The organism is Curtobacterium sp. MCLR17_055, from assembly GCF_003234305.1.
Taxonomy (GTDB): Bacteria; Actinomycetota; Actinomycetes; order Actinomycetales; family Microbacteriaceae; genus Curtobacterium; species Curtobacterium flaccumfaciens.
Window position 1 is genome coordinate 1 of sequence record NZ_QKSX01000010.1, and the last position, 57671, is coordinate 57671.

A 57671-nucleotide genomic window follows, 5' to 3' on the forward strand; every position below is an offset into this window, starting at 1 on the left:
GTGGGGAGGGGATCAGGCGGGTTCGGGGGCCGGGTGCGTGTGGAGCACCCGGACGGAGACCGCCGTCGGGTCGGTGTGGTCGAGTGCCGGCACGTCGCTGCCGGGCAGTGCTGCGGCCGCGGCACCGGTGGCGACGGCCTGTGCGAGACGCTGCTCGGGTGCGGCTCCGGCGACCTCGGCGAGCAGGTAGCCGGCGAGGGAGGAGTCCCCCGCTCCGACGGTCGACCGGGCGACGATCTTCGGTGCAGCGGCGGCGAACGCGCCCTCGTCGGAGACCAGCACGGCGCCGGCGCTGCCCAGGGTGAGCAGGACCGTGCCGACGTTCTTCCGCCGCAGCCGCTGGGCTCCGGCCACCGCGGCGTCGAGGTCGCGCTCGTACTCCTCGGGGTCGCCGCCGACGACCTCGGCGAGTTCCTCGGCGTTCGGCTTCACCAGGTCGATCCGTTCGCCGGACTGCAGCAGCGCGGTGAACGGCACCCCGGACGAGTCGACGGCAATCCGGACGTCGGCACCGTGGCGGGCACGGACGGCGCGAACGAGCACGGCGAGCGCGTCGTCGGGCAGACCGGGCGGCAGCGACCCGGCGACCACGACCCAGCGGGCGGCGGGGCCGGTGGCGGTCGCAGCGGCGGTGTCGGCGACCAGCGCGGCGAGGTCGTCGAGGCGGCCGGCGAGCGAGGGGCCGGGTTCGTTGAGCTTCGTCGTGGTGCCGGTCGGCTCGGTCACGGTGACGTTCGAGCGGAGGGGCGCCCCGATCGGCAGCGCGGCCGTCGGGATGCCGCGGGTGGCCAGGCCGAGCAGGACCGGGTCGAGCTCGTCGCCGGGCAGGACGGCGACGGTGTCCCCGCCGCTTGCGACGACCACGCGGGAGACGTTGACGCCCTTGCCGCCGGGTTCGGCGGTGGACCGGGTCGCACGCTGGACGGCGCCGCGCTGCAGTTCGCCGGCGAGCTCGATCGTGCGGTCGAGGGACGGGTTCGGGGTGACCGTGACGATGCGGGCGTTCATGCGACGACCACCTCGACGTCGGCGTCGGCGAGCGCACCGGCGAGGTCGGCCGGGGGCTGCACGTCGGTGACGAGCGTGTCGATCTCGTCCAGGCGCGCGAACCGCATCAGGGCCTCCACGCCGTGCTTGGCGGCGTCGGCGAGCACCACGGCCCGTCGGGCGGCGAGCACGTAGGCGCCCTTCACGGCGGCCTCGTACTCGTCCGGGGTGCTCAGGCCGAAGCCGGCGGACAGGCCGTTCGTGCCGATGAACGCCATGTCGGGCCGGAGCGCACCGATCTGCTCGACGGTGGCCGTGCCGACGGCGGCGCTCGTGACGCCACGCACGCGGCCGCCGAGCAGGTGCAGTTCGAGGTGCTCGCTGTGCTGCAGGGTCGCGGCGATCGGCACCGAGTTCGTGATGACGGTGATGGTCGAGCCGGCGACCTCGGGCTCCCAGCGGGCGAGCTCGGAGGCGACGGCGGCGCAGGTGGTGCCGGCGTCGAGGGCGATCGAGCCGGTGAAGGTCGGCGGCACCAGGCGCATCGCGGCGCGGGCGATTGCGGACTTCGCGGTGCCGTGCTGCCCCTCGCGCTCGGCGACGCTGAGTTCCACGACGCTCGAGCGGCCGACGGGGACCGCTCCCCCGTGCACCCGGCGCAGGACCCCGGCGGACTCGAGGGCGTCGAGGTCACGGCGAACGGTCTCGGTGGTGACGTCGAAGTGCTCGGCCAGACCGGCGACCGACACGCGACCGGCGGACTGCAGCTCGGCGGCGATGGCGGTGTGCCGCTCGGTTGCGTACATGCCCGAACTCCTTCGTTCCGTTGGGTTTCGAGCACTGTACGTCTGAAACCCACAAGAACGCAACCGTTCCGACATGCAACCAACACGTCCACAGGTGCCGGCCGTCCGAGCGCTACCCCTTCACGGCACCCGCAGTCATCCCGCTGACCAGCCGGCGCTGCACGATGAGGAAGAACACCACGACCGGGATCGAGAACAGCACGCTCGCCGCCATCAGCCCACCGAAGTCCGTGCCCTTGTTCGTCGAGAACCCGGCGAGCCAGACCGGCAGCGTGTACATCCCCTGGTCCTTGAGCATCACGTACGCGATCAGGTAGTCGTTCCACGCCGCGATGAACGCGAACACGCTCGTGGCGATGACCCCGGGCATGACGAGCGGGAACAGCACGCTCCACAGGATCCGGAACGTGCCGGCGCCGTCCACCTTCGCGGCCTCTTCGATCTCGACGGGGACGGCCACGAAGAAGCCGCGCATCACCCAGATCGAGAACGGCAGCACGCTCGCCACGTACGCCAGGATCAGCCCGACGTAGCTGTTCAGCAGCCCCAGGGTCTGGAACGACAGGAACAGCGGGATGAGCAGTGCGCCCGAGGGGATCATCTGCACGAACAGGATCGCGACCAGGATCGCCCGCCGACCCCGGAACCGGAACCGCGACAGTGCCGCCGACGCCAGGAACCCGACGACGATCGACAGCAGCACGGCCGCCACCACGACGATGGTGGAGTTGCGCAGGTAGACCAGGAAGCCCTCCTGCGTGAGCGCCCGCGTGAAGTTGTCGAGCGTCGGGTGCAGCGGCGCCCAGATCGGGGTCATCGTGGTGACCTCGTCGGCGGGCTTGAAGGCCGTGTTCACCATCCAGTAGATCGGGAACACCCAGACCAGGCAGAACACCACGGCGATGGTGTTCGCGACGATGCGCGGCTTGCGTTTGCGCACCCGCACGGGGCCCGGCGCGGAGACGCTGCCCGCACGGGGCGCCGTTCTCGAGACGGTCACAGGTCCTCCTCACCGCTGCGGACGAGCCGGCGGATGTAGTAGCTGGTGAGCACCCCGAGGATCAGGGTCGAGATCACGGCGATCGCCGCGCCCTGCCCGTAGGCGTTGGACACGAACGACTGCACGAAGGTCCAGATGCCGAGGGTCAGCGTGGCCTCCTCCGGTCCGCCGCGGGTGAGCAGCCAGATCTGGTTGAAGACGTTGAAGTCCCAGATCACCGACAGGATCGACACGAGCAGCAGCGTCGGCGCGAGTGCCGGCAGCGTGATCGCGCGGTACATCGTCCACACCGATGCCCCGTCGAGCGCACCGGCCTCGTAGTACTCCGGCGCGATCTGGGACTGCGCGGCGTACAGCGTCAGCGCCACGAACGGCACGGCCTGCCAGATGACGAGCGTCAGCACGATCGTGTACGCCTGCCCCGGATGCGAGGCCCAGTTGTCCTGCGTGTGGTCGCCGAACACCCGCAGCTGCGTGATGAGCCAGTTGAGCACGCCGTAGAACGGCTGGAAGAGCCACTGCCAGACCAGGCTCGAGGCCACGTTCGGCATCGCCCAGGCCAGCACGAGCACGACGCTGACGACCGTGCGCATCGTGACCCCGAGACGGGTGAGCAGCTGTGCCACCCCCATGCCGATGACGATCGTGCCGAGGACCATCGCGCCCGTCACGAGCACGGTGCGCAGGATGACCGGCCAGAACGACGCGTCGGTCAGGACGTCCGTGTAGTTCGTCAGCCCGGTGAACCCGGCCTGCCCGGTGAAGATCGCCCGCAGCCCGTAGTCCTGGAACGAGATGACGACGAGCCGGACGAGCGGGTAGACGACGAGGGCCAGGAGCAGCAGTGCCGCCGGGGCCAGCAGGACGAGCGGCGCCCGCGACCCGACCGGCGACCGACGACCCGTGCCCCGCCCGCCTCGACGGGAACTCCGCGACGGACCCTGAACCGGCCCGCCATCCCGCCCGCCGGTGACCGGCGCGGACGGCTCCGCGTCGGTCACCGGCTCCGCAGTGGACGTCATCGCCTACGGCTGCGCGTTCAGCGCGGTCGTGAGGTGCTTCGAGAAGCCCTCGGCGGCCTGCTCCGGCGACTTCCGACCGGTGGCGACGTCGGCGAACATCGACTGGAACGAGGCGTCACCCTCGATGGTGGCCCAGCCCGGGGTGGCCGGGGTCGGTCGGCTCGTACCGGCCGCCTCGAAGTACGGCTTGTGCAGCTCGTCGACGTCGCCGGCGACCGCGTCGAGCAGCTCGGTGGAGTTCGGCTCCCAGCCGTCGACCCCGAACACCTGGTCCTGCTGGAACTCCTTCGAGGTCAGGATCTTCAGGTAGTACAGCGCGAGCTCCTGGTTCTTCGCCTTGGCCGGGATCCCCAGGTCGGAGCCGCCGAGGAACACCGGCTGCGTCTTCCCCGCCGTGGACGACGGCATCGGGAACGTGCCGATGCGGTCGGTGAGCTCCGGCTTCGCCGTGGTGATCGAGCCGATCTCCCAGGCGGACCCGAGGAACGCCGAGGTGTTGCCCTGTGCGAAGACGTCGCTCTGCGAGGGCTTGTCGGTGTTGATGTCCTGCGTGGACTTCGCCGAGTACGCGTTCTGGAAGTCCTTCCAGGCGGTCAGCCCCTTGACCGCGTCCGCGGAGTCGAGCGTGCCGGTCCACTTGCCTCCCTTGTCCGTGGCGATCTCGCCGCCAGCGTCCCAGACCCACTGCAGCCCGCCGTACCAGTACTGCCCGGGCATGTAGAAGGCGGAGAAGTCACTGGCCGGGTTGGCGGCCTTGACCTTGTCGAGGTCGGCGGTGAGCTCGTCGTAGGTGGTCGGCACGTCGGTCACGCCGGCGTCCTTCCAGACCTTCTTGTCGTAGACCACGGCCCGGTTGCCGGCGAACAGCGGTGCCCCGTAGAGCTTGCCGTCGACGGTGGCGGGGCCCTCGAGCCCGGTGAGCCAGGTCTGGCCGTCCTTGAGCTCGTCGCGGTACGGCGTCAGGTCGGTCAACCCGCCGGCGGCCGCGTAGACCGGCACCTGGGTGTTGCCGAGGTCGACCACGTCGGGGGCGTCGCTCTGCGCGAGCGCCGTGGTGAGCTTGGTGGTGATCCCGTCCCACTGCTGGGTCTGGATCTTCACCTTCGCCCCGGTGTCGGCGGTGAACTGCTTGCCGGCGGCGTCGAGCACCTTGTCGCTCAGGTCGCCGTTCATCATCCAGACGGTGATGGTCTTGCCCGTGCCATCGGGTGTGCCGATGGACTTCGTGCCGCCGTCGGAAGCGGCGTTGCTCCCGGCGGAGCACCCGGTGAGGGCGAGCGCGCCTGCGAGGGCGAGCGCACCGAGTGCGGCGAAACGCGTTCGTGTCACGATGACTCCCTTGGTCCGACCTTTATGAAAGGACGTTGCGTATTCGCAATAGAAGACCCTGCACGGCCCCTTGTCAACCGTTGGATCGGTCCCTGTGACCGCTTTCGATCCGCGTGTTTCCGGGGCATCACGGATGTCGAACAGATCGACGCAGATGCTTGACCAGGTGGTCATGACCAGGCATGATCTGCGACTCGCGTCCGGCGTGGGGAAGCGACCGCCTGGAGGCCCGGTGCCGGTCCGCCGGACCGGCACCGGGCCTCCCGTGCGCGCGTCCACCGCACGCGTCAGACGGCCGCCAGGGCGGACGTCGGCGGGATCCGCGCCGCGCGTGCCGCCGGGTAGAGCCCGGAGACCCCGCCGATGACGACCGTGGCACCGAGTCCCCCGACGACGGCCCACACCGGCAGTGCGACGGGCCAGCCCTGCGTGACGGCGAAGACGACCGTCACCGCGACGCCGAGCACGACGCCGGCCAGCCCGCCGAGGAACGACAGCAGCAACGACTCGACCAGGAACTGGTCGCGGATGCTCCGACGACGGGCCCCCAGCGCACGACGGACGCCCACCTCGGCGCGGCGTTCCAGGACGGTGATCACCATCGTGTTCGCCACCCCGATGCCCCCGACGAGCAGCGCCACCCCGCCGATGCCGACCAGCAGCCCGGTGAAGGAGTCGTCCGTGGCGTCCTTCGCGGCCAACGCGTCCGACGGCCGTGTCACGCCGACGTCCTGCGGTGCCCCGGGTCGGACCGCACCGGCGAGCAGGTCCCTCGACCGTTCGACGTGCGCCGGGTCGACGCGCGTGTAGACCGCGGTCGGGGCCCCGTCGAAGCCCAGCTGCCCGGCGAACCCGCGGGGCACGAACACCCGCGAGTCGAGGTCCTCGGCGAGCGCGACGGGGTGGAGCACCCCGACCACCTGCACCCACCGCCCGCCGATCCAGACCCGGCTGTCCGGATGCAGGTCCTCCATGCCGAGGACCGCGGCCGCCCGTGCCCCCAGCACGACCTGCGGCGGCGCCCCGGCGGCGTCGTCGATCCACCGCCCGGCTGCGAGCTGCCCGCCGAGGACCCGTGGCACGTCGCCCCACGCGGCGAGCACCCCGAGGCCCTTCGTCTCGGGCGCCGGCACGCGGTCGTTCCGGTACACGCCGGTGTCCGGCACGGTGCCGACGGCGGCGGCCGACTCGACGTCGTCCTGCCGCAGCACCGACTCGAGTGCGGTGGACGGCAACGGGACCGGTTCGCCGAGGCCCTGCGCCTGGGTGAGGGTGAGCACGTTCGTGCCGAGGGTGTCGAGCACCTGGTCGACCTTCGCCTTGCTCGACGACGAGATCCCGACGACCGCGAGCATCGCCGCGATGCCGATCGCGATGCCCAGCGCCGACAGCACGACACGTCCGGGCCGGGTCCGCAGCCCGAAGACGCCGAGGCGGAGCAGGTCGACCGCGCCCACGGACCGACGCCGGCTCATCGGGTGACCTCGGGCTCGATCATGCCGTCGCGCATCCGGACCTGCCGGGGCAGCGACGCCGCCAGGTCGAGGTCGTGGGTGATGACCACGACCGTCGTGCCCGCCGCGTTGAGCTCGCGCAGGAGCTCGACGACCGCGGCACCGGACGCCGTGTCGAGCGCACCCGTCGGTTCGTCGGCGAGCAGGATCGTCGGGTCGCCGACGACGGCCCGCGCGATGGCGACGCGTTGGCGCTCCCCACCGGAGAGCTGGTGCGGTCGGTGGTCCACCCGGTGCGCCAGGCCCACTCGTCCCAAGGCCTCGACCGCCAGTCGGTGCCGCTCGCGCCGGGGCACGCCCTGGTAGAGCAGGCCGTCGGCGACGTTCTCGGTGGCGGTCGCGCCGGCCTGCAGGTGGAAGTGCTGGAAGACGAAGCCGATGTGGTCAGCACGGAGTCCGGACAGGGCGTCGTCGGACATCGTCGCGACGTCGTTGCCGGCGATCGTCACCGTGCCGGACGTGGGACGGTCGAGGGTCCCGACGACGTTGAGCATCGTCGACTTGCCCGACCCCGACGGGCCGACGACCGCGACGATTTCGCCGGCGGTGACCTCGAGCGACACCCCGCGCAGGGCTCCGACGTCGCCGTAGGTCTTCGTGACGTCACGGAGCGACAGGACGGAGTCGGATGGCAGCGCGGCGGCGGTGGGCCGCACGGCGGCGGATCGCAGCACGGCGGCGTTCATCCGGGCACCACCACGCGGTCGCCGGCGGCCAGGTCACCCGTGACCGCGATCCGTCCGTCCGCGCTGAAGCCGGGCTCGACCCGGACCCGCTCCGTCGTGCCGTCCCCCTGCACGACGTCGACGGCGTACCGGCTGCCGGCGCCCGCGACGAGTGCGGCGACCGGCACGGACAGGACGTCGTGCTCGGTGGTGCCCTTCGCATCGACCTGCGCGGAGGCTGCCGCGGGCAACGTGCGCTTCCCGGGGTCGAACGACACCGAGACGTCGACGGCCGTGCCGCCGTCCTCGCTCGTCGTCGGCTGCACGTCGACGACGGAACCGGGCATCGCCGCCCCGGCACCGTTCACCCGGACCTCGACGTCGGTGCCGACCGCGAGCCGTTCCGCGTCGCGCTGGGGCACGGTCGCCGTGACGACACGCCGGGTGCTCGTGACCTGCAGGACGTCGGCCGCCGCACCCGCGCCGGCACCAGCGCCACCGACACCCGCGCCCGCACCCGGTCCGCCGGCGATCCGCTCCCCGAGCCGACCGTCGACCGAGGCGACCCGGACCGCGCCGTCCACGAAGGCGACGTCGTCCGCCGTCAGCACCCCGGTCACCTCGTGTCCGCGGTCCTGCTGCCACTGCCGGACGGCTCGCTCGGTCCGTGGGCCGAACCGGTCGTCCACGGACACGTCGTACCCGAGCGCGGCCAGGTTCTCGTTGAGCTGCCGCACGTCGGCGCCCTGCAGCCCACGCTGAAGGTCCCGCCAGAGCGGTACCGTGCCGTACATCGCACGGACGTCCCGCTCGTCGACGGCGTACAGGGCCCCGTCGCGTTCGATGACGTCACCGGCGCGGGGCAGCCAGGTGATCGTGCCGGCGGCGGCACCTGGCACCCCCGTCGCCGCGCCGTACCCGAGCGTCCCGGCGAACACCTTCGAGTCGGTCAGGTCGCCGCGGGTGACCGTGGCGGTGGCTCCGGTCGACGCGGTCCCGCCGCGCGACCCGCTGCTGGCCGAGGCTCCCGGACCGCTCGGCACCGTGGCGAGGGCCCACGTCCCGGCCCCCGCGGCCACCGCCGCGACGAGGCACACCGACACGATCACCCGGCGACGGACGCGACGGTGGGTCACGACCCGGCTCCGCCCTGGACGGCCTCGAAGGCCGCGTCGGTGCAGGTGTGGGCGGCCTCGTCGAACGCCTCTTGGTCGTCGGGCTGGAACCGGTTCTGCGTCTCCTGGTCGTCCGGGAAGTCCGGGAACCCCTGCTCCCGCAGGCACTCCGCCGTCTTCCTCGCGATCTCCTCGCTGCCCGGCATCGGCTGCGCGGCCTGCGCGTCCCCGGCCGCTGCGGAGTCGTCGAGGCAGCCCGTGAGGTCCTCCTGGTACTGCTCGGGATCGACGCCGTCGGGTGCGCTGAGCTGCATCGACCCGCCCCCGGTGCCGGGGTCGGGCATGTCGTAGCCGCGGTCGCGCATGCACTCGGCGAGGGCGACGCCGGGTGCCGCCCCACCGGACGCCGTCGTCGTGTCGGCGTCCGGTGACGCGTCCGAGCAGCCGACCAGGAACAGGGGCAGCAGGACGACGGCAGCGGCCGCGCTCATCAGGGACCGGGTGCGCCGGGTGGTCGTCTTCGTGGTGTGGTTCATGCCTCCAGCACACCGGAACGGCTGTTTCGCCCCGCGTGCACGTCGGGTTGCACCGACGAAACACGGACCCGCACGAGCAGCCCGCCGATCGGCCGTGCGGTGATCGACAGTCGCCACCCGTGCGCGTGCACGATCGCGGCCACGATCGACAGCCCGAGACCGCTGTGCTGGCCGCGTGCGTCGTCCGTCCCACCGCGGCGGAACGGTTCGACGAGCAGCTCCGCCTCGTCCGCCGCGACCACCGGCCCACCGTTCTCGACGACGAACCCGTCCGGCTCCGTGGTCACCAGGACGGTGCCGCCGGGTTCGTTGTACTCGACGGCGTTGCCGACCAGGTTGCCGAGCAGCTGCCGCAGCAGCGTCGGCTCCCCCGGGACGACCAGGCCGGGAGGCCCGGTGCGGCACTCGTGGGTCAGCGTCACCCCCGCCTCGGCCGCGTCCCGGGCCGCCCCCGCGACGACCTCGGCGGTCACCTCGTCGAGATCGACGGCGCGCGTCGCGCCCGCCAGGCCACGATCGGCCTCGGCGAGCACGAGCAACGACTCGACCAACCGCTCGGTGCGGCGGTTCTGCTCCAGCAGCTCCGCCCGGACCGCTCGGACCTCCGCGGGGTCGGCGTCGTCGTGCAGGCCGATCTGCACCGCCGCGCGCTGCACCGCGAGGGGCGTCCGGAGTTCGTGGGACGCCTGGGCGACGAACCGGCGCTGGCTCTCGAACGCGGTCTCCAGGCGGGCCAGCAGGTCGTCGATGGTGCGCGAGAGCCGCCGGAGCTCGTCGTCGGGACCGTCCAGCGCGATGCGCTCGTGCAGGTTCGACGCCGAGATGCGGTTCGTGGTCGCGGTGATCCGGTCGATGGGCCGGAGGACCCGGCGGCTGACGAGCCAGCCGATGCCCCCGGCCGCGAGCCCGGCACCCGCGATCCCGATCGCGGACCACTGCCACTGCTGCACGGTCACGAGCCGGATCACCGCCACCGCACCGTCGTCGTCGGTTCCGTCGACCTCGATCGGCGCCGGAGCGGTCGTGGCGCCCTGCGATCCGGACGGCGGGCGCTGCACGGCCGCGGTGTCGAGGCCGGCACCGACACCCGCCAGCGACATCGTGTTCGTGAAGACGACGACCCCGGTCGCGAGCGCCATGGCCGCGAGCGCGAACGTCAGGGCCGTCCGGGTCCGGATGCTCCAGCCCCGGGCCCACCGGCTCACAGCGCGTAGCCCTGGCCGGGCACCGTCCGGATCGGGTCCGGGTCCCCGAGCTTCCGGCGGAGCTTCGACATCGTCACGCGGACCGCGGCGGTGAACGGGTCGGTGTTCACGTCCCAGACCTTCTCGAGCAGGTGCTCGGCGGAGACGATCCGACCGTCCGCGCGGAGCAGGGTCTCGAGCACCCCGAGTTCCTTCGAGGTCAGGTCGAGCGGCCGCCCGTCGCGCGTGGCCATCCGCCGGTTCGTGTCGACGACGAACCCCGCACGCTCGAGCACCGGGGCGACGGGTGCGACGCTCCGCCGACCGAGTGCGCGGACCCGGGCGACGAGTTCCGGGTACTCGAACGGCTTGGTCAGGTAGTCGTCGGCACCGAGCTCGAGCCCGTGCACACGGTCGCTCAACGTCGTCGCGGCGGTGAGCAGGAGGATCCGTGTGAGCGCGCCGCGCGCGGTGAGCCGCCGTGCGACCTCGTCGCCGTGCAGCCCGGGGACGTCACGGTCCAGCACGACGACGTCGTAGTCGTGCACCGCCAGCAGCTCGTCGGCGTCGTCGCCGCGGTAGGCGACATCCACCGCCATGTCCTGCCGGGTCAGGCCCGTCGCGACCAGGTCGGCGAGGGCCCGTTCGTCGTCCACCACGAGTACGCGCATCGATACATCACACGTGACGTACCTTTGTCGGACCTGTGAAGCGGATCAGGCGTCGAACGGCACCTCACCGTGGTCACTGACGCCGGCACGCTGCCGGTAGGACAGGTGTCCGCCGAGGTACCCGCCGACACTGACGACGGCGAGACCCGCGAAGCCGAGCAGCTTGCCGGCACCGTGGTTGCCGCGCTTCCGCTGCAGCCACGACAGGCCGTACAGCGACAGGCCGGTCCAGTTCACGGCCTGGTGCACCCATCCGGTGCGGAGCTGCTCGCGGTTCAGTTCGGACCAGTCGACGTAGCCGGCGACCGACGCGCTGCTCGCCGAGACGACCCCGACACCGACCAGGGTCTTGGCGGCCTTCGCGTTGCCCTTCCCGCCGACCAGGTCGAGCACCGCGGCGGAGATCCAGGCACCGAGGGGCACCTGCACCATGAGCGGGTGGATCGGGTGGCCGAACGGCACACCGTGCAACAGCTGGCGCAGCGCCTTCGGCTTGGCGAGGGCGTTCACGACGGCACGGTCGATGTCGATGGCCTTGTCGAGCACGCTCGCGTGCTCGACGGCGTCGGTGAGGTGACGGATCGCGCGGATCTCAGGCATGCCGTGGACGGTAGACGAACGGCCCGTCACCGGTCCCAGGAACCGGTGACGGGCCTCCTGTCCGTCGTGGTGGGCTACTCCTCGACGATCTCGGCCAGCTCGAAGGGCTCGACGGTCAGGCCGTCGCCGTCCGCGGCGACGTCCACCCGGACGGTGTCGCCGTCACGGACGTCACCCGACAGGATGGCGCGTGCCAACCGGTCGTCGATCTGCCGCTGCATCAGGCGACGCAGGGGCCGCGCGCCGTACAGCGGGTCGTACCCGCGCTCCGCGAGCCAGCCGCGCGCCTCCGGGGTGACGGCGAGCTCGAGTCGGCGGTCGGTCAGGCGACGAGCCAGCCGGTCGACGTAGAGCGACACGATCTGCCCGAGGTCGTCGGCCGTCAGGGCCTGGAACACCACGATGTCGTCGAGCCGGTTGATGAACTCCGGCCGGAACGCCTGCTGCACGAGTTCACGGACCGCCTCTTCCCGCTGCGCGTCGCTCAGGGACAGGTCCGTCATGAACTGCGACCCCAGGTTCGACGTCAGCACGAGGATCGTGTTCCGGAAGTCGACGGTGCGCCCCTGGCCGTCGGTCAGTCGCCCGTCGTCGAGCACCTGCAGCAGCACGTCGAACACCTCGGGGTGGGCCTTCTCGATCTCGTCGAGCAGGATCACCGAGTACGGACGGCGGCGGACCGCCTCGGTGAGCTGTCCACCGGCCTCGTACCCGACGTACCCGGGCGGAGCACCGATCAGGCGGGCGACGGAGTGCTTCTCGCCGTACTCGCTCATGTCGATGCGGACGAGGGCCTTCTCGTCGTCGAACAGGAACTCGGCGAGCGCCTTGGCCAGCTCGGTCTTGCCGACGCCCGTCGGTCCGAGGAACAGGAACGAACCGGTCGGGCGGTCCGGGTCGGAGATGCCGGCGCGGGTGCGACGGACGGCCTCGGACACGGTGGTCACGGCGGTGCGCTGCCCGATGATCCGGCGGCCGAGCTCGCTCTCGAGGTGCAGGAGCTTCTCGGTCTCGCCCTGGAGCAGCCGGCCGAGCGGGATGCCCGTCCACTGCGCGATGACGGCGGCGATGTCCTCGTCGGTGACGCTGTCGTTCACCATCCGGTCGGCGCTCTCGGCCTGTTCGGCGGCGGCGAGCTCGGCCTCGATTCGGGGCTTCTCGCCGTACTCCAGCCGAGAGACGAGTTCGTAGTCGGCCTCGCGCTGGGCTCGCTGCGACCGCATGTTCAGGTCGTCGAGCTGCTGCTTGAGCTCACCGATCCGGTTCAGGCTCGCGCGCTCGGCCTGCCAGCGCTGCTCGAGCTCGGCCAGCCGTTCCTCGCGGGTCCGCAGCTCGTTGCGCAGGGTCTCGAGCCGGGCCTTCGAGGCGTCGTCCTTCTCCTGCTTGAGCGCGAACTCCTCGACACGCAGACGGTCGACGTTCCGCTTCAGCTCGTCGATCTCGACGGGGCTGGAGTCGATCTCCATGCGGAGTCGGCTCGCGGCCTCGTCGATCAGGTCGATGGCCTTGTCGGGCAGCTGCCGGCCGGAGATGTACCGGTTCGACAGGCTCGCGGCCGCGACCAGCGCGGAGTCGTTGATCGTCACCTTGTGGTGCGCCTCGTAGCGTTCCTTGAGTCCGCGGAGGATCGCCACGGCGTCCTCGACGCTCGGCTCACCGACGTAGACCTGCTGGAAGCGACGCTCGAGCGCGGCGTCCTTCTCGATGTACTCGCGGTACTCGTCGAGGGTCGTCGCGCCGATGAGCCGGAGTTCCCCGCGGGCGAGCATCGGCTTGAGCATGTTCGACGCCGCGACGGATCCCTCGCCACCCCCGGCACCCATCAGGGTGTGCAGCTCGTCGATGAACGTGATGACCTGCCCGTCGGAGTCGTTGATCTCCTTGAGCACGGCCTTGAGCCGCTCCTCGAACTCGCCGCGGTACTTGGCGCCGGCGATGAGGGCGGAGATGTCGAGCGAGATGAGCCGCTTGTCCTTGAGGGAGTCGGCGACGTCCCCGGCGACGATGCGCTGCGCGAGCCCCTCGACGACGGCGGTCTTGCCGACGCCGGGCTCGCCGATGAGCACCGGGTTGTTCTTGGTGCGCCGCGTCAGCACCTGGGAGACGCGCCGGATCTCGGAGTCGCGGCCGATCACGGGGTCGAGCTTGCCGCTGCGGGCGATCGCCGTGAGGTCGATGCCGTACTGCTCGAGGGCGGTCTTCTGTCGTTCTTGCGAGTCAGGAGCGCCCTGGAGGTTCGCCATGCGTTCCGTCCTTTCGTTGCGGTGGTCCTGGAGTTGAGTCTACTCCACTCAACTTACGTGCGCTCCGGGACATTCCTGATACCGACGGCGCAGACGACAGCACCGGCCGCCAGCAGGAGCGCCATCACCACCATGGCCCGGTGCAGCCCGTCGACGCTCACCTCACCGCCGAGCACCACGCCGGCCAGTGCCACCGTCACGAGTCCGGCGATCCGCGCGACCGCGTTGTTCACGGCCGAACCGGACCCGGCCTCGGACTGCGGCACCGACCCGAGCACCGCGCTGGTCAGGGGCGTGACCATCAGGGCGATGCCCACGCCGATCAGCACCAGCCCCGGGAACACCGACCACCAGTAGCCGTTCGGGTCGTCGCCGGCGAGCAGCAGCAGGAGCGCCCCGACCGCGCCCACCGCCGGCCCGGCGGCCATGAACCACCGCGGACCGTACCGACCGGCGAAGGACCCGACGGCGGTGGACAGCGCGAGCAGCATGATCGTCGGCGGCAGCGTCGCGAGGCCGGCGAGCCAGGCCGGGAACCGCCAGACCTCCTGCAGGAACAGGGTGACGACGAAGAACACCATGCCGAGCGCCCCGTAGATGGACAGCGTCGCGAGGTTGCCGACCGTGAAGTTCCGCGCCCGGAACAGCTCGAGCGGCACGAGCGGCGACCCCGTCGTCCGGGTCACCCGCAGTTCCCACGGCACGAAGGCCACCAGTGCGGCGGCGCCGAGCACGAGCGCGCCGACCACCACGGGCGCACCCCACCCCAACCGCTCCTGCTCGATGAGGCCGAGCACGACACCGCCGACACCGACCACGGCGAGCACGGCCCCGACGACGTCGATGCGCGGGCGGACGGCGGGGTGCACGTCACCGGTGATGCGCAGGACCAGCGGGATCGTCACGGCGATCGGCACCGCGGTGAGCACGAAGACCCACCGCCACCCGATGCCGTCCACCACCAGCCCCCCGACCACGGGGCCGAGGATCGTGGCCGCGCTCGACCACGCCGTCCACGTGCCGATGGCCTTCGCCTGCGCCGCCCCGCGGAACGCCGCGACGATGAGGGCGAGCGCGCTCGGCATGACGAGCGCCCCGCCGACGCCCTGCAGCGCCCGGGCGACGATGAGCACCTCGCCGGTCGGGGCGATCGCGCACACCACGGACGCGATCCCGAAGACCACGAGCCCCCACGTGATGATCCGGACGCGGCCGAACAGGTCGGACAGGCTGCCGGCGACCAGGATGAGCGAGCCGAGGGTGACCAGGTACGCGTCGACGACCCACTGCTGCACGACGAGTCCGCCGCCGAGCTCCTGCCGGATCGCGGGGAGTGCGACGTTCACGACGCTCGAGTCGAGCCCGACGACGAACGACGCCAGGATCGCCACCACCAGCACGATCCGCCGGTCGTCCCGGAGCGGCGCGACGCCGTGCGGCACGGGGGCCGGAACGGGAGCGGTCATGTGCTCATCCTGCGGCACCGGGTACCCCGCGGTCGATCCCGCACGACGAAGCCCCCGCGACCGATGTGGTCGCGGGGGCTGCCGACAGGACGGGGCTGGGTGTCCTAACGCCGGGAGTCGGTGTTCGGCTGCGCGGTCGACCCCGGGTTCAGGACCGGACCGGCGGCGGGCTCGGCGGGGACGTTCTGGACGGTGCTGTTCTGCACCGTGCCGTCCGGAGCCGTGCCGTTGGCCTGGGCCTTCTTCTCGTCGTCGGACATCTCCTTCTTGAAGATGTTGATCGACTGGCCGAGGCCCTTGGCGAGGGCCGGGAGCTTGGTCGCGCCGAACAGCAGGATGACGATCCCGAGGATGATCAGCAGGTGAAGGCCGGTCAGGTTACCAATCATCATGACTCCTTGATCTGGAACTGGTCGCCGTCCGCTGATCGTCGTCGATCACCGCGGCGGAAGTCCGTGTCCCCCCATCGTAACTCTCCCGTCCCTGGATGCCCAGGCCGGTCCTCGGAACGGACACCGTTCGTCCAGGGAAGCGCAGGACTCAGTACGCGCCCCGGGACCGGAGCACCGACGGGACGGTGCGGGCGAGGATCACGAGGTCGTGCAGGAACGACCAGTTCTCGACGTAGTGCAGGTCGAGCCGCACCCCTTCGGCCCAGTCGAGGTCCGACCGGCCGCTGACCTGCCACAGGCCGGTGATGCCCGGGGTCACGAGGAGCCGGCGGTCGGCGAAGTCCTCGTACAGCGCGACCTCGCGGGGCAGGGCCGGTCGGGGGCCGACCAGGCTCATCGAACCGGTGAGGACGTTCCACAGCTGCGGCAGTTCGTCGAGCGAGGTCCGTCGCAGGAACGCACCGACCCGGGTCACCCGCGGGTCGTCCTGCATCTTGAACAGCGGGCCGGCGCCCTGGTTCTCGGACTGCAGGGCAGCCATGCGCGCCTCGGCGTCGACGCACATCGTCCGGAACTTCAGGATCGGGAACTCCGCGCCACCGCGACCGACGCGGACCTGCCGGAAGAGGACCGGACCGCCGTCGCCGGCGCGGACCGCCAGCGCGACCGCGGCCAGGACCGGGGAGAGCAACGTCAGGCCGAGCACGGCGCCGACGACGTCGAGTGCCCGCTTGCCCATCCGGCGACGGTAGTCGGGGGTCTCGACGTGCATGAGCGGCAGCCCGTCGACGGGGCGCTCGTGCACCCGCCCGGCGGCGATGTCGGCCAGGGGAGAGGACACCACGAGCTCGACGCCGTGCTCCTCGAGCTGCCACCCGAGGCGACGGAGGCGCGCGTGCCCACCACGGACAGCACCCGCGACGACGACGGCCGAGACGCCCTCGGCCCGCGCGTGCGCGAGCACGTCATCGATGCCGCCGACGACCGGAGCCGTCGCAGCCCCCAGGTCGACCTGGGCTCCGGCCGGAGCGCAGTCCGTGACGACGGCACGCACGCGGTAGCCGGCACTCGGCGCAGCGGCGATGCGCGCGCCCACGTACCGGACGTCCTCGGCGTCACCGACGATCAGGACGTCCTGCAGGTGCTCACCCCGGGCGCGGCTCCGGGCCAGAACCGTCCGGACGCCCTTGCGACCGAGCGCCAGGAACGCGAGCCCCAGCGGGAACGCGATCGCGACGTACCCGCGGGCCAGGTCGAGCTGCGCTGCGTACGCCACGACCGCGACACCCGCGATGGCGACGAGGCTCGCGGTGACGAGTCGGCGGTACTCGTCGCCGCCGATGCCGGCGATCCGCGGGTCGCGGGTGCGGAACACCGAGAGGAGCAGCATCCAGACCACGACGATGGCGGGGGCCACGACGAACTCGAACCAGCCCGACCGCGGCCGGACGGATGCGAGCTCCCAGGGGAACCGCACGACGTGGGCGATGACGAACGCGGTGAGCAGCAGCACGAGGTCGAGCAGCGCCAGTGCGGGGACGAACCCTCGGCGCGCCCCCGCCGGAGCGACCGTCCGGTGCGACGCGGTGGCCGGAGCAGCTCCGGAAGGGAACGCCACGGGCACGGTCGGGGGCAGCACGGTCGGCACCGCCCCGGTGGGTGGGCGCATCGCGAGCGACATCTGGGGCCTCCTGTCGACCGGTCGACGAGGTGGTCGACCGGACGCCGGAGTCGCTCAGGTCACGACATCGAGCGGCGCACCCTCGAATATATCACCGTGTCGTTCTGCATATCAACGGACGAGCGCGCGGTCCAGGCTCCACAGCACGGGCGCCTCGCGGAGCGCCGGGATGTCAGCCTCGGTCACACCGCCGAGCCGGAACACCACCCGCTCGCCGGGCAGCAGCGTCATGAACCCGCGGTCGACCGTGCCGTCGGCCGCGACCCGGTCCGGCTGCACCAGCAGGTCGCGGACGAGCGAGTCGGCCTCGACGGTCAGGTCCAGGCCACCGTCGACCACCGCGAACGAGGTCCGGTAGCGCGCGGGCTCCCACCGCATCGCGGCGTCGGGACCAGGGGTCCAGACCGCGCGGCGCCAGTCCATGTCCGCGATGATGAGCTCGTTGGCCGGGTCGTCGACGACACCGACCGACTCGGGCAGGGCGACGACCGCGACGCCGGCCGACGACAGCCGGACCGGCAGCGACGCCTCGGCCAGGATCGTGCCGGCCGTGGTGATCCGGCGCACCCGCACCACACTGTCGTGCCCGGTGCGGGTCGACCGGACGGCCACCTCGACGGGCGAGGACCCGAACGCACCGGGTGAGACGCCCAGCGAAAGCGTGTCCGCGAGCTCGCCCAAATCGGCCGTCTCGCCGACCGCAGGCGACGCACCCGGGTGATCCGGGCCTCCAGTCCGCTCCGCACCCGACGGTCCCGACGCACCCGACGCGGCGAACGCGACCGACGCACCAGCGGTACCGGCCGCACCCGGCGTCACCGCCACCGACGACACCGGACGGATCGTCAGCAGCACGTCGTCGTACAGGCGGCGCAGCTCGTGCGCCAGCGGCTTCAGGCGCCCCGCAGAGTCGATCGCCGACCACGACGACACCGGCCACAGGTCGTTCAACTGCCACACCACCACGCCGGTGTTGCGCGGCCAGTGCGTGCGCCAGTGCTCGATGCCGGTCGCGATCGCCCGCGCCTGCTGCAGCTGCGTCAGGTAGTGCCACGCGTCGAACGCGGCCGGGTCGACCGCGCCGAAGCGCGGCTCCAGCCCGCGGGCCAGCTTGGCCATCCCGTCCGCCGCCTTCTGGTGGTGGACCACACCGGGCGAGTCGACCCGCAGCGGCGCGTCCGTGACCGCCTCGCGCAGCGTGCGCCAGGCGGGCGGCGCCTGCCAACCGAACTCCGACACGAAGCGCGGCACCGACTCGCGGTAGGCGGTGTCGGGCAGCCGGTTCCAGACGTCCCACGAGTGGTGCGTCTCGTGGTCGACCTCGTTCGCGGGCAGCGACTCGGAGCCGGACCACGGCGACGCGACCGTGTAGAAGCGCGACGGGTCGACCGCGTCGACGATCGTCGGCAGCAGGTCGAGGTAGTAGTCGAGTCCCCAGCCCCGATCGCCCAGCTCCGCACCCCAGCCGTCGGCGTCGTGCAGCCAGATGTTCTCGTTGTTGCCGTTCCAGACCACCAGCGAGGGGTGGCGGGCGAGCCGGGCGACGTTGTCGCGCGCCTCGGCGATGACCTCGCTGCGGATCGGCTCGACCTCCGGGTAGGCCGAGCACGCGAACGGGAAGTCCTGCCAGACGAGCAGACCGAGTTCGTCGCAGACCTCGTAGAAGTCGCGCGATTCGTACACTCCGCCGCCCCAGACGCGCACGAGGTTCGTGCCGAGCGAGGCCGCGGCACCCAGCCGAGACTCGAGTCGGGCACGGTCGACGCGCGAGACGATGACGTCGTCGGGGATCCAGTTGACGCCCCGGACGTCGATGAGCGTGCCGTTGACGTGCACGGCGAAGGGGCGGCCGATGCCGTCGACCTGGGTCTCGATGCGGGTGGACCGGAACCCGGTCCGGAACGTGTCGCGGTCGAGCACCTCGCCGTCGACGGTCTGCAGCTCGACCACGACGTCGTACTGCGGCTGCGCACCGTAGCCGCGCGGCCACCAACGCCGCGCCTCGGGGACGCGCACGGTGACGACGGTCTCGTCGTCCTTCGGCGTCAGTTGCGCGCGGGACCGCTGGCGCGTGGTGCCGCCGTCCTCGGTCTCGCCGCTGACGGTGACGACGAGCACGAGGTCGTCGTCCTCGCCGTCCTGGTCCAGGTCGTTCATGCCGGAGCGCTCGACGGTGATGTGCGCGTCGAGCACGCCCTCGCCGGCCTCGACGTCGACGAGCGGGCGGACCTCGCGCAGGCGCGCGGTCGACCAGCGCTCGATCGCGACCGGCCGCCAGGGGCCGCTCGTGACCGCCGTCAGACCCCAGTCCCAGCCGAAGTTCGACGCCATCTTGCGGACGTACGGGAACGGCTCGTCGTACGGACCGGGCATGCTGCCGGCCTTCGCGGCGACCCGGCCGGCCTCGCGGTAGGGCGACTCGAACAGGATCTCGAGGTCCTTCGTGGTGCCGCCGGACCCCGTCTGCACGCGGGCGTCGAACCGGTACCGGCGGTGCATGTTGCGGGTCGTGCCCACGACGACGCCGTCCAGGCTGAGCTCCGCGACCGTGTCCAGGCCGTCGCAGACCAGGTCGACGCGCTCGTGGCCCCGCGGGTCGACGTCGACCGTGCGGCGGTAGGCCCAGTCGGCGCGGCCGACCCACTTCGCGGCCTGCTCGTTCAGGTGGAACGTCGGGTCCGGCAGCAGGCCCTCCCGCTCCAGGTCGGTGTGGACCTGACCCGGCACCGTCGCCGGGATGGTGCGGCCCGCGACGCCGTCCGGCGCACCGGTTCCTCCGGCCATCGTCACGGTCCAGTCGTCGCGGAGTTCCTCGCGTTCGAGGGTCATGCGGGTCCTTCTCTTCGGCGGCAGGGTGTCCGTCAGCCTCGGTCGGGGACGCCGACCGGCGGTCCGACCCGCGGCCGGTTCCCACGGCCTGGAGGCTCGGCACCGGTTGCCCGGGCGTCGTCACGTCGCGCGCACGAACGGGTTGCGCTCGCGCGAGGGGTGCTCGGCGATGCTAGTACGGGATGCTTTCGGCAACCTAGGTGGTGACAGGGGCGGGTCGCGCGGGCAAGGTGGGAACGTGATCACCGTCGAACTCGCCAGGTCCCTCCGTGACGCCGGCCTCCGCTGGCACCCCGAGACCGGGGACCGGTTCGTGATCGACAAGCCCGGCATCGACGACGACGTCTACACGGTGTCCGAGATGACCGTCGAGCGGCACGACTCCCCCACCGGCACAATCCTCGGCTTCAACGGCACCACCGAGTGGGCGCTCGACTCGGTCACCGCCACCGAGTCGCTCTGGCTCCCCCGTGAGGACCAGCTGCGCGAGCTGCTCGGGCCGTCGTTCATCGGACTGACCCGCGTGCAGGTCGGCGGTCGCGTGGTCTTCACCGTGACGGCGACGATCAGCGGGGCCGACCGCAGCTTCGCGTCCGAGGTGCCGGCGATCGCGTACGGCCAGGCCCTCCAGGCGTACATCGCGGCTGCGCTCGCCTGAACGGCACGCCCGGGGTCGCCGTTCCTGGGTGTTGGCGGAATGGGCGCTGAGGGGCGTTTGGTTGCATGACAGCATGACCGTTCCGAACATCACCCTGAACGACGGCAAGACCATCCCGCAGCTCGGCTTCGGTGTCTTCCAGATCGACCCCTCCGAGACGAAGGCCGCCACACTGGCCGCGCTCGAGGTCGGCTACCGCCACATCGACACCGCCGAGATGTACGGCAACGAGAAGGAGGTCGGCGAGGCGATCGCCGAGTCCGGCATCGACCGTTCCGAGATCTTCGTCACCTCCAAGCTCAACAACGGATTCCACGCCCCCGAGGCGGCGCTGGAGAACGGCAAGGAGTCGGCCGACCTGCTCGGCGGCTACACCGACCTGTTCCTCATCCACTGGCCGCTGCCCACCGTCTCGGACTTCGTCCCGACGTGGAAGGCCCTCGAGGAGCTGTACCACGCCGGCACCGCCCGCTCGATCGGTGTCTCGAACTTCCAGGCGCACCACCTGCACCGTCTGCGCGCCGAGACCGACGTCCCGCCGTCGGTCAACCAGATCGAGGTGCACCCGTACCTCGCGCAGGACGAGCTCCGCGCCGTGAACCGCGAGCTCGGCATCGCGACCGAGGCCTGGTCCCCGATCGCGCAGGGCCTCGTCCTCGACGACGAGACCATCACCCGCGTCGCCGCGTCGGTCGGCAAGTCCCCGGCCCAGGTCGTCCTCCGCTGGCACATCCAGCGCGGCGACATCGTGTTCCCGAAGTCGGTCACGCGTGCCCGCGTCGAGGAGAACTTCGCGATCTTCGACTTCGAGCTCTCGGACGAGGACATGACGGACATCACCGCCCTCGACAAGGGTCACCGCACGGGCCCCGACCCCGACACGTTCGACTACGTGCCGGCCTGATCGGTCCCCCACCGCACCACGTCGCGAGAGCCGTCCGGGTCAGCCCGGGCGGCTCTCGCCGTCCGTGGCCGGTCAGCGGTTGGTCGCGACCGAGGCCGTCACCGTGAACTTCGGGGTCCGGACGACCTCACGGGTCGGACCGACCAGGCGCGAGAGCACCGGCCGGTAGCGCAGGTGTGTGTTCCAGACGCACCACAGTTCACCGCCGGCCTGGAGGATCGTGGCCGCGTTCCGGAACATCGCCTCGGCCGTGTCCGTGGTCACCGTGGTGTCCGCGTGGAACGGCGGGTTGCAGAGCACGAGCTGTGCGGACCCCTCCGCGAGCTCGTCGCCCGCGTCGGTGCGCAGCGCCGTCACCCGGTCGGCCACACCGTTGGCCTCCGCCGTGGCGCGCGTCGACTCGACCGCGATCCGGGACACGTCGGTGGCGATCACCCGCACCGACGGTCGCCGACGAGCAACCGCAGCCGCGATCACGCCGTTGCCGCTCCCCAGGTCCACGATCGTGCGCGCGGTCGGGACCGCCTGGTCCATCGCGTCGAGCAGCACCCGCGTGCCCTGGTCGAGCGACGTCCCGGCGAACACACCGCCGTGGGCGACCAGGGTCATGCCGAGGTCATCGACGTGCACCGACCGGGGCCAGGGGTTCGTCGTGGCGGCGCGGTTCGCCTGTGCGCGGAGCGGGTCCTGCGCGATGAGCAGTCGCGACTTGCCACGACCTCGTGATGCCGTGACCTCGCCGAACGAGCGCCGGAGCACGTCGTTCTGCGTCACGTGCATGTACTTCACGTTGCCACCGCAGAGCAGCACCACGTCCGGCGCCGCGAACCTCGCGACCGCGCGGGCGATCTCGTCGAGCCGATCGTGCGACTTCGACAGCCGCAGCACCACGAGCCGCACGTCGCGGAACGCGTCCTCGAGCGAGTCGGGGTGGTGGAAGCCGCGCAGCCCGAACGTGCCGGCGTTGGCCTCGAGCGCTCGCTCCCCCACCAGGGAGTCCTGCACGACGCGGATGTCGCTCGCCCCGTACTGCGTGATGAGGCCGAGCGTCAGCACCCCGTACCGGTCGTCGACGACCGCGACCTCGCCGGGCTGCCGGAGTGCGTCGCCGTGCACGTGCGGTGCTTCGTCGAGCAGGAAGCGGTCGGTGCCGTCGATCGCGATGAGGTCGGGCGCGTCGTCGTCGCGTCGGCGGAAGAGGTCGGCGAAGTCTGGCACCGCGTCAGCGTACCCGGCGGCGGCCCACACCGGAGCGAGTGGTGATCGCACTCGCGATATCAACAGGCTGCGTATTTCACATGTCAATACACTGGGAATCCCCCCACCAGAAGGAGCCCCCAATGGCATCCACCTCGTTCCGGAGCGCCGCAGTGGTCTGCGGCGTCCTCACCGCCTCACTCGGCTTCGGCCTGCTGACGCCGGCCGTCGCCAGCGCTGCCCCCACCTCTACCCCCGCCTCTGCCTCCGCCGCAGGCACCTCGACCGACGCGGTCTACGACCTCGACTCCATCACGGTGGACCCGGCACTGGGTGCCCCCCGCTTCCTGCAGGACTGGAGCACACCGCACGGTTCGCGGATCGTCGCGGGTGACGCCGGGAGTGACGCCGTCTGGCTGCTCGCGGGTGACGAAGTCCTCGACCACTCCCGCGCCGGCGGCGTGTTCTTCCTGAACGTGCAGGACCGCCACAAGGACCTCGGGCTCGAGGCCATCCGCGTCCACACCGCCGCGGACGGCACGCAGACCCGCACCGAGCGCATCGCGATGCCCCGCATGGTCAAGGTGGACGGGCTGAAGGAGCAGAACTTGTTCACGCCGGGCAGCACCCACTTCGCGGGCAGCGCGACCGCCGGTGCCACCATCGTCGCGAAGGACACCGTGTCCGGTGACACCCTGTTCACGACGGACGTCAGCAACACCCGGAACGGCACTGGCACGTGGAGCGCCGACGCCGACCTCGCCGCCGCCGACCACGTGATCACCCTCACGCAGACGACGACCGACGGCCGGACCAACGAACTGCGCGGCGTCCGGTTCGCACCGATCGTGGGCGAAGCCCCTGCCGCCCCCACCCTCGAGACCACGGAACGGCGCCTGAACGGCTCGTTCGTGCTGACCGGCAAGCACGCGGACTCCGTCGACTCGGTCGTCGTCCAGGACGCGTCGGGACGGCCGATCGCGAACGCGACCCTCACCGAAACGGGCTGGGTTGCGCAGCTCCCGCAGGACCGCATCGGCTCCACGGTCTACGTCGTCGGACGCACTGCCGACGGCACCTCGTCGCCCCGTGTGCCCGTCGCACTCGAGCAGCTGCCGATCGACCCGACTGCCGCAGCACCGTCCCTCCGGTCCGTGTTCGTCCACCCGAACGGGCGCGTCCAGGTGGTCGGGGAGCACGACGACGCTCCTGGGCTCTGGATCCTCGACGGCGACCGGGTCGTCGGGCACGCCACCAGCGCCGATGCAGTGTGGAGCTACACGATCGCCGCTGCCGCAACCGGCAAGCAGCTCGACATGGTCAACCTGGTCTTCGACGGCCGCGACTTCAGCGGGACGTCCGAGCGGGTGGCGCTCCCCCGCCTCCTGCAGGTCGACGGCGTCACGGACGAGAACACCTACACGCCCGGTGCACGCGCGTTCGAGGGGACGGCCGAGGCCGGTGCGACGATCACCGCCACCGATCAGCGCGGCCGTGAACTCTTCAAGACGCCGGTCACCGGTGCGCGCTCCGGCGTGGGGACGTGGAAGGCCTCGGCCGCCCTGACCAGCACGGCCGGGTACGAGCTCACCTTCACGCAGACCACCACCGACGGCCGCACGTCGGTGATGCGCAACATCGCCTTCACCACCGAGAACGACTCCGTTGCACCGATCGTGGTCGAGACCCCCGCGATGAACGGCACCGCCACCGGCCCCCGCCCCACCTTCACCGGCACCGGCCAGGCCGGGTCCACGATCGAGATCCGCGGCACCTCCCGCGTCGTCGCGACCGCCGAGGTCAACACCGACGGCAAGTGGACCGCCCCGTCGAACATCGACCTCGGTCGTGGCAGCTACGCCCTCACCGCGAAGCAGACCACCACCGGCAACGCCACCAGCGAGCTCCCCGTCCGCTTCACCGTCAAGTAAGCCACACAGCCCACACAGAACGCCCCCGGTGACCACTCGGTCACCGGGGGCGTTCGCCTGTCGGTCCGCGTCAGCGCGGCCCGCGGTACAGCACGATCTGCGTGTTCCGCTGCGGCCGCGACCCCGCCTTGAGGGAGATCGCCGCACCACTCGCGGTGGCGGCGAAGACCCGTGCACCGGGCCGGTTGATGAGCTGGTCGGCCAGTGCCGACTCGAGTTCGCGCACCCGGTCGCGCAGCGCCTTGTTCTCGTTCTCCAGGTCGAGCACCCGCCGGATCCCCTCCAGCGACACCCCCTCGGAGCCGAGACGCGCGATCTCGCGCAGCTGCACCACGTCGCGCATCGAGTACCGCCGCGACCCACCCCGGGTGCGGCCCGGCACGACCAGGCCGAGCCGGTCGTACTGCCGCAGCGTCTGCGGGTGCATCTCGGCGAGCTCCGCAGCGACCGCGATCGCGAAGACGGGCGAGTTCTCGTCCATGTCGGTCATGGCGCGTTCCTTTCCGTCGTCCGCGTGGGGTGGAAACCAGCCTGGAGGCTCGGTGCGGCTTCATGACGGAGCCGCGCCGGGCCTCCAGACCGGTCTCCTGCTGTGGTTGCGTGCGGGCTAGTCGCGCGCCTTGGCGAGGAGGTCCTCGCGGGGGTTCTCGTCGGGCAGCGCAGCCGCGAGTGCCTCGACGGCCTCGCGCTGCTTGTCCGAAAGGTGCGACGGCACCGCGACCTGGACGGTCGCGAGCAGGTCGCCCGTGCCGTTCTTCGTCGTGACGCCGCGACCCTTGACGCGCAGGACGCGACCCGACGGCGTGCCGGGGGCGACCTTGAGCTTCACGGGCGAACCGCCGAGCGTCGGGACCTCGATCGTCGCGCCGAGCGCTGCCTCGGTGAACGTCACGGGGACGTCCACGCGCAGGTTGAGCCCGTCGCGCTCGAACACCGGGTGCTTCCGCACCGACACGGCGACCACGAGGTCACCTGCCTCACCACCGTCGGGCGAGGGCTCGCCGCGGCCACGCAGACGGATCTTCTGACCGTCGGCGACACCCGCGGGGATGCGGACGTTCACCGGTCGACCGTTGCCCTGCGACAGCTTGACGGTGTCACCGGCGATGGCCGTCGTGAAGTCGAGGGTCGTCGACGCCGTGACGTCGCGGCCCTTCGTCGGCCCACCGAAGCCGCGGTAGCCGCCGGAGGTCTGGCCGAAGCCACCACCCCCGCCGAACATCCCGCCGAGGATGTCCTCGAAACCGCCGGCACCGCCGGGGCCGCCCTGGCCGAAGCGGACGCGCTGTCCGCCACCGCCCTGCTGTCCGAACATCCCGCCGAAGACGTCCTCGAACCCGCGCTGGCCCCCGCCGCCCGCCGTGAAGCGAGCGCCGGAGCCCATGGCGCGGACCTGGTCGTACTCCTGGCGCTGCTCCTTGTCGGAGAGCACCGAGTACGCCTCACTGATCTCCTTGAAGCGGTTCTCGGCGGCGGCGTCACCCGGGTTGGAGTCCGGGTGGAACTGCCGCGCGAGCTTCCGGTACGTCTTCTTCAGCTCGGCGTCGGAGGCGTCCTTGGACACGCCGAGGACCTTGTAGAAGTCCTTGTCGAACCAATCCTGACTGGCCATGGATCACCTGCCTTCTTCTGTCGTCACCGTGGGGACCCGGCTCAGGCCGGGACCGCCACCGCGACCTTGGCCGCGCGGAGGACCCGCTCACCGAGCTTGTAGCCCGGCTCGACGACGTCCGCGACGGTCTGTCCGGTGGCACCCGGGGTGGGGAGCTGGACGATCGCCTCGTGGATGTTCGGGTCGAACGCCTCGCCCTTCTCGCCGATCTGCACGAGCTTGAACTTCTCGAAGCCCCCACGGATCTTCTGGCCGATGACCTGCATCGGTCCCTCGGCGAGGTCACCGTGGGCCTCGGCCCTGGTGAGGTCGTCGAGCGCCGGCAGCAGGGCCCGCACCACTTCGGCGATGGCGACCTCGCGGTTCGCCTCACGGTCACGCTCGACGCGCTTCCGGAAGTTCACCAGCTCGGCCTGCGCACGAAGCATGTCCGCACGCATCTCGGCGACGAGGTCGCGGTCCTCGGTGCTCAGCTTGTCCTCGGCGATGCCGCGGGCGGCGTCGGCGAGCAGCGCTTCGTCCTCCGGGGAGAGGTCGTTCGCTGCATCGGCCGCCGGGCCCCCGGCGGCGGGGCCGTCCGTCGGTACTTCGACGTCGGGCCCCTCCGCCTCGATGAGGTCCTCGGGCTCGGCAGCGTTCGTGGCGTCGCCCTCGACCTGGGGCTCGTCCTCGTGGGGCGCGTTGTCCTTGGGATCCGTCATCGTTACTTCTTGTCCTTGTCGTCCTCGTCGTCCACGACCTCGGCGTCGACGATGTCCTCGTCGTCGGCCGGCTGCTCACCCGCGGGCTGCTCGCCACCGGCGGTGCCGGCTGCTGCGTCCTGCTGGCTGTAGATGGCCTGGCCGAGCTTGCCCTGCGACTCGTTGAGCTTGTCGAAGGCGGACTTCACGGCGTCGTCGTCCTCGCCCGCGAGCGCGGACTTGAGCGCGTCGACGTCGGCCTGCACCTCGGACTTGACGTCCGCGGGGAGCTTCTCGTCGTTCTCCTTGATGAGCTTCTCGATCGAGTAGACGAGCTGCTCGGCCTGGTTGCGACGCTCGTTGGCCTCGCGACGGGCCTTGTCCTCGGCTGCGTGCTCCTCGGCCTCGCGGACCATGCGCTCGATGTCCTCCTTCGGCAGCGACGAACCGCCGGAGATGACCATCGACTGCTCCTTGCCGGTGCCCTTGTCCTTGGCGGACACGTGCACGATGCCGTTGGCGTCGATGTCGAAGGTGACCTCGACCTGCGGGACGCCACGGGGAGCCGGTGCGATGCCGGTGAGCTCGAAGGTGCCGAGCGGCTTGTTGTCACGGGTGAACTCGCGCTCACCCTGGAAGACCTGGATGGCGACCGACGGCTGGTTGTCGTCAGCGGTCGTGAAGGTCTCGCTCCGCTTGGTCGGGATCGCGGTGTTGCGGTCGATGAGCTTCGTCATCAGGCCGCCCTTGGTCTCGATGCCGAGCGACAGCGGCGTGACGTCGATGAGCAGGACGTCCTTGCGCTCGCCCTTCAGCACACCGGCCTGCAGTGCGGCGCCGACGGCGACGACCTCGTCCGGATTGACGCCCTGGTTCGGGGACTTGCCACCGGTCAGCGACTTGACGACCTCGGCCACGGCGGGCATGCGGGTCGAGCCACCGACGAGCACCACGTGGGCGATGTCGTTGACCGAGACACCGGCTTCCTTGATGACGTCGTTGAACGGCTTCTTGGTGCGGTCGAGCAGGTCGGAGGTCATCTGCTCGAACTGTGCGCGCGAGATGGTCTCGTCCAGGTTCAGCGGGCCCTCGGCGGTGAGCGTCAGGTACGGGAGCTGGATGTTCGCCGACATCTGCGACGACAGTTCCTTCTTGGCCTGCTCAGCCGCTTCCTTCAGGCGCTGCTTGGCGATCTTGTCCGTGGACAGGTCGACGCCGTGCTCGTCCTTGAACTTCTTGACCAGGTAGTCGACGATGCGCTGGTCCCAGTCGTCGCCACCGAGGCGGTTGTCACCGGAGGTCGCGCGGACCTGGATCGTCGAGAAGTCGTCGTCCTTGCCCACCTCGAGCAGGGAGACGTCGAACGTGCCGCCACCGAGGTCGAAGACCAGGATGAGCTCGTCTTCCTTGCCCTTGTCGAGGCCGTAGGCCAGTGCGGCCGCGGTCGGCTCGTTGATGATGCGGAGGACGTTGAGGCCGGCGATCTCACCGGCGTCCTTCGTGGCCTGGCGCTCGGCGTCGTTGAAGTACGCCGGCACGGTGATGACCGCGTCGGTGACGTCTTCGCCGAGGTACTGCTCGGCGTCGCGCTTGAGCTTGCCGAGGGTGCGGGCCGAGATCTCCTGCGGCGTGTACTTCTTGCCGTCGATCTCGGTGGTCCAGTCCGTGCCGACGTGACGCTTGACCGACGCGATGGTGCGGTCGACGTTCGTCACGGCCTGGCGCTTGGCGGTCTCGCCGACCAGGACCTCGCCGTCCTTCGTGAACGCCACGATCGACGGCGTGGTGCGCATGCCCTCGGCGTTGGCGATGACGGTGGGTTCGCCACCTTCGAGAACTGCGACGACGGAGTTGGTGGTTCCGAGGTCGATGCCTACTGCACGTCCCATGTGTTGCTCCTCTTGCTTGGGGGTAAGTCGTTGGACTTGCGTCCGATGGGCTCAACTCTACTCCTGAGTCGGCTGGAGTCAACTTCAGAGAGAGCAAACCTGCGCCAGTCCCACTCAACTCTCAGCTCATCGTTCGCCTGCTAGCACGTTCGTATGTTGGTATTTCACGTGATATTCTGAATACACATGCGCCGTTGGAGTCTCTCGACGGGCGTGCCCCTTCCCGCACAGCCGCTGTCTGCGGCCTGTCCTGAAAGATGCACATGTCTCACAAGAAGAGGGCATCGACTGCCCTCAAGTCCATGGGTGCGGCCGGGCTGGCCGCAGCCACCATCGTGTCCGGCCTGTCCTTCGGTGCCCCCCCAGCCGCCGCAGCCCCCAGTGCCAGAGCGGCCACGATTCAGAGCTCCGGCGCCCTTACTGGCAAGCTCTACTCGACCAAAACTGGCTATGACGGCGTGACCTACTACTACAGCGTGCAAGCAAATGCCCGGGCAGGCGCGCCTGTCCGGATGAGTTGGTACACCAGCAAGGCCGCGGCTGTCAGTTCCTCAAGCGGCTGGGTCGTTCCGAAACCGGGTTCAACCGGCGCTATGGTCCTCGCGGGCACCAACTTCTGCGCCGACCGAACCGGAAGCGCGTACGGCTATGCTGCCGTGCGCATCGAAACGTGCAACGACAGCGTCGGCCAGATGTGGTCATGGGCTGCAAAATCTGGCGGACAGCTCCTGAAGGACAGCCAAGGCAACTTTGCGATGTCGTTCGGCACTGGCAACCCCAACGATGTCATTCTCAGGGAACAAAACGCCAACACGGATCCCTTCCAGCTCGGCGAGATGTCCGAATACGGATCACCTCTGATTGCGAGCGTGACGGGCGTCAACAACATTGCAAAGACAGCGGTAGTCGGAGGAACGGCCACTCCCGGGGCGAAGGTGTCCTTTGGCGGACAAATGGCTTCGGCCGACCGCGTGACCGGTAGATGGTCCATGACGGTCGCGGGTCTCAAGGTCGGGGTCAATACGCTGAAATTCGTTCAGAAAATCAATGGTGTCGAGTATGACTCGAAGAGCCTCGACATTTCGGTTGTAGAAGGCGGGACGTTCGTCGGGATTGATCAGGGCCCGGTCAACCTCGAGCGCGGCAAGACTGCACCGGTTCCTTTTGTCGTGGAGAACCGGGAGGCGCGGAGCAGCACGAAGGGTACGGTCACTCTCAATGCGCCGGACGGCGCGACCTTCTCAGAGCAGGACACGATCCAGGGTTCATGGCGCCGCGTCGGAAACACGGCATGGAACGCCTCCACCTCGATCCCACTGACGAATGGCACGCTGTCCAACGACAACACGACCATCACCTTCGACCTCGACTGGGCACCCGAACGCCCTGCGGATCAGCAGTACCGTTTCATGGTCGACGTCACCACCGACACGGACGCTCCCGAAGGTGCCAGCGCGATGGACTTCGTCATGCCGGGCACCAGCAACACCGGGGACTTCCGCGCCGAAGGTTCGACCACCACCACCGTCGGCACCTCGATCGCCGACCTGATCGCGAACATCGGTTCGATTGACCACGCGGGCAAGACCGCGGTCATCTCGGGTACCGCAACCCCGGGCGCAAAGATCACGATCGGCGACAAGAGCGTCGAAGCCGACGCCGAGACCGGTGCGTGGAGCATCACGGTCGACGATCTCGACCGCGGGACGAACCCGCTGCACATCGTGCAGGAGATCGACGGCGAGGAGCACGACTCGAAGGATCTCGACGTCGTCATCAACGACGCCGCGATCTCGGGCCAGGACGGCACCGCTGTCACGCTCGAGCGTGGCGAGGTCACCTCGGTGGAGTCCCTGTTCAAGACCAACGGCTCGATCAGCCGCCCGCAGGGCAAGGTCGAGTTTACCGCGCCCGAGGGCACCACGTTCGCCGAGGACCAGGGCACGATCGAAGGTTCGTTCAAGAAGCCGGGTGAGGACGCCTGGACGAACGCCGCCATGACCCTGACCAACGGGGTCCGCTCCGAGGACGGCACGAAGTACACCTACGACTTCGCGACCACCACCTCGACCTGGAACCTCCCCGATGCGTCGCTGATGCGCTGGAACATCAACGTGAACACGCCCGAGGACGCCGACGCCGGCACCTTCCCGATGCGCACCGTCCTGAGCGGCACCGCCGTCGAGGGCGCGTTCAACACCACGAGCACCACGCAGGCCACGATCGAAGCCCCCGAGGTACCCGCACCGGACGCGCTCGTCGTCACCACCCCGGCCGACGACTCCACGGTCGACTCCAAGCGCCCGGTGTTCTCGGGTACCGGCGACGAGGGCGCCACGATCGAGATCCGCGACGCCGACGACAACCTCATCGCGACCACCGTCGTCGAGGACGGCGCCTGGAGCGTCCCCGCAGCCGCGGACCTCGCAGACGGCTCCTACGAGTTCGACGTGATCCAGACCCCGCTCACCGGGGCACCGAGCACCGAGAAGGTCTCCTTCACCGTCGCGACGAACCCGCTCACGACCGAGCTCACCGCGGTCGGCGCGTTCGATGACGACGTCACCAAGCCCGCCACGATCTCCGGCGACGCCACCACCGGCGCGACCGTGATCGTCAAGGACAGCCTCGGCAACGAGGTCGGCCGCACCGAGGCCGTCGACGGCAAGTACTCCATCCCGGTCCCGCCGTCGTTCGCCCACACCGGCGTCAACGACTTCGCCGTCACCCAGACGAAGAACGACACGACCTCGCCCGCGAAGGACGTCTCGCTCGACTACGGCACGCCGGCACCGATCCGCATCACCAGCCCGGAGAACGGCTCGACGGTCCAGAAGAACGGCCTGACCTTCACCGGCACGGGTGACAACGGCGCTCGTATCGATGTCCGCGGTTCCGTCCGAGCCATCGCGACCGGTACCGTCACCGACGGCACCTGGAACGCACCGGTGACGATCGACCTGTCGAACAACGTCTACAACCTGCGCGCCGTGCAGACCACCAAGGGTGGCCTCACGACGCAGGCACCGATCACGATCACAATCACCGACGAGGCTCCGGTTGCTCCGCTGACCGCGACCGCCGCGTTCAACACCACGGACGAGAACCTGCCCGCGACGATGACCGGCTCCGCCAACCCCGGCGCGACCGTCACCGTGAAGGACAGCAAGGGCGACACCATCGGCACCGCCGTCGCCACCAACGGCCGCTACACGATCACGATCCCCGCGAACAAGGCCCACTTCGGCGTCAACGACTTCACCGTCACCCAGACCGTCCGAGGCCAGGTCTCCGCACCACTGGACCGTTCCCTCGACTACGGCAACCCCGCAGCCCCGGTCATCCAGACCCCGGCCAACGGCGACACCGTCACCAACGGCTCGATCCGCTTCACCGGCACCGGAGCCACCGGCGCCAAGCTCGACATGCGCGGCAACACCTCCTCCATCGGTGACACCAAGATCACCGACGGCGCCTGGACCGTGGACGTCACCCGCCAGCTCAACCCGGCGCTCTACGACCTCCACGCACTCCAGACCAGCAAGGGCGGCCTCACCCAGCGCGTCAACATCACCGTCACCGTCCGCAACGAGCAGATCACGGCACTGACGGCCAACGGGACCTTCAACGCCGATGTCGAGCAGAACGCCACGGTCTCGGGCAACGCCCAGACCGGCGCAGACGTCATCGTCCGCGAAGGCACGACGCTCATCGAGAGCGTCAAGGCCGTCGGCGGGAAGTACTCCGTCACGATCCCGGCCACGGTCGCCGGCGTCCGCACCTTCACCGTCACCCAGACGGTCAACGGCACGGTCTCCGCACCCAAGACCGCGACGCTCGACTACGGCACCCCGGCCGCGCTCGTCATCGAGACCCCGTCCAACGGCGGCACCGTCCGCGGCGACCAGATCGTCTTCACCGGCACCGGAGCACCCGGCGCCAAGGTCGTCCTCAACGGCACCTCGAGCCGGCTCGGCTCCGCGACTGTGAACACGTCGGGCGCCTGGACGATCTCCGTGGATCGCACCCTCACCCCGCAGGCGTACACGCTGTTCACCAAGCAGATCACCAAGGGCAACCTCAACGGCCCTGCTGACCAGCGCACCATCAACGTCATCCGGTAACACCACCAGCACCATGCGACGGGCGCCCCTCCACCAGGAGGGGCGCCCGTTCCCGTGCGTCAACCGCGATGTTCGAGGAGAGCAGCGGGACAGAACGACGAATGCCGCCGGCCTCGGGCCGGCGGCATTCGTCGTTCTGCGTGCGTGACGATCAGCGCGTGCGGAACACGTTGTCCTCGCCGTCGTCGCTGATCTTCGGCTCGTTGTCGCTCGTCAGGCGGTTGCCGTCGGTGGTCACCCGCACCGAGCCGACCTGCTTCGCGGCGATGTCGTTGATGGAACCGGAGACGACGAGTTCCTCGACGTTCCCGAGGTGGACGACCGCGTTGCCCGCGGTGATCTCCACCGACGCGCAGTCCCCGACGGTGACGTCCTTGTTGGCCTGGTCGACGACGGCCTTGCCGTCCTTGCACCCGGCCTGGACCTTCTCGATGTCGGCAGGCGGGTTCGAGAAGACCTGCTTGTCGGCCTTGGCCGTCGCGCTTGCACTCGGCTTCGGGCTCGACTTGTCGTCGCCGGTGCCGGAGCACGCGGTCACTGCAGCGAGGATGCCGACGACGGTGAGTCCGGTGACGAGCAAGCGGCGGACGGGGGGATGAGAGCTCAGGGCCATGGTGTGTTCCGATCTGGAGCGGGAGATGTCGGGCGCGTCAGTGGACCCGAGGACATTTGTATGTCACGTTCTATACAATACTTGATATGCTGAATGCATGACAACTGATCGGTTGCCTCTGGTGGCCTTCCTCAGCCACTCCGCAGCCCTCTCCGGGGCAGAACTGCTGGTCGCCCGCGTGACCGCCTCGTGCACGAGGATCGAACCGATCGTGATCCTCGGTGAACACGGCCCGCTCGAACGACTCCTCGCTGGCTCCGGGGTGCGCTGTCAGGTCGTGCACCTCGATGCGACCGTCCGGAATCACACCGCCGCGGCGGGAGCCGGGCTCCTCGCGAAGACGGTCAGCACACTCCGCGCCACCCACGAGCTCACCCGCATCCTGCGCGCCCTCGGCGTCGACGTGCTCACGACCCACTCGGCGAAGGCGCACATCTGGGGTGGACTCGCCGGACGGCGGGCCGGGATCCCCGTGGTCGCCCACGCACACGACATCGTCGGTGCCGATGGGTCGTCGCGAGCGAACGCAGCGCTGCTCCGGCTCGCGTTCGCGGTCCTCCCCCACACGGTGATCGCGAACTCCCGGACCACGGCCGGGTCGCTCGGTCGCCTGCCCCGGCCCGTCGCCGTCGTCGCCTGCCCCGTGTCCGTCCCGGCGGAAGCAGCGCCGCACACCGCTTCGGCGTTCACGATCGGCATGGTCGGACGCCTCACGCCGTGGAAGGGGCAGGACGTCGTCCTCCGCGCCTTCGCGGCCGCCCGCGCAGCCGGTCTCGACCCCGACGCGCGACTCCGCCTGGTGGGCGCACCGCTGTTCGGCGCTGACGATGCGTTCGCCCGGGCGCTGCACACACTCGCGTCCGACCTCGGCGTCCGCGACTCCGTCGACTTCCGTGGGCACCAGCACGACGTCGCCGCCGAGATGGCCGCATGTGACGTCGTCGTCCACGCCAGCACACGCCCAGAGCCGTTCGGACAGGTCGTCATCGAGGCGATGGCGCTGGGCCGGGCCGTGATCGCCAGCGACGCGGGTGGCCCCGCCGAGATCATCACCGACGACCGGGACGGTCTCCTCGTCTCGCCCGGTGACGTCGCAGCGCTCGCGTCCGCCATGGTGCGACTGGCAGACGACCAGGAGGCCCGGGGCCGGCTCGCCGACAACGGCCGTCGAACCGCCAGACGGTTCGATCTCCCCCGCGTCGTCGCGCAGCTCGAGGCGATCCTGGTGGCGACCGCCCGCTGACGCCGGACGGCGGCACTGCACGTGCGCGTCGCCTGTCGCGGGCCGCCCCGGCGACGGGTGGCGGGCCTCCTGGCCGGCGCGCGTCAGGAACGGACGGCGCTCGGGATCCCGGTCCACGCACCGATCTCGCGCCGGAAGCGCGTGGTGGAGAACGTGTCGGCCCGCTCTCGGCAGTCCGCACCGTCGAGTGCCGCCGCCGCTTCGACGGCCGACCGCAGCGTCGACGGGGCGAAGTCGTGCAGGACGACGCCGCTCCGGTCGGGCTCCACCGAGTCGCACGCGCCGCCGAGAGCGTTCACGACGACCGGCGTGCCGAGCGCCATGGCCTCGACCGGCATGATGCCGAAGTCCTCCACCGGCGGGAACACGTAGACGGCCGCACGCTGCAGTAGCGCCGCCAGAAGCGCGTCGGACGGCCGGACGACGATGCGGACGTCGACGTCCGAGTCCGCGGCGAGCGCCCGGAGCCGTTCGAGGTCGGGTCCGTCTCCGGCGAGCACCACCGGTCGCGCAGATGCCCGGCCGGCCTCGATCACCACGTCGAGTCGCTTGTACGGCACGAACCGGGAGGCCCCGAGCAGGAATCCCGCGGGCAACGACTCGAGCAGGGCACGCTCGCAGTCGTCGAGCTCCCGTGCCCAGTCGTCGACAGCGGTGAGCCGTTCGACCCCGACGGGTGGGTGGATCACGACCGCGTCGACGTCCCAGCTCGCGCGGATGCGCTGCTGCACGAAGCGACTGTTGGCAGCGACGTGCCGGAGCGCCCCACCCCGACGGCGGTCCACTGCGCGGAGCGCGGGGCCCGCGAGCCGTGCGGCGATGGACGTGCCGCGGGCATCGAGCTCCGGGTTCCAGAGGTACCGCGCGGGCGTGTGCACGTAGGTGAACTGGCGCTCGGGATCGACCCCGGGCACACGGGCCTGGTGTGCGAACAGGTGCGAACTGACGAGCGCCCAGTCGTACGGCCCGAGGTCGCGCAGCCCGTGCGACCAGAGCGCGGGGAGGAACGGGACAGCCAGGGCCTTGCGCCCCCGCAGCGGCGTCGGCGCGAGGGCGCTCTCGATCACCCTCCGGCCGGGGTACCGGCCCGGGGCGTCGTTCCAGAGGCCGAAGAGGTCGGCGTCCGGGTACTCGTCCGCCATGGCGTCGAGGACACGTTCGGCGCCGCCGACCGCTTCGATCCACTCATGCACGAGCAGTCCGCGCATCGCGAGCTCCTTCCGTCGCTCGTGCGGCACAGGCGACGACGGCGTCGACCGCCTCGTCGGCCAGGGCGCACATCCGGGCGTGGTCGGCGTCGTCCCCGCGGACCGGGTCGGTGATGTCGTCCGTCTCTGGGTCGGTGGGGGCGGTGCCGAGTCGTGAACCTGCGACCAACCTGGGGAAGTCGTCCCAGAACCCCGCGCCGACGGCGTCCTGATCGAGGAGCGGACGGACGAGCCGCTCGAACTCGCGCAGCGTGAACGTCCGCCGCAACAGCGCGGGAGCGATGTCGAGCACCGCGGCACGGTGCTGGCGTTCCAGGGTGAGCACGAGCGCGGGGCCGTCGAGCACGCGTGCCGTCAGGGGCGTCCCTGCGAAGCCGGAGGGGTCGGCTCCGTGGCGCAGGACGGCGTCGGACGAGCGCGGGAACATCGCTGCCCCGGGTTCGGCGGCGGTCCCCGCGCTCGACACCTGGAACGCTCCTGGGGCGACAGCGTCCAGGCGGGCCTGGAGCACGCGTTCGACGTAGGGGGAACGACAGACGTTCCCTTCGCAGACGATGAGGATGGCGATCACGATCGAGTTCCTGTCAGTGCGGGGACGGTGGGCCGGAGGGTGGGAATCGTGGGCCGGAGGGCGGGGACGGCGGTCGGGACCCACGTCGGGGTCGCGCAGGCCGCGATCAGGACCCAGAGGACCGGGGTCGAGAAGTCGGGCGTCCCGACGACCTTGGCGACGAGCAACGCGACGAGTGCCGTGGCCGCCGCGACCGTGGCCGGACGCCGGATCGCGTTGGAGATAATGCCCAGGACGAGTGCCGCGAACGCCGCGGTGCCCGGGACGCCGACGGTGGACAGCAGGGACATGCCGAACGACGACGGCCGGCTGCTGCCGATGCCGGCGCCCATCCCGAGCGTGTCCGCGAGGACGCCCCAGCTGAACGTGTCCGCCCCGGTCCGGGAGTCGTACGACTTGCTGTCCACCTTGTCGACGACGAGTTCCCGGATCGGCGCGAGCAGGTGGTCACCGGCGACGAGGGCGACCACGGCCACGGTGAGCACGCCGATGACGAGCCACGGGGTGCCGACACCACCGCGGACGACGTACCGGACGGCCAGTACGACGATGCCCAAACCGATCACGACGGCGGATGCGACGACGGCAGTGCCCGACGACGCCTGCAGCAGGTTGGAACACGCGAGGGCAGCCGCCGTGGACCAGAGGAACCGGGTTCGGCCCGTCGAGCGCAGCGCCGCAACGACGAAGAAGGCGACCGCGGGCAAGGAGAACGCGGCGAGCTCGCTCGGTTCACTGAAGACCCCGCGCAACCGGTCCTCCGTCGTGGTCCAGGCGTAGGCGACGTTCGGCAGGGTGTCGAAGACGGGAGCCGTCACGTCCGCTCGGAACAGGAGGAGGAAGCCCCGGATGCTCGTCGTCACCGTCCCCACCACCAGCGCGACACCGACCGCGAGGACGGCGCCCCGAACGCGCACCAGGTAGAGCGCGCAGCAGGCGGCGAGGAGCAGGTAGGCGAGCTGTGCACCGTTGCTCACGGTGTAGGCGAGCACACCGGGGTCGGCCACCTGGTGATCGACACCACCGCGGGAGACGAGCACCCGGATGCCGCCGAACATCCACGGAGCCAGCGCGGTGATCACCGTCGTCCAACCGAGGAAGAGGGCGAACGCGTTCGCAGTCCAGTGCGACGTCCCCAGCCGACGCGTCCCGAGGAGTGCGCAGGCGCTGGCTGCTGCCGCGACGGTGAACAGCGGCACGCCGTTCCCCCCGACGACGACGCCCGCGGAGTACGGCAACCCGGCGGCCGCCCCGATGATCACCGGCAACCACTCACGACGCACCGTCAGTCCGACGCCGAGCGCGACGAGGAGCACGGCTCCGAGGACGGTCATCCGGGCTTCCTCCACTTGGTTGCGTAATATTTCATATCAACTACTATGAGTATCACACATCGAAACCCGAAGGAAAGGCTCGGATGACACTCGCGCAGTTCATCGACGTGCTCCGGCACCGCTGGATCTCCATCGCTGCGGTGCTGCTGCTCGCGACCGGACTCGCGGCGGCCTTCTCCGCGGTCCAGGCGCCGCAGTACCGTGCGACGAGCGAGGTGTTCGTGTCCGTGGCAGGCGGGGACTCGGTCACCGACCTCAGCCAGGCCAACACCTTCTCGGCCGCGCGCGTCAAGTCCTACGAGGCGCTCGCGGTCACACCCCAGGTGCTCGGACAAGCCGCGAAGCAGCTCGGTCTGCCGGGTGGTGGCGGCCTCTCGCGGGTGGTGACGGCGGAGTCGAAGCGCGACACCGTGCTCATCTCGATCAGCGCCACCGACGGATCTCCGTCGCAGGCCGCCGCCATCGCGAACGCCGTCACGGCTCAGCTGGTGAAGGTGGTCGAACAGGTCGAGAACGAGGGGGCCGCCACCACCGGCCTCGTGCACCTCAGCGTCTTCCAGCCCGCGACCGCTCCGAGCACACCGTTCTCGCCCCGCCTGGCCGTCAACATCGCGATCGGTGTGCTCGCCGGCCTCGCCCTCGGCATCGCCCAAGCCGTCCTCCGCGAGGTCCTCGACACCCGCCTCCGCTCGTTCGAGGCACTGCGCCGGCTGACCCAGGCGAGCGTGCTGGGTGAGTTCGCACTCGACGACTCGGTCGTGAAGGAACCACTCGTCTCGTTCGGCAACCGCTACAGCACGCGAGCCGAGGCGTTCCGCCAGCTCCGGACCCACCTGACCTACACGAACCTCGACGGGGACGCGCAGAGCATCGTCGTGACCAGCGCGACGCCGGGCGAGGGGAAGTCCTCCACCGCCGTGAACCTCGCACTCATGCTCGCCCAGAACGGGTCGCGCGTCGTCCTCGTCGATGCCGACCTCCGACGACCGACCACCGGCACCTACCTGGGCATCGAGAGCCGCGTCGGACTCTCCACCGTGCTCACCCGGCAGGTCGCCCTCGACGACGCCATCCAGCAGGTCGGCGCGGACACGCCCCTCCACGTCCTCGCAGCGGGGCGCGTTCCCCCGAACCCGAGTGAACTCCTGAGTTCGAGCCGCATGGTCGAACTGGTCCGCGAACTCGAGTCCCGCTTCGAGTACGTGATCGTCGACGCCCCTCCGATGCTCCCGGTCACCGACCCCGCTGTGCTGGGCACGATCTGCAGCGGTGTCCTGCTCGTGGTGAGCGTGGACGGGCGGACCAGACGCGCCGACTTCACCGCTGCAGAACGGACCGTGACCCAGGTCGGCGCCCGCCTGCTCGGCCTCGTCGTGAACCGCCTGCCGGTGCAGCGCCGCGCGAAGACCTACTACAACTACGAGCCGTCGGCGCCGGTCAGCGAGAGCCCTCGTCGATCGTCGCGAGCTCGCCGCACCCCGGAGGACCACTGATGAAGCCGCCCGCACGCCGTTCACTCGTCTACCTCGGGTGGCAGGGCAACGCCAACTTCGGCGACGACCTGCTGTACGAGACCTGGCGCGCTGCTCTCGACGACCCCCTCACGGTCCAGGCGCCGCTCAACGCACGCGACTACCTCCGATCGGCGCCACGATTCGGGCTCGACCGGCTCCGCACCCTCGGCGCGGAACGGGTCGTCCTGCTCGGCGGTGGGACGTCCGTCGGGTTCGCGTCGTGGGCAGAGCACGCACGGCTGGCGATCCGCAACTTCGGCGCGGACGGACTGATCGGTGTGGGCCTCGGTGCCGCGTCGGCATCGGACACGTACTCCTTGGCGCGGCAGGGGCAACGCTGGGAGGCCTGGCGCACGCTCGAGCGGCTGCACATCGCCGGCGTTCGCGGTCCCCTCACCCAGGACGAGGTCTCCGCTCACCTGATGCCCGTCGACATCAGCGGTGACCCGGCGCTGCTCTACCCGCTCGTCCAGCACGTGCCCCGCCCCGCTCGAGCTGCTCCGCGGATCGGCGTGAGCCTCGGGTCCGATCCCCACTCCCGCTTCGACGTCGACACCGTCGCCGCGGCCGTCGACGAACACGCACGCGACCTCGGTGCCACCGAGGTGGTCGCGTTCGCCCTGTCGGCAGCCGACCAGGACGCCGCACGCCGGCTCTCGGACCGCCTGACGACGTCGTCGGTCGTCCACGCCTACACGGACGTCGCGGCCACGATGGCCGCGATCGGCAGCTGCGACCTCGTGGTGTCGGAACGGCTGCACGGCGCGGTCGCCGCGGTGTCGCTCGGCATCGCGACGGTCCCGCTGTCCTACGCCTCGAAGTGCGACGACTTCTGGTCGAGCGTCACCGGCCATGCCGCCCCCGTCACGGTGGGCCACTCGGCGGACGACCTGGTCGACGCCATGCGCGCGGCGGAACAGGAGCGTTCGGACATCGCAGACCGGGTCCGCGAACTGCAGGACCGATTGCAGCGGATCAGGGGCGAGCTGCTCGGCTGGAAGTCGGGGACGCGCTCGACGACGAACCTGCTGACGATGAACACGGTGTCGGTGTGAACGCCGTCGCAGGGTCCGACCACCGGTTCCACCTGGTCATCTCGACGATCCGCTCGCCGGAACACATCGAGCGGTGCCTCGACTCGATCCGCCGAGCACGTGTGCCGGTCTTCGTGACCGTGGTCGAGCAGCGCCCGACGCCCGACGCGCTGCCGCTCCTCCGGGACCTGATCGAGGCCGGTCACGCAGAACACGTGCACGAGCCCGTCGTCCGTGGGGTCAGCCGCGGCCGGAACCGCGGGCTCGCCACGATCCGTGGGGACATCGTGGCGTTCCCCGACGACGACTGCTGGTTCGACGACGGTGTCCTCGAACTCCTGTCCGAGCGGATGGACGACCGGAACCTCGACGGGGCAGCGATCCCCTGCCGTGCGAGTGACGACAGCGGCACGATGCTCCGCTGGCGCCGACGGGCATGCCGGGTCACGAGCTGGCGGGTGCCCCGGACGATCGTCGCTGCAGGCATCTTCCTGCGACGCGACCTGCTCGAGAGGCACGGGCTCTTCGACGTCGCCCTCGGGACCGGTTCGGAGACGCCGTTCGGCTCCGGCGAGGAGAACGACCTCGTCATCCGTGCACTCCGTCGCGGTGCCCACATCGCCTACATGCCGGACGTGACCGTGCGGCACGGCGACTTCCGGCACGACGGTATGACGGACGAGACCCTGGCCAAGGTGCTGCGGTACAACCGGGGGTTCGGCCGAGTGCTCCGGAAGCACCGGCTCCGCGGCCAGGCGGCCTACTGGGTCACCCGGTCGATGGCGGCCGTCCTCGTGGCACGGCTCAAGCGGGACCACGATGCGACCCGGTTCCAACAGGCACAGCTCCGTGGCCGGTGGCAGGGGTGGCACGGCGCGGACGACCACGGCGTGCACCACGCGTTCGACCGGACCACGACGCCGCAGCACGGGTGACACGAGCGGCCCCGCAGCGCACCAGGTGCACCGCGGGGCCGCTCGGAGTCACCCGTCCCAGACGACGAACCGCGGGATCCACTTCGCGGACATGTCGAGCTTCCCGGCGGTGCCCCGCACGGTCTTCTCGGACCCGGTGGGTTCGACGATCCGCCCTGTTCCGCGAAGTGAGACGCGCACGGGCGTCGACAGGTGCTGCGCCTCCGACTGCCAGACGACACGGGCGTGGTGCTTGCCGTCCGGCGAGGTGAACCGCATGTGGCGGACCGGACCGATCCGGTGCTCTGCCACGTACCGCTTGCCGGCGAGGACCCGCTGCATGGTCGCCCAGGCCGCGGCGGAGGTCTTCGGCTCGTAGCCGCCGTCGGCGTTGCCGATCAGTCCGAACGTCCGTGCGGTGCCGTTCGCCAGGGCGGGCTCGGCCATCTCGAACAGGAACAGCCGCTCGACGCCGTACTGCGCGGCGATGGCGTAGGTGCGCAGGATGTACGCGGTCTGGTCTTCCGGTCGGACCCACCCCGGTCCGGCGAACTGCGTCGGCCACCCGACCTCGGTGATCCAGATCGGCAAGGCGCTGCCGTCAGGGCGCGGGTACCGGTCGGCCGTCGTCCGGAGCCACGCGAGCGCGTCCTCGATGCACGGGTTGGTCGGGACGCAGAGCTCGGGGCCCCACGGGTTGTTGTAGGGGTGGACGCTGACCGCGTCCACGTGGTCTGCGCCGCCGAGGCGGAACCACTCGCCGATCCAGGCGCGCTCGTCGTCGGACACCGAGTTCTGGGTCGGCCCGACGATCGTCGCCGCCGGGTCGGTCGCACGGATGACCTGTGCGGTGACCCGTGCGAGCTCGATGTAGGCGGCGGGCGTCGCGGGCAGCGAACCGTGGTTGTTCGTCCACTCGTTCCAGACCTCGTAGGACAGATCGGTGTCCGGGTGCCGGTCCCGCATGTGGGACACGGTCTCCTTGACGTAGCGCTTCCAGGCGGCGGCCTGGGCGGGTTTGGAGACGTCCGGTGGTGCCATCGGGTCGTTCGTGTACGCGACGTTGCCGTAATCGAGGACGAAGAGTGGGCTGACACCCATGTCACGCACGATCGGGTCGATGCGGGCGTCCGTCGCCGTGAAGTCGAACCGGCCGGCGACCTTTTCGACCGCGCTCCACTGCAGGTCCTGTCGGTAGCTGCCGGCACCGAGTGCGGCGAGTGACGGCAGCGCGCTCGCCACGGGGTTGACGCCGAGACCGAAGTACGGGTCGGAGCCGACCTGACCGGCGATGGTGCGCACGAACCGGGTCGACGCGGACGTCGACCCCGGCGTCTGCACGGTCAATCGGTACGTGCCGGACGGGAGAGCGCTCGTGGGGTGCACCTCGACCGACCGGGTGCCGGCCCGGCCGCTCCCCGAGTCGACGATCGTTCCCGTGGTGTCGTTGATCCGCCAGGTGACGTCTGCCGCTCGCTCGACACCGGCGACCGTGAACCCGGGCTGCTCGTCGGGCCCGAAGAGACCGCTCCCACCGATGGGTCGGAGCGTCGGCGTCGTCGTGGCCGTCGGCGTGGTGCCGCGTGCGGACTGGGGCTGGGCGTGCTCGGACAGGATCGCCGCGAGCACGACGCCCGTGACGGCAGCGGCGGTGAGGCCACGGCGGCGTGTGGACGGAGGACGGGGAGCGGGGCGGCCAACGGATGGCCCGACGTGTTCCATCCGGCCATCATGGGCAGCACGGGCAGGTGCTGGCGAGCAATCCAAATGCACGGCACCCGCTATGCGATCGACTCGATCCTGGGCGATACACAACATGCGAACTGTTGGCGGACGGCGATCGTTCCCGCCCACAGTTGCTCGATGCCAGCCGAACGACCGACCTTCACCGGCGTCCAGGTGCTGCGGTTCGTCGCCGCGCTCCTCGTCGTGTTCTCGCACCTGCCGACGTACCTGCACGCCCGTCTCGGCACACCCCTGGTCGACATCCCCGTCGGCCAGGTCGGGGTGACGGTCTTCTTCGCGATCAGCGGGTTCGTCGCGGTGCTGGTGACACAGCGGACCCCGAGGCCGACCTGGCGCGAGTTCATCTCCCGTCGGCTGGTCCGCATCCTGCCGCTCGCGTGGGCGGTGATGACGATCAAGCTCGGCACACTGCTGGTGGCCCCGCAGGCCCTGGAACGCGCGGCCACGTCACCGACGTACATCGCGTTGTCCTACGTGTTCCTGCCCGGCCGTGGCGCGAACGGCGTGGTCGAGCCGTTCTACACCGTCACCTGGACGCTGTCGTTCGAGCTGCTGTTCTACGTGGTCGTCACGATCGCGCTCGCCACTCGCATCGACCCCCTCCGGCTGGCGTCCGTCGTCTTCGTCGGACTCGCGGTCGCCTCGGCGTTCCGAGGGCCGGACGGGTGGCCGGTCTGGCAGTTCCACGCGAACCGCATCGTCCTGTGCTTCCTGGTCGGCATGGTGATCGGCCGGTGGGCACTCGACCGCCGCACCCGGCTGGCACTGCTCCGGACCGCGGCGATCACCGCGATCTGGCTCGCGGCGGGCACCGTCGCGGGCGCGTCCGTGCCGAGCCTGCTGCTGTTGCCGCTCGCGGCCGTGGCGCTGGCGACGACGGTGGCGGGTGAGCCGCTCCTGCGCCGGTGCGCCGGCACCGTCGGGCGGACGTTGGGCGATGCCTCGTACGCGTTGTACCTGACGCACCCGATCGTCGCACCGGCGACGGTGGCCGTGGCCGCCGCTGTCGTCTCCGGCCCGGCGGCCCCGGTCGTCGCGGGCATCGCCGCACCGGTCGCCGCCGTGGCCGCCTCGGTCGTGGTGTGGTTCGCGGTCGACCGTCCGGTGATCCGGCGGCTCCAGCGGCGACGGACCACACCACCACGGACCCCGCGCACCGCGAGGCACCGGCTACCCGCCGGGTAGTGTCGTCCCGTGCGATGGAGTCGAGTGAACTGGCCCTCCGTTGGCTACGTCTCCCTCGAGGACTTCGACGGCCAGCGCGAACACGTGACCCGGTTGCTCGAGGACGCCCCACCCACGGTCGCCGCGCTCCTGACCGTCAAGTGGACCGACTCGAGGATCGAACGCTGGGTCGTGGAGTCCGCCGACGCCGTCGTCGACCCGGACGCCGACGAGGACGACGTGACGACCCCCGTCGACCTGCCGGGACACGGTGTGCCCGACCCGGTCGTCGTGCACGCCGACATCGTGGTGCGCAACGACGAGGTCCTCGACACCCCGAGCGGCCTGTGGCGCCGCTGGAACCACGCCAGGGTGTCGCTCCGGCTCCGGGACGCCGTCATCGACCCGCCAGGTGTCGATCCCGCAGCACTGCTCGCCGGTGACGCCCACGTCGCCCGGGGCGAGCTCGAGTACCTGAACGAGCACGACGCCTGGGAGCTCCGTCTGCTGATCTCCCCCGTCGGCGAGGTCGCGATCCGGTTCCGGGGCGTCCGGGTGGCGATCCGGAGCGTCGCCGAGAGCGTGTACACCGACCTCGAGGCGCGCCCGGCACGCGGCTGGCACGGCCCGGTGCCGGACGGCTGGGTCGAGTGGACGACCGAGGTGGTGCGGGCAGCGGCCTACGGCGACCTCGGCGGACTGCACCTGGCTGACGACGCGAGCGACGTCGACGACGTCGACCCCCGCTGGGGCTTCGCCCCGCTGCACGCCGCCGCGTGGTTCGACCACCCCGAGATGCTCGAGGAACTCCTGCGCCGCGGCGCGACCCTGCAGCTGGAGGACACCGAGGGGCGGACGCCGCTGACGCTGGCGATCGACCGCGACGCGCGACGGGCGGTCGACGTGCTGGTCGGAGCGGGTGCCGACCTGGAGGCCCGTGACGGCGACGGCAACACCCCGATCGTCCGCGCTGCGTGGGGTGGGCACGCCGCGATCGTGCGTGCGCTCGCCACCGCGGGTGCGGACACCAGGGCGCGCGGGTCACGGGGCGCGACGCTGCTGATCGCGGCCGTCGACTCCGGCGACCTCGACACGGTCCGGGTCGTGCTGTCGCTCGACGTCGACCGGGACGCCGTCGACGACGAGGGCTCGAGCGCCGCGGACAGGGCGGAGCTGCTCCGCGAGACGGCCGTCGCCGACCTGCTCGCCGCCGCCTGAGCGCTGTCCGCACCACGGCCCGTGGGCCGACCCGTGCCGGACGTGACGAAGCGCGGCGGACGGGAGCAGGGCCTCCCGTCCGCCGCGCGCCTGCGGGGTCGACCGTCCTAGACGGTGACCGACTCGAGGGCGTTCGCCTGCGCGACCCGCCCGTACCAGCGGGCGGAGTCCTTCGGCGTGCGCTCGAAGGTCTCGCGGTCCCACGCGACCAACCCGAACGTCGGGCGGAAGCCGGAGGCCCACTCGTAGTTGTCCAGGAGCGACCAGTGCTGGTAGCCCAGGACCTCGATGCCGTCCTCGATGCAGCGGTGGATGCCCTCGAGGGCGCCCTGCGTGTAGGCCTGCCGGCGGGAGTCGTCGGCGGTGGCGATGCCGTTCTCGGTGATCATCAGCGGGACGCCGCCGGAGAGCTCCCACGCGCTGCGGAGCCCGTCGGCCGAGGCCTCGGGGTAGAACTCCCAGCCGGTGAGGGTCGTCTCGACGTCGTCCGTCACGGGCAGGGGCCCGTCCGGACCGATGAACGTGCGGGTGTAGGCCTGCACGCCCAGGAAGTCGTCGCCGGCGGCCTGCTCGAGGTACCAGTCGTCGCGCGGGTACCCGTACTCGCGGAGCATGGCGTCCGCCCCGGGCTCGCCGGACGACTTGAAGGCCTGGGTCGCGATGGTCCACCCCGACTGGAGGCCCGACACCTGTGACAGGACCTCGCGCGACCGCTTGTGGCTGGCCAGCAGGGCGTCGGCGACGCCCAGGTCCGGGTTCGGCAGGCCGAAGGCCACCAGGTTCGAGGCGTCCTCGCCGCCGGCGAGCATCGCCGCGATGTTCGGCTCGTTGATCGTGCAGACGTAGCGGACACCGTCCTGCACCACGGGGAGCGCGGCCTCGGTGTAGCGGGCGAACAGGTCGGCGGCGTCGGGTGCCCGCCAGAAGCCGTCGCGTTCGAACCAGCGCGGCACCGTGAAGTGCATGAGGGTGACGATCGGCTCGATGCCGAACTCGTGGCAGGCGTCGACCATGCGGCGGTAGTGGTCGACCTCGGCACGGCTGACGAACCCGCGCTCGGGCTCGATGCGGGCCCACTCGATGCTGAACCGGTAGGAGTTCAGCCCGAGCTCGGCCGCGATGCGGATGTCCTCGCGGTACCGGTGGTAGCTGTCCGCCGCGTCGCCCGAGGGCTCGACGATGGTGGTGTCCGGCTCGTGCTCGTGCACCCACCAGTTGCTGTTGACGTTGTTGCCCTCGATCTGGTGGGCGGCGGTGGCGGCGCCCCAGAGGAAGCCGTCGGGGAACTGCAGCGTGGAGATGATGGTGCCTTTCAGTGCTTGTTCGAGTCAGTGCTGGCTCAGGAATGCGTCGAAGACGGCGACCGTCCCGAGCGGGTTCTCGACCTGGGGGCCGTGGTAGCTCGCGGGGATGACGACGTACTCGGCGCCGGTCTGCTCGGCCATCGCCCGCTGCCACGGGATCGGCCAGGCGTTGTCCCACTCGCCGTGGGCGACGAGGACCGGCAGGCCCGTGGCGCGCAGGGCGTCGGAGGCGTCGGTGTGGTCCTCGAGGATGTGACCACCGGCGACGACGCTGAGCGGGCTCGTCGCGTCGAACCGGTCGCGCACCATCCGGACGTCGTCGGGCAGCTCCTCGTCGGGCCGGTACGCCCAGAGCGGGTTCGTCGAGTCGAACAGCTGCCGGAGGTTCCCGCCGGTGTCGTGCAGGATCGTCAGCTCGGCGACCTTGCGGTACGGCCACCCGTGCGGCCCGGAGCAGAACTGCACGACGTCGCGGAACGCCGTCGGGTCCTGGAGCGCGGCGGCCCGGACGATCACCCCGCCGAGCGAGTGCCCGACCAGGTGCACGGGGGCACCGTCGTCGAGCAGGCGCGCGACCCGGACGACGTCGGCGGCTTCTTCGTCGAGGGAGTAGTCACGGGGTTCGGTCGGTGCTGCCGAGTCGGCCTGACCACGCCGGCTGATCGCGACCGCGGTCCACCCGGCGTCGCGGAGGACGGGCAGGAAGGTCCGCCAGTCCTCCTTCGAGCCGGTGTACCCGGGGACGATGAGCACGGTGCCCTTCGACACCCCCTCGGGCACGATCCGGTAGGCCGTGAGCCGCCCGACCGGGACGTCGATCCCGACGACGTCGACGCCGTCCGGGGTGGGCAGGTGCCCGAACGGCGGGACCGTCGGGAAGTCGTGCAGGTTCGTCATGCGCGCAGGGTCCTCCGCGGGTTGGGAACGGCGTCGAGGAGGGCGATCGTGTACGGGTCCTGCGGGTCCTGCAGCACCTGGGCCGTGTGACCCCGCTCGACGACGGCGCCCTCGTGGAGCACCATGATGTCGTCCGTGATGAGCCGCGCACTCAGCAGGTCGTGCGTGATGTAGAGGAGCGAGACGCCCCACTGCTCGCGGAGGTCCTCGAGCAGTGCGAGCACACCGGCGCGCAGCGTCACGTCGAGCATCGAGACCGGCTCGTCGGCGATGATCACCTGCGGGTCGCTCGCGAGCGCCCGGGCGATCACCACGCGCTGCCGCTGCCCGCCGGAGAGCTGGTGCGGGAGCTTCTGCGCGAACTGCTCGACGGGGGTGAGCCCGACCGTCTCGAGCAGCTCGAGCACCCGGCGCCGGGCATCGCGGCCGGTGAGCCCGGTGTAGTTCGCGATCGGCCGGGACAGCGTGTACTCGACCGTGTGCAGCGGGTTGAGCGCCGAGTACGGGTCCTGGAACACCATCTGGACCTCGGAGCGGAGGTCCCGCAGGCCGCGCTTGCCGAGGCGGGCGACGTCGAGGTCCCCGAACCGGACCGTGCCGGTGGTCGGCTTCTCGACGCCGGTGAGCAGCTTCGCGATGGTCGACTTGCCCGAACCGGACTGGCCGACCAGGGCGAGCGACTGCCCGGGCTCGAGGGTGAACGACACGTCGCGCACGGCCTGCACCGGCTGCTCACCGCGGCGGGGAGCCGGGTAGGTCTTCACGATGTGGTCGACGACGATCGGGTTGCGGGCGGCACTGCGCTCGCGGGATCCGACGGTGCTGAACGACGAGGTCGTCTCCTGCCGCTTCTCGCCGGCCTCGGCGCGGAGCGAGCGGTCCGGGAAGCCCGGCAGCGACACCACCTCGGCGCGGGGGTCGGCGTAGTGCGACAGGAGCATCTGCGTGTACTCGTCCTGCGGGTCGCGGAGGATCTCGCGGGAGCCGCCGTCCTCGACGATCCGGCCCTCGTGCATGACGAGGACGCGCTCGGTGGCCTCGAGGACGATGCCGAGGTCGTGGCTGATCAGGATCGCGGTGAAGCCCTCGGTGCGCTGCAGCTCGATGATGGTGTCCATCACGGCGTGCTGCACGAGGACGTCGAGCGCCGTCGTCGGCTCGTCGAACACCATGAGCTGCGGCTCGAGCGAGAGCGCCAGCGCGATGGAGACGCGCTGCCGCATGCCGCCGGAGAGCTCCCCGGGGAACCGGGCGAGCATCGACGTCGGCAGCTTCACCTTCTCGATGAGCTCCTTCATCCGGGCGTCCCAGCGGTCGCGCGACACGTGGCCGTGCGCCTTGAAGACGTCGATGAAGTGGTTCCGGATGGTGCGCACCGGGTTGAGCGCGTTCATGCCGGACTGCAGCACCATGGCGAAGCCGCCCTGCCGCTGCTGCCGCAGGGCTTCGTCGTCGAGGTCGCGGATGTCCTTGCCCGCGAAGACGATGCTGCCGCCGTTCGTGCGCGCCGGCGGCTTCTGCAGCCGGGTCAGCGCGTAGCCGAGCGTCGACTTGCCGGAACCGGACTCGCCGACCAGGCCGACGAACTCGCCCTTCTTCAGCTGGAACGACACGTGGTCGACGGCTTGGACGGCCGTCTGGCCGGCCGATTCGTAGACGACCGACAGGTCGCGGACGTCGAGCAGGACGGAGGCGTCGCCCTGGTCGTGACGGGCGTCGGACTGGAGGCCCGTGGCGGCGCCGGTGGGCGCCTCCAGGCCGTCTGCCGGGTGCGTTTCTGGCAAGCCGCTCATGCGCGCTTCTCCTTACGGGGCCGTGCGCCGTCGCGCAGCCGCGGGTTGGACACGGCGTCGACGCCGAAGTTGATCAGGGTGAGGCTCATCGCGAGCAGCGCGATGCAGAGACCCGGCGCGAAGAGCAGGATCCACTGCCCGGTGAGGAGCGCGTTCGAGTTCTGCGCCCAGTACAGGATCGTGCCCCAGCTGACGATCGACGAGTCGCCGAGTCCGAGGAACTCGAGGCCCGCCTCGGCGAGGATGGCGCTGGTGGCGGCCCCGAAGAAGCTGCCGACGATGAGGCTCGTCATGTTCGGCAGGATCTCGCGGAACACGATGCGGGTCGCGCCCTCACCGGAGAACTGGGCGGCGGTGACGAAGTCCCGGCCGCGCAGCGACTGCGTCTGCGAGCGGAGCACGCGAGCGCCCCACGCCCAACCGGTCACGACGATGACCGCGATGATCACCGCGATGCCGCCGTTCTGCAGGTAGGCGGCGATGACGATCATCAGGGGCAGACCCGGGATGACGAGGAACAGGTTCACGATGAACCCGATGACCTCGGCGATCCAGCCGCGGACGTAACCCCAGCTGAGGCCGATCGCGACGGCGACGAGCGTGGACAGGATGCCCGCGACCGCGCCGACCATGACCGAGATCCGTGCGCCGTAGATGATCTGGGACAGGACGTCCTCGCCGGCGGCGGTGGTGCCCATCCAGTGGTCGGGCGTCGCGTCGGCGGACCGGGCGAAGCCGTTCTGGCTGGCGCCGTACGGGGCCAGGAGCGGGGCGAAGATCGCGACGAACACGAAGACGCCGAGGATGACGATGCCGATCCGGGCCTTCTTGTTCGACCAGACGACGCCGAACTGGCGGGCCGCGGCGCGCCACTTGGACGGCGCCTGGGCTGCTTCTTCTTGCGTGCGGACTGCGACTGTGGCGTCCGGGGTGGTGGTGTTGGTCATCGACGCGTCCTCGGGTCCAGGACGCCGTACATGACGTCCACGATGAAGTTGGCGATGAGCACCGACACGGTGATCATCAGGAAGAGAGCCTGCATGAGCGGGTAGTCCTGCCCGATGACGGCGTTGAACAGCAGGTAGCCGATGCCCGGGTAGCCGAAGACCTGCTCGACCAGGACGGAACCGCCGACCACGCCACCGAGCGCCAGACCGAAGCCGGTCAGGTTCGGCAGGATCGCGTTGCGGGCCGCGTAGCGGATGGCGACGGTGCGTCCGCGCAGGCCGTTGGCCTCGGCGAAGGTCACGTAGTCGTCACCGAGGGTGTTGATCATCGCGTTGCGCATGCCGATGATCCAGCCGCCGAGGCTCGTCACCAGGATCGTGACCGCCGGCAGCACTGCGTGCTGCAGGGCGTCGCCGAAGAAGGCGCCGTTGAGCCCGGGCGTCGTCGTCGCCGAGTAGGCGCCCGTGGTCGGGAACCAGTGCAGCACGTAGCCGAGGAAGAACAGCAGCAGCAGGGCGGTCCAGAAGTACGGGAACGTCGACATGAAGCTGCCCGACAGGGTGGGCAGCGAGTCGAGCCAGGTGCCGCGCTTCCACGCCGCCGCGACACCGATCAGGGTGCCGAGGACGAACGCCAGGATCGTGACGACCCCGACGAGGATCAGCGTGTAGGGCAGGGCCTTCGACACGAGGTCACCGACGGGCTGCGGGTAGAACGTGTAGCTCGTGCCGAAGTCGAGGGTGATGACCTGGTGCAGGTAGCTGACGTACTGGTCCCAGAGGTTGCCGGTCGGCACCCCGAGCTGGGCCTCGATGGCCTTCTTGGTGGCGTCGGTGACCGGGCCGTTCTGGCTGAGCTTCGCGAGTGCGGCGTCGGCCGGGCTGCCGGGCATCAGGCGCGGGAGCACGAAGTTCAGCGTGACCGCGGCCCAGAGGGTCAGGACGAAGAGGACGAGTTTCTGGAGGATGTACTTCACTTCTGGTCCTCCTGCTGCGCGGCGTCCTGCTCCTGCAGGATCTGCTTGCCGGCAGCGCTGTCGCGCAGACGGAGCTTGGTGAAGATGAGCAGCGGTGCCGAGTCGTAGTTCTGCGGTGCCATGTAGGGGTCCTTCGCGCTCGGCCAGCCGACGAACTTGCCGGTGTTGAACAGGCCCCAGAGCCCGCCGTAGTACATGCCGATGACGGGGAGCTCGTCGTAGACGGTCTGCTGCAGCTGGTCGAGGATCTCCTGCTGCTTCGCGGTGTCCGTCGTCGCCTTGTACTCGTCGAGGAGCTTCTGGGTGTCGGCGTTCTTGTACCGCTCGTAGTTGTTGACCGTCGACTTGCCGACGGGCTGGTAGAACTCGCTGCTGAGCAGGGAGTTGAACGCCTGGTAGACGTCACCGTTGCCCATGCCGCCCATCGCCATGTCGAACGTGCCGTTGTTGATGTTCTGCTGGTACCCGGCGGGCTGCGGCGCCTGGATCGTCACCTTGATGCCGATGGCCGTCAGCTCGCGGCGGACTTCCTGCGCGGCGCGGAGCCAGTCGGAGTAGCCGTTCGCGGTCATGATCGTGATGGCGAGCTGCTTGCCGTCCTTGACGACCTTGCCGCCCTGCACGGTGTAGCCGGACTTCTCGAGGCTGGCGAGCGCCGCCTTCGTGTCCTGCGTGATCATGCCCTTGTCGGGGATGTCCGGGTTGAGGTAGCGCTCCTGGTTCGGCAGGATCAGGCCGGTCTGGCCCGCCGCCGACAGGTTGCCCTCGGACGCGGTCTCGGCGATGGCGTCGCGGTCCAGCGCGAGCGAGATGCCCCGGCGGACGTTGACGTCGTTGTACGGCGCCTTCGTGAGGTTCGGGATGAGGCCGATCACACCGCCGGCCGGGAACCACCACTCGTTCGTCTTCGACGCGGCGCCCCAGGTGCCCTTGACGTCGGAGATGAACGAGTACGCCCAGTCGTAGCCGCGGGTGACGGTGTCGAGCTGCGTGTTCGTCGCCGGCAGGATGAGGTGCTTGATGGCGATCTTGTCGGCCTGCCAGTACTTCGGGTTCTTGTTCATCGAGTACTGCTGGTCGGTGTAGTTGCCGAGGACGAACGGCCCGGTGCCGACCGGGTTCGGGTCGCGCCAGGTCGTCGGGTCCTTCACGCCGCCCCAGTGGTCCTCGCCGAGGATGTACGTCTGCCCGATGATCGTCAGGCTCGGGACGTCCTCGCTCTTGAGGTGGAAGACGACGTGGTCGCCGTCCTGCTCGATGCTCTTGATGTGCTGCCAGGCGCCCTTGACGTCCATGGCGGGGAACTTCTTGAGCAGGTCGAAGGTGAAGACGACGTCCTTCGCGCTGAACGGCGACCCGTCGGACCACTCGACGCCCGAGCGGATCGTCATGTCGATCGTCTTCGCGTCGGGCTGGCTCCACGCGCTGGCGAGCCACGGGTTGCGCTTGCCGTCGAGGGGGTTCACCTCGATGAGGGGCTCGTACATCCACTTGGAGGCCGTGCGGGCGTTCGCGATGTACGGGTTGAAGTTGCGGTCGAACAGCGGGTTGCCGCGGTCCGCGTTGATGAGCATCGTGTCCTTGCCGATGGTGGGATCGGGTTCGGATCGGACCTGGATGCTGCAGCCGGTGGCCACGAGGGCCACTGCGGCGAGGCCGGCGATGGCCGCGACGAGGCGGCCTCGGCGGCGGGGGCCTGGGTCACGCGTGCCGCGCGTGCGCTGTGGGGGAAGCGTCATTGCTCGGTCGACCTCCATGTCGATTCGGTACGTGCTCAATGTATGCGCTTACATCGCGGCGTGCAACTGCGGGTGTTGTTTCGCGGGGCGGCACGGTGCGAGGTGCGCCGACTGGTGCGAGGTTGCGGTCCTGAGGGAGGGCGGCGCACGGTGCGAGGTGCGCCGACTGGTGCGAGGTTGCCCGCTCTGTGCACTGCTACGGGCTCGCACGGGGCGCGGAAGGTCGCACGGGACGCGGAAGGCCGCACGGTGCGACCTCGCGACGGCACGCACGCCTACAGCGCGGGCGGGCAGCTCTCGCGCAGCAGCACCTCGACGGGCAGGCGCACGGCGCGCGGCGGCCCCTCGCGGCGCTCCAGCCGGTCCACGATCGCCAGGACGGCGGCGCGCCCGAGCGCCCCCATCGGCTGGTGCACCGTCGTCAGGCGCGGCGACGAGAACCGGCCGGCGTCGATGCCGTCGAACCCGGTCACGACGAGGTCCTCGGGCACCCGGAGCCCCCGGGCAGCGGCGGCGTCGAGCACCCCGAGCGCGGACTGGTCGTTCGAGCAGACGACGGCGCGTGGGACGTCGTCGGCCAGCAGCGACACCGCGAGCTCCCGCGCCCGAGCGCGCCCGAAGTCGCCGTGCACGGTGCGCACCGTCGAGGCCGGCACCCCGTGGTCGGCCAGCGCCGCGCGGAACCCCGCCGAGCGCTCCATGTCGTCGGGCGAGTCGATCGGCCCCGCCACGTACGCGAGTGACCGGATCCCCAGGCGCCCGATGACGTGCGACGCCAGGGTCCGCATGCCCGCGGCGTTGTCCACGCTCACCGAGTCGAACCCGTGCGAGCGCCGGTCGTCGGCGAGCACCACGACGGGGATGCGGCGGGCGACGTGCTCGAGCAGGTCGTCGGGCACGGTCTGCGCCAGCACGGCGAGCCCGTCGACCCGGCCGGCGACGTCGTTCACGATGACGTCGCGCGACGAACCCCGCCCGGCGGCGACCATGAGCGCGAGCCCCCGCTGCCAGGCCTCGGTCTCGGCACCGCGCAGGACCTCGTCGAAGTACAGGTTGGACGAGAACGGCTGCGTCACGTGCCGCCGGTCGTCGACCACGCGGACGCCGCCGTCGGTGACCAGGTCCGGCCGCTCGTCGGGCACCACGTCGAACCCGGGCAGCAGCAGTCCGACGACGCCGGTGCGCTTGCCGGCGAGGGCGCGGGCGTTGCCGGACGGGACGTAGCCGAGGCTCCGGATCGCCGCCTGCACGCGGTCCCGGGTGCCCTCGCGGACGGCGTCGGGCGTGCGGAGCACGCGCGAGACGGTGGCGATGGAGACGCCGGCCGCAGAGGCGACGTCGTAGACCGTGGGAGGTGCGGTGCGCTGGTCGGCCAACCCGTGCCTCCCCTTCGACGTCCGCTGGTGCCGCGCCTCGCGCTGTGCGGCCGGACCATCCTAGGCATGCCGTGTGCCGGGAGTTCTCCACACGGTGCCGGAAACGCTTGCGGGACAGCGGGGGTCGCGCGACACTGTTCCGACCTCAGTACGTCCCGTGAGGAAGCGCACCAGCGGGCCGCGTGCCCGCACCGATCAGGTTGCCCACACACAGGGGAAGGACACGACATGTCACAGTCGACACGTTCCGGGAGCAAGCTCGCACTCCGCGCGAGCCACGACGAGGCCGAGGTGCGCGACGCGCTGCTCGAACGCACGGATTCGATCCGCACGTTCGACGACCTCGACGCACCGCAGGAGACGACGGACCTGCGCTAGCGGCTCGCGCCCGGCCTCCCCCCGGACACGGCCAGGAGGCCCGGGCAGGCGCCCGCAGACCGCTCACGTCCGCGGGCACTCAGCGCTCGGTCGCGCCCACGATCGTCATGCCTGCCCCGCGCAGGCGTCGGCGCTCCTGCGCGATCCAGCTGAGGAGCCGGTCGTTCGTGCCGGCGACGTGGGCGGCGACGAGGTCCGCTGCGCGGTCCGCGTCGCCGTCGCGCACGGCGTCGATGATGGCGCTGTGCTCGTCCCAGGCGGCGTCGCGCGCCTCGGGCGTGCGGACCTCGATCCAGCGCGTGCGCTCGAGCCGCGTCAGGGCGTCGGCGATGGCGTCGGTGACGAACCGGTTGCCACCGAGCGCGGCGAGGTCGAGGTGGAACGTCGACCCCATGCGGACGCCGGCCTGCTGGTCGGGGGTGGGCTGGAGCGCGTCGAGGTGTCCGCGGACCTCGGCCAGCTGCTCGGGGGTGGCACGCTGGACGGCCAACCGGACGGCAGCGGGCTCGAGGATGCCGCGGAGTTCGGCGAGCGAGGCGATCTCGTCGAGGTCGATCGGGGTGACCGTCCACGAGCGGCCCTCGTGCAGGATGAGCCCCTCGCGCTCGAGCCGCGACAGTGCGGCGCGGACCGGCGTGCGCGAGGCGTGGAACCGTGCCTCGAGCCCGCGCTCCGAGATGCGCTCCCCCGGTGCGATGTCGAGGGTCAGGATGGCTGCGCGCAGGTTGTCGTAGAGCTGGGCCGTCTGCGACACGGGCGCGGCGTCGGTCGTGTCGGTCACGGCGGACAAGCCTAGCGGCGCGACGGCGGGAATGGTATACCGTTCTGGTATACCAATCCGTTCCGCGATGGAACGACGACGAACGGCCGAGACGCATGCCCACGACCGACGCCCCGCAGCGATCCACCACGACGCCGCCGGTCTCCGCCCGCGCCTGGACGATGCTCGCCCTCGGGGTCGCGGCCCAGGCGGCGGGGACGCTCGTCGTGTCCGCGCCGGCGCTCCTCATCCCCCACCTGCTCAGCCGCGGCACGTCCCTGCCGGCCGCCGGGCTGCTCGCCGCCGCCCCGACCTTCGGCATGGTGCTGACGCTCATCGCCTGGGGCGCGATCACCGACCGGTTCGGCGAGCGCGTCGTCATCGCCGGCGGACTCGTGCTCACCACGCTGGCCGTGGTGGGCGCCTGGCTCGCTGCGGGCGACCCGGTGCTACTCGGGTTGGCGTTCCTGGCCGGTGGGATGACGAGTGCCTCGACGAACGCCGCGAGCGGTCGGGTCGTGGTGGGGTGGTTCCCGAAGGAGCGCCGGGGGCTCGCGATGGGCATCCGGCAGATGTCGCAGCCGCTCGGCGTGACACTCGCGGCGGTCACGGTGCCGCAGCTCGCCGAGGGCTCCGGGATCCGCGCGGCCCTGGTCCTGCCGATCGTGCTGTGCGCGGTGCTCGCCGTCTGCTGCGCGATCGGGATCACCGACCCGCCACGCCCTGCCCGGGCCACGGTGGCGACGACGGCGACCGCGAACCCCTACCGCTCGAGCGGCTTCCTGTGGCGGGTGCACGCGGTGTCGGTCCTGCTCGTGGTGCCGCAGTTCACCCTGTCGACGTACGGGCTCGTCTGGCTCGTCGGCCTCGGCTGGTCGACACCGGCGGCCGGGCTGCTCGTCGGCGCCGCGCAGTTCGTCGGGGCGATCGGCCGGATCCTGGTCGGTGGCTGGAGCGACCGTGCCGGATCGCGCGTCGGCCCCCTGCGCATCGTCGCGGTGAGCGCCGCGGTGGTGATGGCGGTGCTCGCGGTCGTCGACGCGACGCACCTGGCCGGGGCCGCGGTGTTCCTGGTGCTCGCGACGAGCGTGACGGTCGCCGACAACGGGCTGGCGTACACGTCGGTCGCCGAGGCGGCGGGGCCGTTCTGGTCCGGCCGGGCGCTCGGGGCGCAGAACACCGGGCAGTTCATCGCGGCGAGCGCCGTCGGTCCGGGCATCGGGGCGCTGGTCGGTGCGCTCGGGTTCGCGGCGTCGTTCGGCATCGTGGCGGTGCTCCCGCTGCTCGCGGTCCCGCTGGTGCCCCGACGCGACCGTTCGCACGACTGACCGTCCGCACGACTGACTGCGAACGGCCCCGTCGGTCCGCTCCGCCCGTCGCGCCCGTCACCCCTGTTCGTGGTCTGCACGCTCGGGGTCGTCCTGGGATTCCCGGCGGCGTTCCTGCATGAGCTCCTTCGTCCGGAGCAGGCGCAGGGCCGTCACGAGCACCAGCCCCCCGAGGACGTTGAACAGCAGCGTGTAGCCGAACCAGCCGAGCCACTGCCCGTAGGTGATGTCCGCGCCCGACTGGATCGCACCGAAGACGAGCAGCGAGTCGAGGATCGAGTGGAAGAGCTGCAGCCCGGCGAGCAGGAAGCCTCCGGCGACGGCGGCGACGAGCTTCGCGGGGTCCGAGTCGGTGCCCTGCTGCATCCGCGTCATCAGGGTGATGGTGCTGCCGCCCAGGACCGCCAGCACGATGCTCTGCAGTCCGAACGGTGCGTCGACGTAGTGGTGCGCCGACTCCGAGAGCGTGGCGTGCCACTGCGGGAACGCCTGGACGACGAGCCACATGAACACCCATCCCCCGGCCAGGTTCGCCACGAGGGTGCCGCCCCACAGTCGCACGAGCTGCAGCACGGTCC

The 57671-nt window shown here is 70.7% G+C and carries 48 protein-coding genes (1 of these 48 running past the window's edge); 12 read left to right on the forward strand and 36 right to left on the reverse strand.

Translation table 11 applies throughout. The features are described from left to right. Positions 1–12: 12 nt before the first annotated feature. The 17 genes from DEJ09_RS10080 to DEJ09_RS10160 all read right to left on the reverse strand — a co-directional run bounded on the left by DEJ09_RS10080 (position 13) and on the right by DEJ09_RS10160 (position 20040). Positions 13–1008 carry a 1-phosphofructokinase family hexose kinase gene (locus DEJ09_RS10080; protein WP_071404330.1) on the reverse strand — a complete coding sequence of 332 codons (996 nt, stop codon included), beginning with the start codon at positions 1006–1008 and terminating at the stop codon, positions 13–15. Then, entirely contained in the window at positions 1005–1793 is a 789-nt protein-coding gene (locus DEJ09_RS10085; protein ID WP_111088430.1) for a DeoR/GlpR family DNA-binding transcription regulator, read from the reverse strand. Before DEJ09_RS10085 ends, DEJ09_RS10080 begins: the two co-directional genes overlap by 4 nt. Positions 1794–1905: 112 nt before the next feature. Beyond that, entirely contained in the window at positions 1906–2793 is an 888-nt protein-coding gene (locus tag DEJ09_RS10090; protein ID WP_239001397.1) for a carbohydrate ABC transporter permease, read from the reverse strand. Then, a complete protein-coding gene (locus tag DEJ09_RS10095; RefSeq protein WP_111088432.1) occupies positions 2790–3815 on the reverse strand; it encodes a carbohydrate ABC transporter permease in 1026 nt (341 codons plus the stop codon). The genes DEJ09_RS10090 and DEJ09_RS10095 overlap by 4 nt, the downstream gene beginning before the upstream one ends. Before the next feature lie 3 nt (positions 3816–3818). Then, a complete protein-coding gene (locus tag DEJ09_RS10100) occupies positions 3819–5144 on the reverse strand; it encodes a sugar ABC transporter substrate-binding protein (protein ID WP_220034931.1) in 1326 nt (441 codons plus the stop codon). Positions 5145–5431: 287 nt separating this feature from the next. Next, positions 5432–6619, reverse strand: coding sequence for an ABC transporter permease (locus tag DEJ09_RS10105; RefSeq protein WP_181433327.1), 1188 nt, complete (start codon positions 6617–6619; stop codon positions 5432–5434). Continuing rightward, on the reverse strand, positions 6616–7332 hold the full coding sequence (locus DEJ09_RS10110; RefSeq protein ID WP_258373862.1) for an ABC transporter ATP-binding protein: 717 nt from the start codon (positions 7330–7332) through the stop codon (positions 6616–6618). The genes DEJ09_RS10105 and DEJ09_RS10110 overlap by 4 nt, the downstream gene beginning before the upstream one ends. Positions 7333–7340: 8 nt before the next feature. Continuing rightward, a complete protein-coding gene (locus tag DEJ09_RS10115; protein ID WP_111088437.1) occupies positions 7341–8459 on the reverse strand; it encodes a peptidoglycan-binding protein in 1119 nt (372 codons plus the stop codon). Next, complete coding sequence (locus tag DEJ09_RS10120) at positions 8456–8974, reverse strand: hypothetical protein (protein WP_111088439.1); 519 nt, start codon at positions 8972–8974, stop codon at positions 8456–8458. Before DEJ09_RS10120 ends, DEJ09_RS10115 begins: the two co-directional genes overlap by 4 nt. Then, on the reverse strand, positions 8971–10179 hold the full coding sequence (locus DEJ09_RS10125) for a HAMP domain-containing sensor histidine kinase (protein ID WP_111088441.1): 1209 nt from the start codon (positions 10177–10179) through the stop codon (positions 8971–8973). The genes DEJ09_RS10120 and DEJ09_RS10125 overlap by 4 nt, the downstream gene beginning before the upstream one ends. Continuing rightward, positions 10176–10829, reverse strand: a complete 654-nt coding sequence (locus DEJ09_RS10130; protein ID WP_111029730.1) for a response regulator transcription factor — start codon at positions 10827–10829, stop codon at positions 10176–10178. The genes DEJ09_RS10125 and DEJ09_RS10130 overlap by 4 nt, the downstream gene beginning before the upstream one ends. A gap of 45 nt (positions 10830–10874) precedes the next feature. Next, entirely contained in the window at positions 10875–11429 is a 555-nt protein-coding gene (locus tag DEJ09_RS10135; RefSeq protein ID WP_111088442.1) for a DUF2231 domain-containing protein, read from the reverse strand. A gap of 74 nt (positions 11430–11503) precedes the next feature. Beyond that, entirely contained in the window at positions 11504–13672 is a 2169-nt protein-coding gene (locus DEJ09_RS10140; RefSeq protein WP_084740532.1) for an ATP-dependent Clp protease ATP-binding subunit, read from the reverse strand. Positions 13673–13725: 53 nt separating this feature from the next. After that, on the reverse strand, positions 13726–15138 hold the full coding sequence (locus DEJ09_RS10145; protein WP_111088444.1) for an MFS transporter: 1413 nt from the start codon (positions 15136–15138) through the stop codon (positions 13726–13728). A gap of 104 nt (positions 15139–15242) precedes the next feature. Next, positions 15243–15527, reverse strand: coding sequence for a twin-arginine translocase TatA/TatE family subunit (gene tatA, locus DEJ09_RS10150; RefSeq protein ID WP_111088581.1), 285 nt, complete (start codon positions 15525–15527; stop codon positions 15243–15245). A gap of 151 nt (positions 15528–15678) precedes the next feature. Next, positions 15679–17211 (reverse strand): sugar transferase, encoded by a 1533-nt coding sequence (locus tag DEJ09_RS10155; protein ID WP_111088446.1) that lies wholly within the window; start codon positions 17209–17211, stop codon positions 15679–15681. 111 nt (positions 17212–17322) lie between these two features. Continuing rightward, entirely contained in the window at positions 17323–20040 is a 2718-nt protein-coding gene (locus DEJ09_RS10160) for a glycoside hydrolase family 2 protein (RefSeq protein ID WP_111088448.1), read from the reverse strand. Positions 20041–20278: 238 nt separating this feature from the next. On the opposite strand from DEJ09_RS10160, the gene DEJ09_RS10165 reads away from it, so the two are divergent. Both DEJ09_RS10165 and DEJ09_RS10170 read left to right on the forward strand, forming a co-directional pair. Then, a complete protein-coding gene (locus tag DEJ09_RS10165) occupies positions 20279–20698 on the forward strand; it encodes a pilus assembly protein CpaE (protein WP_111088450.1) in 420 nt (139 codons plus the stop codon). 73 nt (positions 20699–20771) lie between these two features. Continuing rightward, positions 20772–21602 carry an aldo/keto reductase gene (locus DEJ09_RS10170; RefSeq protein ID WP_111088452.1) on the forward strand — a complete coding sequence of 277 codons (831 nt, stop codon included), beginning with the start codon at positions 20772–20774 and terminating at the stop codon, positions 21600–21602. Between the two features lie 72 nt (positions 21603–21674). On the opposite strand, the gene DEJ09_RS10175 is transcribed toward DEJ09_RS10170, so the two are convergent. Then, complete coding sequence (locus DEJ09_RS10175; protein ID WP_258372428.1) at positions 21675–22820, reverse strand: class I SAM-dependent methyltransferase; 1146 nt, start codon at positions 22818–22820, stop codon at positions 21675–21677. A 122-nt stretch (positions 22821–22942) separates the two neighbouring features. Between DEJ09_RS10175 and DEJ09_RS10180 the strand changes: the two genes are divergently transcribed. Beyond that, positions 22943–24730, forward strand: a complete 1788-nt coding sequence (locus DEJ09_RS10180; protein WP_146245702.1) for an Ig-like domain-containing protein — start codon at positions 22943–22945, stop codon at positions 24728–24730. A 70-nt stretch (positions 24731–24800) separates the two neighbouring features. On the opposite strand, the gene DEJ09_RS10185 is transcribed toward DEJ09_RS10180, so the two are convergent. The 4 genes from DEJ09_RS10185 to dnaK all read right to left on the reverse strand — a co-directional run bounded on the left by DEJ09_RS10185 (position 24801) and on the right by dnaK (position 28911). After that, positions 24801–25211: a heat shock protein transcriptional repressor HspR gene (locus DEJ09_RS10185; protein ID WP_027464889.1), complete on the reverse strand. Its 411-nt coding sequence runs from the start codon at positions 25209–25211 to the stop codon at positions 24801–24803. Positions 25212–25337: 126 nt separating this feature from the next. Then, a complete protein-coding gene (locus DEJ09_RS10190; protein ID WP_111088456.1) occupies positions 25338–26342 on the reverse strand; it encodes a DnaJ C-terminal domain-containing protein in 1005 nt (334 codons plus the stop codon). A gap of 41 nt (positions 26343–26383) precedes the next feature. Then, complete coding sequence (locus DEJ09_RS10195; protein WP_082046895.1) at positions 26384–27043, reverse strand: nucleotide exchange factor GrpE; 660 nt, start codon at positions 27041–27043, stop codon at positions 26384–26386. Positions 27044–27045: 2 nt separating this feature from the next. Then, the gene (gene dnaK, locus DEJ09_RS10200) at positions 27046–28911 is read right to left on the reverse strand and encodes a molecular chaperone DnaK (protein ID WP_071404963.1); all 1866 of its coding nucleotides are present in this window, start codon (positions 28909–28911) and stop codon (positions 27046–27048) included. A 263-nt stretch (positions 28912–29174) separates the two neighbouring features. Here dnaK and DEJ09_RS10205 point away from each other — a divergent pair, with 263 nt between their 5' ends. After that, entirely contained in the window at positions 29175–33035 is a 3861-nt protein-coding gene (locus tag DEJ09_RS10205) for an Ig-like domain-containing protein (protein WP_181433328.1), read from the forward strand. A gap of 151 nt (positions 33036–33186) precedes the next feature. On the opposite strand, the gene DEJ09_RS10210 is transcribed toward DEJ09_RS10205, so the two are convergent. Then, the gene (locus DEJ09_RS10210; protein WP_111039423.1) at positions 33187–33648 is read right to left on the reverse strand and encodes a DUF3060 domain-containing protein; all 462 of its coding nucleotides are present in this window, start codon (positions 33646–33648) and stop codon (positions 33187–33189) included. Between the two features lie 97 nt (positions 33649–33745). On the opposite strand from DEJ09_RS10210, the gene DEJ09_RS10215 reads away from it, so the two are divergent. Beyond that, on the forward strand, positions 33746–34891 hold the full coding sequence (locus DEJ09_RS10215) for a glycosyltransferase (protein ID WP_111088460.1): 1146 nt from the start codon (positions 33746–33748) through the stop codon (positions 34889–34891). Positions 34892–34974: 83 nt separating this feature from the next. Here the strand turns inward: DEJ09_RS10215 and DEJ09_RS10220 are convergent, their stop codons facing one another. From DEJ09_RS10220 to DEJ09_RS18130, 3 genes are read right to left on the reverse strand one after another with little or no spacing between them, the layout of a single operon-like run. Then, entirely contained in the window at positions 34975–36099 is a 1125-nt protein-coding gene (locus tag DEJ09_RS10220) for a glycosyltransferase (RefSeq protein WP_258373864.1), read from the reverse strand. Continuing rightward, positions 36077–36670: a low molecular weight phosphatase family protein gene (locus DEJ09_RS18125; RefSeq protein ID WP_181433329.1), complete on the reverse strand. Its 594-nt coding sequence runs from the start codon at positions 36668–36670 to the stop codon at positions 36077–36079. The genes DEJ09_RS10220 and DEJ09_RS18125 overlap by 23 nt, the downstream gene beginning before the upstream one ends. Further along, entirely contained in the window at positions 36667–38004 is a 1338-nt protein-coding gene (locus tag DEJ09_RS18130; RefSeq protein ID WP_181433330.1) for a hypothetical protein, read from the reverse strand. The genes DEJ09_RS18125 and DEJ09_RS18130 overlap by 4 nt, the downstream gene beginning before the upstream one ends. Positions 38005–38087: 83 nt before the next feature. Between DEJ09_RS18130 and DEJ09_RS10230 the strand changes: the two genes are divergently transcribed. From DEJ09_RS10230 to DEJ09_RS10240, 3 genes are read left to right on the forward strand one after another with little or no spacing between them, the layout of a single operon-like run. After that, positions 38088–39497, forward strand: a complete 1410-nt coding sequence (locus tag DEJ09_RS10230; protein ID WP_111039420.1) for a polysaccharide biosynthesis tyrosine autokinase — start codon at positions 38088–38090, stop codon at positions 39495–39497. Next, on the forward strand, positions 39497–40573 hold the full coding sequence (locus DEJ09_RS10235) for a polysaccharide pyruvyl transferase family protein (protein ID WP_111088466.1): 1077 nt from the start codon (positions 39497–39499) through the stop codon (positions 40571–40573). Before DEJ09_RS10230 ends, DEJ09_RS10235 begins: the two co-directional genes overlap by 1 nt. Beyond that, a complete protein-coding gene (locus tag DEJ09_RS10240; protein ID WP_181433331.1) occupies positions 40570–41487 on the forward strand; it encodes a glycosyltransferase family 2 protein in 918 nt (305 codons plus the stop codon). The genes DEJ09_RS10235 and DEJ09_RS10240 overlap by 4 nt, the downstream gene beginning before the upstream one ends. 48 nt (positions 41488–41535) lie before the next feature. Here DEJ09_RS10240 and DEJ09_RS10245 read toward each other — a convergent pair whose 3' ends face one another. Next, positions 41536–43188 carry a glycosyl hydrolase gene (locus DEJ09_RS10245; protein ID WP_181433332.1) on the reverse strand — a complete coding sequence of 551 codons (1653 nt, stop codon included), beginning with the start codon at positions 43186–43188 and terminating at the stop codon, positions 41536–41538. 141 nt (positions 43189–43329) lie between these two features. On the opposite strand from DEJ09_RS10245, the gene DEJ09_RS10250 reads away from it, so the two are divergent. Together DEJ09_RS10250 and DEJ09_RS10255 are read left to right on the forward strand one after the other, a co-directional pair. Continuing rightward, the gene (locus tag DEJ09_RS10250; protein ID WP_181433333.1) at positions 43330–44397 is read left to right on the forward strand and encodes an acyltransferase; all 1068 of its coding nucleotides are present in this window, start codon (positions 43330–43332) and stop codon (positions 44395–44397) included. Between the two features lie 9 nt (positions 44398–44406). Next, complete coding sequence (locus tag DEJ09_RS10255; protein WP_111088472.1) at positions 44407–45594, forward strand: ankyrin repeat domain-containing protein; 1188 nt, start codon at positions 44407–44409, stop codon at positions 45592–45594. Positions 45595–45701: 107 nt separating this feature from the next. On the opposite strand, the gene DEJ09_RS10260 is transcribed toward DEJ09_RS10255, so the two are convergent. From DEJ09_RS10260 to DEJ09_RS10290, 7 genes are all read right to left on the reverse strand, one after another. Then, the gene (locus DEJ09_RS10260) at positions 45702–46898 is read right to left on the reverse strand and encodes a glycoside hydrolase family 1 protein (RefSeq protein WP_111053881.1); all 1197 of its coding nucleotides are present in this window, start codon (positions 46896–46898) and stop codon (positions 45702–45704) included. 24 nt (positions 46899–46922) lie between these two features. Next, positions 46923–47795, reverse strand: coding sequence for an alpha/beta fold hydrolase (locus DEJ09_RS10265; protein ID WP_111088474.1), 873 nt, complete (start codon positions 47793–47795; stop codon positions 46923–46925). After that, the gene (locus tag DEJ09_RS10270) at positions 47792–49588 is read right to left on the reverse strand and encodes an ABC transporter ATP-binding protein (RefSeq protein ID WP_111053883.1); all 1797 of its coding nucleotides are present in this window, start codon (positions 49586–49588) and stop codon (positions 47792–47794) included. Before DEJ09_RS10270 ends, DEJ09_RS10265 begins: the two co-directional genes overlap by 4 nt. Then, positions 49585–50535 carry an ABC transporter permease gene (locus DEJ09_RS10275; protein ID WP_111088476.1) on the reverse strand — a complete coding sequence of 317 codons (951 nt, stop codon included), beginning with the start codon at positions 50533–50535 and terminating at the stop codon, positions 49585–49587. Before DEJ09_RS10275 ends, DEJ09_RS10270 begins: the two co-directional genes overlap by 4 nt. Further along, positions 50532–51512: an ABC transporter permease gene (locus DEJ09_RS10280; protein ID WP_017886395.1), complete on the reverse strand. Its 981-nt coding sequence runs from the start codon at positions 51510–51512 to the stop codon at positions 50532–50534. The genes DEJ09_RS10275 and DEJ09_RS10280 overlap by 4 nt, the downstream gene beginning before the upstream one ends. Further along, the gene (locus DEJ09_RS10285; protein WP_217499664.1) at positions 51509–53251 is read right to left on the reverse strand and encodes an ABC transporter substrate-binding protein; all 1743 of its coding nucleotides are present in this window, start codon (positions 53249–53251) and stop codon (positions 51509–51511) included. The genes DEJ09_RS10280 and DEJ09_RS10285 overlap by 4 nt, the downstream gene beginning before the upstream one ends. A gap of 275 nt (positions 53252–53526) precedes the next feature. After that, positions 53527–54627 carry a LacI family DNA-binding transcriptional regulator gene (locus DEJ09_RS10290; protein ID WP_071246163.1) on the reverse strand — a complete coding sequence of 367 codons (1101 nt, stop codon included), beginning with the start codon at positions 54625–54627 and terminating at the stop codon, positions 53527–53529. Positions 54628–54855: 228 nt separating this feature from the next. Between DEJ09_RS10290 and DEJ09_RS18135 the strand changes: the two genes are divergently transcribed. Next, a complete protein-coding gene (locus DEJ09_RS18135; RefSeq protein ID WP_155896754.1) occupies positions 54856–55005 on the forward strand; it encodes a hypothetical protein in 150 nt (49 codons plus the stop codon). Positions 55006–55084: 79 nt separating this feature from the next. Here the strand turns inward: DEJ09_RS18135 and DEJ09_RS10295 are convergent, their stop codons facing one another. Further along, positions 55085–55786: a GntR family transcriptional regulator gene (locus DEJ09_RS10295; RefSeq protein ID WP_258373865.1), complete on the reverse strand. Its 702-nt coding sequence runs from the start codon at positions 55784–55786 to the stop codon at positions 55085–55087. 95 nt (positions 55787–55881) lie between these two features. On the opposite strand from DEJ09_RS10295, the gene DEJ09_RS10300 reads away from it, so the two are divergent. Then, entirely contained in the window at positions 55882–57093 is a 1212-nt protein-coding gene (locus tag DEJ09_RS10300) for an MFS transporter (RefSeq protein WP_042538641.1), read from the forward strand. A gap of 57 nt (positions 57094–57150) precedes the next feature. Here the strand turns inward: DEJ09_RS10300 and DEJ09_RS10305 are convergent, their stop codons facing one another. Then, a protein-coding gene (locus DEJ09_RS10305; RefSeq protein WP_111088480.1) for a formate/nitrite transporter family protein crosses the window boundary here: on the reverse strand, positions 57151–57671 show its 3' portion. 322 nt of this gene lie beyond the right edge of the window; only the last 521 of its 843 coding nucleotides appear in the window; its start codon lies beyond the right edge, outside the window — the gene reads right to left on this strand; its stop codon occupies positions 57151–57153.

Coding starts and splice junctions, on each gene's coding strand:
- DEJ09_RS10080 (WP_071404330.1), bottom strand. CDS start 1,008: ATGAACGCCCGCATCGTCACGGTCACCCCGAACCCGTCCCTCGACCGC.
- DEJ09_RS10085 (WP_111088430.1), bottom strand. CDS start 1,793: ATGTACGCAACCGAGCGGCACACCGCCATCGCCGCCGAGCTGCAGTCC.
- DEJ09_RS10095 (WP_111088432.1), bottom strand. CDS start 3,815: ATGACGTCCACTGCGGAGCCGGTGACCGACGCGGAGCCGTCCGCGCCG.
- DEJ09_RS10105 (WP_181433327.1), bottom strand. CDS start 6,619: ATGAGCCGGCGTCGGTCCGTGGGCGCGGTCGACCTGCTCCGCCTCGGC.
- DEJ09_RS10120 (WP_111088439.1), bottom strand. CDS start 8,974: ATGAACCACACCACGAAGACGACCACCCGGCGCACCCGGTCCCTGATG.
- DEJ09_RS10130 (WP_111029730.1), bottom strand. CDS start 10,829: ATGCGCGTACTCGTGGTGGACGACGAACGGGCCCTCGCCGACCTGGTC.
- DEJ09_RS10135 (WP_111088442.1), bottom strand. CDS start 11,429: ATGCCTGAGATCCGCGCGATCCGTCACCTCACCGACGCCGTCGAGCAC.
- DEJ09_RS10140 (WP_084740532.1), bottom strand. CDS start 13,672: ATGGCGAACCTCCAGGGCGCTCCTGACTCGCAAGAACGACAGAAGACC.
- DEJ09_RS10145 (WP_111088444.1), bottom strand. CDS start 15,138: ATGACCGCTCCCGTTCCGGCCCCCGTGCCGCACGGCGTCGCGCCGCTC.
- tatA (WP_111088581.1), bottom strand. CDS start 15,527: ATGATTGGTAACCTGACCGGCCTTCACCTGCTGATCATCCTCGGGATC.
- DEJ09_RS10155 (WP_111088446.1), bottom strand. CDS start 17,211: ATGTCGCTCGCGATGCGCCCACCCACCGGGGCGGTGCCGACCGTGCTG.
- DEJ09_RS10160 (WP_111088448.1), bottom strand. CDS start 20,040: ATGACCCTCGAACGCGAGGAACTCCGCGACGACTGGACCGTGACGATG.
- DEJ09_RS10170 (WP_111088452.1), top strand. CDS start 20,772: ATGACCGTTCCGAACATCACCCTGAACGACGGCAAGACCATCCCGCAG.
- DEJ09_RS10180 (WP_146245702.1), top strand. CDS start 22,943: ATGGCATCCACCTCGTTCCGGAGCGCCGCAGTGGTCTGCGGCGTCCTC.
- DEJ09_RS10185 (WP_027464889.1), bottom strand. CDS start 25,211: ATGGACGAGAACTCGCCCGTCTTCGCGATCGCGGTCGCTGCGGAGCTC.
- DEJ09_RS10190 (WP_111088456.1), bottom strand. CDS start 26,342: ATGGCCAGTCAGGATTGGTTCGACAAGGACTTCTACAAGGTCCTCGGC.
- DEJ09_RS10195 (WP_082046895.1), bottom strand. CDS start 27,043: ATGACGGATCCCAAGGACAACGCGCCCCACGAGGACGAGCCCCAGGTC.
- dnaK (WP_071404963.1), bottom strand. CDS start 28,911: ATGGGACGTGCAGTAGGCATCGACCTCGGAACCACCAACTCCGTCGTC.
- DEJ09_RS10205 (WP_181433328.1), top strand. CDS start 29,175: ATGTCTCACAAGAAGAGGGCATCGACTGCCCTCAAGTCCATGGGTGCG.
- DEJ09_RS10210 (WP_111039423.1), bottom strand. CDS start 33,648: ATGGCCCTGAGCTCTCATCCCCCCGTCCGCCGCTTGCTCGTCACCGGA.
- DEJ09_RS10215 (WP_111088460.1), top strand. CDS start 33,746: ATGACAACTGATCGGTTGCCTCTGGTGGCCTTCCTCAGCCACTCCGCA.
- DEJ09_RS10220 (WP_258373864.1), bottom strand. CDS start 36,099: ATGCGCGGACTGCTCGTGCATGAGTGGATCGAAGCGGTCGGCGGCGCC.
- DEJ09_RS18130 (WP_181433330.1), bottom strand. CDS start 38,004: ATGACCGTCCTCGGAGCCGTGCTCCTCGTCGCGCTCGGCGTCGGACTG.
- DEJ09_RS10230 (WP_111039420.1), top strand. CDS start 38,088: ATGACACTCGCGCAGTTCATCGACGTGCTCCGGCACCGCTGGATCTCC.
- DEJ09_RS10235 (WP_111088466.1), top strand. CDS start 39,497: ATGAAGCCGCCCGCACGCCGTTCACTCGTCTACCTCGGGTGGCAGGGC.
- DEJ09_RS10245 (WP_181433332.1), bottom strand. CDS start 43,188: ATGGAACACGTCGGGCCATCCGTTGGCCGCCCCGCTCCCCGTCCTCCG.
- DEJ09_RS10250 (WP_181433333.1), top strand. CDS start 43,330: ATGCCAGCCGAACGACCGACCTTCACCGGCGTCCAGGTGCTGCGGTTC.
- DEJ09_RS10265 (WP_111088474.1), bottom strand. CDS start 47,795: ATGACGAACCTGCACGACTTCCCGACGGTCCCGCCGTTCGGGCACCTG.
- DEJ09_RS10270 (WP_111053883.1), bottom strand. CDS start 49,588: ATGAGCGGCTTGCCAGAAACGCACCCGGCAGACGGCCTGGAGGCGCCC.
- DEJ09_RS10275 (WP_111088476.1), bottom strand. CDS start 50,535: ATGACCAACACCACCACCCCGGACGCCACAGTCGCAGTCCGCACGCAA.
- DEJ09_RS10285 (WP_217499664.1), bottom strand. CDS start 53,251: ATGACGCTTCCCCCACAGCGCACGCGCGGCACGCGTGACCCAGGCCCC.
- DEJ09_RS18135 (WP_155896754.1), top strand. CDS start 54,856: ATGTCACAGTCGACACGTTCCGGGAGCAAGCTCGCACTCCGCGCGAGC.
- DEJ09_RS10300 (WP_042538641.1), top strand. CDS start 55,882: ATGCCCACGACCGACGCCCCGCAGCGATCCACCACGACGCCGCCGGTC.